The organism is Croceitalea marina, assembly GCF_042684265.1.
GTDB classification, from domain to species: domain Bacteria; phylum Bacteroidota; class Bacteroidia; order Flavobacteriales; family Flavobacteriaceae; genus Croceitalea; species Croceitalea marina.
Genome location: NZ_JBHULB010000076.1, coordinates 1 through 51,797 on the forward strand (window position 1 = coordinate 1; position 51,797 = coordinate 51,797).

A 51,797-nucleotide genomic window follows, 5' to 3' on the forward strand; every position below is an offset into this window, starting at 1 on the left:
CTTCTTTAAAATGTAATCTACAGGCCTCCTCGTCCCCGAAATGAGCACTAAACGTAAATAAATTCATAAGCCAAGTGATTTAGGTTCAGTCAAATATAATAAATTATGAGTAATTACGGATATTCAAAATTAATTAAGACATTATGAGTGTTAAAGCAAAATATCAAGGTGTATTGGATTTAGGTCAACAACTTGGAATTAAAAACGGAGACGTATCAGAAGAAGGTGGCGTTCTTAAAATTAAAGGTGAGGCAAATACCCCTTATGAAAAAGATCTACTTTGGGATAAAATAAAACAATTAGGCGGCGAAGGTGCGTCTGATGTTAAGGCAAATATAACTGTAAGTGATGATTCTGTTTACCACAGACATACTGTAGCAAGCGGAGAATCTTTAAGTAAAATAGCCAAACATTATTATGGTGATGCTATGAAATACAACAAAATATTTGAGGCAAATACCAATATTTTGAAGAATCCTGATGTGATTCATCCAGATCAAGTATTGGTGATTCCAAACATCTAAGCTATACTATAATCGAAAAGAAAAGACGCCAATTAGGCGTCTTTTTTATTTGGTCTCAATAATCCGCAAGGTGTAAGCATGTATCCTTTCGAACTGTTCGTCTAGCCCCATATCTCCGTTGTCAAATTCAATAGCATCTTCAGCTTTTTTTAATGGCGAAATTTCTCTGTGCGAGTCTATATAATCCCGTTCACGTACGTTACTAAGTACTTCTTCAAAAGTCACATCTTCTCCCCTATCCAACAATTCTTTATACCTTCTATTTGCACGTATTTCCGGGGAAGCAGTCATAAATAACTTTAATTCGGCATTCGGAAAAACTACCGTGCCTATATCTCGACCGTCCATCACAATACCTTTCTCAAGCCCCATCTCTTGTTGTAAGGCTACCAATTTCTTTCTAACCCCGGCAATAGCGGCAACCTTACTTACATACTTTGAGACATCCATAGTACGAATTTGCTTTTCAACATTCTCGCCGTTCAAAAACATTTCTGATTTACCCAACTCAGAATTGGGAACGAACCTAAGGGTTATCTCTGATAAGGCATTTACTAAACTATCACTATCTAAAACTTGATCCGAAATAAAATTATGTTCTAAGGCGAAAAGCGTTACCGCTCGATACATAGCCCCAGTATCAATGAAAACATAACCAAGCGCATTTGCCAATCTTTTGGCTATGGTACTCTTACCTGTTGAAGAATAGCCGTCAATTGCTATAATGATTTTTTTCATTTATGCCTGTGGATTTTCGGTATCGCTCAAAAATAAAAATAAATAGCTCTCGACTGTGCTTGAACGAACAGTAATCTCAATTAAAGACTTTTAGCATTTTTTACTTTCTGCTTCGTAATGGCTATGTCGATGACCTCGCTCATATCATTCACATAATTGAAGGTAAGTCCCTTTAAGTAGTCTTCTTTAATTTCCAAAATGTCTTTTCTATTGTCCTCGCATAGAATCAATTCTTTAATCCGAGCCCTTTTTGCGGCTAGAATCTTCTCTTTTATACCACCAACAGGAAGTACCTTACCGCGTAAGGTAATCTCACCCGTCATTGCCAAACTTTTCTTCACTTTACGTTGGGTAAATAAGGAAACTAAGGAGGTTAGCATGGTAATACCAGCGCTTGGCCCATCTTTTGGGGTTGCTCCTTCCGGAACATGGATATGAACATTGTATTTTTCGAAAACCTCGGGGTTGATTCCAAAAGAATCTGCATTTGATTTTATGTACTCCAATGCGATGGTAGCCGATTCTTTCATCACCTTACCTAAGTTTCCTGTGATATTCAAAGTACCTTTTCCTTTTGATAAAATAGATTCTATAAAAAGAATATCACCACCGACACTTGTCCAAGCCAATCCGGTAACTACCCCTGCAACTTCATTGTTCTCATATTTATCCCTTTCTAAACGGGCTGGGCCTAACACTTTTTCAATAGTATCATTGGCTACCTTAATATTATATTCCTCCTCAGTTGCAATATTTTTAGCTGCATAACGCACCATTTTGGCCAATTGCTTTTCTAAAGAGCGTACCCCAGATTCACGCGTATACCCTTCTACAATTTTCTCCATTTGAGGCTTTCCAATCTTAAGATGTTTCGTTTCAAGACCATGTTCTTTAAGCTGCTTAGGCAACAAATGCCTTTTTGCAATTTCCACCTTTTCTTCAATGGTATAACCGGTTACATTAATAATTTCCATTCGGTCTCGCAAAGCTGGTTGAATAGATCCCAAATTGTTAGCCGTCGCAATGAACATGACCTTAGATAGGTCATAACCCATTTCTAAGAAATTGTCATAAAATTCACTGTTCTGCTCGGGATCAAGTACTTCGAGCATAGCCGAAGAAGGATCCCCTTGATGGCTATTCGATAGCTTATCGATTTCATCTAAAATGAAAACAGGGTTTGAGGTGCCCGCCTTTTTAAGACTTTGTACTATTCTACCTGGCATTGCACCGATATAGGTCTTTCGGTGACCTCTAATTTCAGCCTCATCCCGAAGTCCTCCTAAAGACATACGCACGTATTCTCTACCAAGTGCTTCGGCAACAGATTTTCCTAATGAGGTTTTACCGACACCTGGGGGACCATAAAGACAAAGAATAGGAGACTTCATATCGTTACGCAGTTTTAAAACTGCCAAATACTCTATAATTCTTCTTTTTACATCTTCTAATCCGTAATGATCTCTGTCAAGAATTTTTTCTGCGCGTTTTAAGTCAAACTTATCTTTTGAAAATTCGTTCCAAGGGAGGTCTAAAAATAAGTCCAGATAGTTTCTTTGGATAGAGTACTCCGCTACTTGCGGATTCATACGCTGCATTTTAGCGAGTTCTTTTTCAAAATGCTCTTTTACCTTTTTGCCCCATTTCTTTTTCTTGGCTTTATTGCGCATTTCATCAACCTCTTCTTCATAAGAAACACCACCCAATTCTTCTTGAATAGTTTTCATCTGCTGGTGAAGAAAGTATTCACGTTGCTGCTGGTCCATATCACTGCGGACCTTTGATTGAATATCGTTTTTAAGTTCCAATTTCTGAAACTCAACATTCATATATTTTAAAGTAGCCAATGCACGTTCTTGTAAATCTGGAATTTCTAGCAAGTGTTGCTTTTCAGCCACCCCAAGATTTAAGTTTGAGGAAACAAAATTGATTAGAAAAGAATTGCTCTGAATATTCTTAATCGCAAACGTAGCTTCGCTGGGTATATTCGGGTTATCTTTTATAATCTTAAAAGCTAAATCTTTAATAGATTCGATTATGGCCAAAAACTCTTTATCCTTTTGGTCTGGTCTGGTCTCCGCAGCCTCACGAATAGTCGCCGTCATGTATGGGTCTTCTGTAAGTACCTCTGCAATCTCAAAGCGCTTCTTGCCCTGAATGATAACCGTGGTATTACCATCTGGCATTTGCAGCACTCTCAAAATGCGGGCTACCGTACCCAAGGTATTTATATCCTTTACCTCAGGGTCTTCAGTTTCAGCATCTTTCTGAGAAACGACACCAATGGTCTTATTGCCATTATTTGCGTCCTTTATCAAGTTAATGGATTTATCCCTGCCCGCCGTAATAGGTATAACAACCCCAGGAAACAGCACAGTATTGCGCAAAGGCAAAACTGGTAAGGTTTCTGGCAAGGTCTCCTTATTCATTTCCTCTTCATCCTCCGGAGTCAATAGTGGTATTAATTCTGCCTCTTCATCAATTCCTTGCAAAGACATATTGTCAAAATTTGTGAATTTTACTTCTCCCATAATAGCTATATCGGTCATTATGTCATCGAACAAATAGTTTTTATTCTTACTATTTGATACCCTTAATAGTTTAAAATCCTATAATTAAAGGGCTTAGCACAACATATTAATCATATTCAAATACCTAAGTGCAATTGTTATGCCACCAGAAATGAAAAAAAATAAAAGAAAGTGTAACAAATAGTAAATTGCTTAATCTATAAGACAAACCATTCACTTTTTGAGCCACAAAAATGAACATACTGACGCATTGTTGCAATTGTGTCTAGAAGGAAAACAAAGTGCACAGCTAGAAATTTACAATCGGTATTATAAAGCAATGTACAATACAGCTTTACGAATTGTAAAACATACAGCAGAAGCCGAAGATGTCATGCAAGAGTCATTTTTAAACGCGTTTATGAAACTGCATACATTTAAAGGTGAAGTTACCTTCGGGGCATGGTTAAAACGAATTGTGATTAACAACAGTATCTATCATTACAGAAAACAACAGAAGAATCAAACTTCTGATTTAGAAGAAGTATTGTACAAGGTCGAAGATAATGACGGAGTTGCTTTAGATCATAATGGTTATACTGAACTGAAGGCTCAAAAAGTGATGGAAACCATGAAAAGTTTAAAAGACAATTACAGAGTTTCTTTGACCTTACATTTAATTGAAGGTTACGATTATGAAGAAATCAGTACGATAATGGATATCAGCTATGCAAATTGTAGAACAACGATTTCAAGAGCTAAAGAAAGTCTAAGAAAAAGGTTGAATGTAAATGTTTAATTATGAAAGAGAAGGACGAAATAAAAATTCTATTCAATAGGTTGCAAGATGATTTTGACTTTGAGAGCCCAGAGCAAAACCATCAAGAAAGGTTTTTAGAAAAACTGAACCAATCTAGAGGAGTAGTAGCTATACCGCCTAAAAAGAGAAATTGGTTAAGACCTTTGTCGATAGCCGCTTCCCTAGTTTTACTATGCCTACTTGGAATTCAATTCTTTGGAAATCAAGCCACCATAAAAGAACAAGTGGTTGAAATTGCTCCTGAGGTAACTAAAACAGAATTTTATTTTGCAAGTTTAATCGAAGAACAAGTTCAAGAGTTAAAGAATGAAAAATCACCTGAAACTGCACAATTGGTAGATGATACCCTATTGCAATTAAATAAACTTGAAGGAGATTATCAAAAATTAGAACAAGATTTACTTAAAGGAGGTAACAGTAAAATAATACTAAATGCAATGATTATCAATTTTCAGACGAGAATTGACTTATTAAAAGAAGTACTCAACAATATAGAAGACATTAAAAATTTAAAATCAAATAATGATGCGAACTTTACAATTTAAATATATCATATTAAGCCTTTTATTGGTTCCTTTTACTGCGATGGCAATTGAAGGCGGGGGCGGACCTAAAGGAAAGTATACCAAAGAAAAAACCATTAAAAAAGAATTCACCGTAAACGCAGATGCTCTTTTTAAGGTAAAAAATAGTTACGGTAATTTGAACATTACTTCATGGAATCAAGATAAAATCATGATTGAAGTACATATAAAAACGAACGGTAACAATGAAGAAAAAGTTCAGGATAGGTTAAATGAAATTGATATCGATTTTGAGAACAGCAGTAGTATGGTTTCTGCTATAACACGCTTTGGAGATAACAATCGTAATTGGGGCTGGAACTGGGGAAAGCGTAATAATGTCAATGTTCAGGTAAACTATACGATAAAATTGCCTGTTAAAAACAGTGTTAGCCTAAATAATGACTATGGCAACATTTATCTTGACAGAATTGACGGACACGCAAAAATTAATTGCGACTACGGAAAAATGGAAATAGGTGAACTGCATGGAAGAAATAATGAATTGCGTTTTGACTATACTTCACGCTCTACATTCGAATACATTAATAGTGGTGAAATTATAGCCGATTATTCAGGATTTACAATTGTAAAAGCCGGCAATCTTACTGTTAGGGCAGATTACACAAATGCAGTTATTGGAGAAATGGGTAATTTGGACTACAAATCCGATTATGGTTCCATGGAAGTGAAAAATGTGAAAAACGTGCAAGGCAATGGGGATTACATTAGTATAAAATTAGGAGAAGTACATGGAAACGTAGATGTGGCTTCGGATTATGGATCCGTAAAAATTAACAAATTAGCCTCAGATGCCGGTAATGTGAATATCAAGTCAGATTACACAGGTATAAAAATAGGTTATGATACCGCATATAATTTTGATTTTGAAATATCTACGGAGTATGCCGGGGTCAGCGGTAAAGATGATTTCACGATAAATGTTAGCAAAGAACAGTCTTCCGATAAATATTATAAAGGATATTACGGAAAGGAAAACTCTGGTAATATGGTCACTATTGATAGTGAATATGGTGGCGTATCATTTTATAAAAATTAAACTTAAAATCAATTAAAACACAATCATGAAAAAATTAGCAACACTAAGCTTAGTATTATTTTCCGTTGTAGCAACAGCACAATGGGGAAAAAGAGTAAAAGGAAATGGTAAAACTGTAACCATAGAAAGATCTGTTGGAGATTATGATGCCGTTGCCGTTGCCGGCTGGTTCGATGTAAAACTAGTAGATGGTAATGAAGGAGAGTTGACTCTAAAAGGCGAAGAAAATCTATTAGAGTATATCAAGACCGAAGTAAAAGATGGCAAACTAGTTATTAAAACCGAAAAAGGTGTAAACCTAAAGCCATCAAACTGGAATTCTGGAATTTATATTACCGTGCCTGTTGAATCTATCGATATGGTATCCCTTTCAGGTTCTGGAGATGTTGTGGGCGAGACCAAAATCAAATCCAACAACTTTAAAACAAGAATTTCTGGTTCTGGTGATCTTTCGTTATCCATTGAAGCAGAATCTGTGGAAGCTACCATGTCTGGTTCTGGCGATATGAATTTATCAGGAAAAACAAACGACCTTGATGTACAGGTATCTGGTTCTGGTGATATAAAGGCGTATGATTTAGATGCCGAATTTGTTACTGCACAAGTATCGGGTTCCGCGGATATAAAAGTTACCGCCAATCAAATGCTAAAAGCTAGAGTTTCTGGATCAGGTGATATTAGCTATAAAGGAAATCCTAAGAAGATTGACACTAAAACATCTGGTTCTGGCGATATTTCAAGCTATTAAGATTTTACAATCAAAAAACAACCACATCAATCAATAAGCGAGGAAGCCCTAACTTTAAGTTGGGGCTTTTTGTTTTATAATTCAAAAAGATTATTAAATAAGATGTTTACCAGTGTTTTATTCTCTTTCAAAATAGTGTAATAGGTTTTGACATCAAAACTCAAAAAACCAACTTGCGCGGCATTTATAGGATTTTCAATTGAAAAATTAATCCTGTAGCTCTGCTTTCGTTTATAACCTAAATTATAATCCCATCCTTTGACTTCTGATAAACTGATTGTCATCATGTAATTAAAGTCTTCTTTATTATAATTATTCTTTGGAATCTTAATTAAATCATCATTCAAGGGAGAAAATGATATTAGATTGTAGTCAAAATAAATAAAATTTTTACTATACCCTTTCTTTGCTCTCTTTCGAATTTTACTTTCCAAATCCAAAAAATAATTAACTAGATGAGTGTCTCCCTCAAAAGTTATTAAAATAGAATCCGAGTAATTAATCTTAGAATTTAGTTGCAAACTATCTATAAAAACTCCATTTCTAAATTTTACTTTCTGGCAATAATTATTTGCACTAAACAAAACCACCAATAAAAAAAGACTAACCCTCATTTCACAATTTCTTGTTTACCCGCAATAATAAAAATACCCCTATCAAAAAGAAAAGCCCCAAGAAAATAGTGCTGTTACGCATACTACCTGTTACTTGAGCTACGGCACCATACATCAAGGTACCTATTACAATCCCTATTTTTTCAGCTACGTCATAAAAACTAAAAAACGAAGTGGTATCGGTAGTTTTAGGCAGAAACTTTGAATAAGTAGAACGTGACAAGGCTTGAATACCCCCCATCACAATACCAACAAGACCCGCAGCAATGAAGAAATCAGTCGGAGTTATAACAAAATAGGCATATACACAAAGAAATACCCATACGAGATTTACCCAAATTAATGTCTTTATGTTTCCATATTTCTTCGATAAAAATGCGGTCAAATATGCCCCAGCGATTGCAATTACCTGAATAATAAGAATGCTTGCTATTAAACCAATGGTTCTAAAATCGTCTGAGCCCCAATCTACCTCCTCTTCCCCAAAATAAGTAGCGATCAACATTACGGTTTGCACCGCCATGCTGTAAACAAAAAAAGCACCGAGATATCTTTTAAGTTTTATTTCAGTACCTAGTTGTTTCCAAACCCCTTGCAGCTCTTTAAAACCATTTAAGATAATATTACGCCTTTCCCCATCTCTTTTGTAGCCCTTTGGTAGATGTTTAAAAGTATATTGACTGAATAGTGCCCACCAAATTCCAGTCAAAACAAAAGAATACTTCATCATAACCAATTCAATTGCTTCACCATTAATTTCTTGAATATCAAAAATCATAGGAAACAGAAGAATCATAAATAGATTGAAAGACAGTAAAATCACACTCCCGATATATCCTAGAGAAAACCCTTTTGCACTAATACCATCTTGTTGCTCCGGATAAGCAATATCTGGCAGATAAGAATTATTAATAGCAAAACTTACCCAAAAACCGACCAGCCCAAAGAAATAACATGCCAATCCAAAATAAATGTTCTCTAATGAAAACCAGTATAAACCTATGCAAGAAATAGCACCTAGATAACAAAAGAATTTTAAAAATATCTTCTTATTTCCCAAATAATCAGCAACACCTGAAATCAGTGGCGTAATTAGGGCAATAAAAACGAAAGCCGCTGAAGTAACATAACTAATCAGTGGTGCCCTGGCTATTTCGCCCCCGAACACGGTTACTTTTTCAATCTCGGCAACTCGGAATAAAGCACCATAGAATAAGGGGAAAATCGCCGATGAAATGACCAAACTATATACCGAATTGGCCCAGTCGTAAAATGCCCAGGCATTCAATAACTTTTTACTTCCTTTTAAACTTAAGATGGACGTCATATTTATAAAAGTAAAAAAGCTGTTCGAAAGGAACAGCTTTTACTGATTTTTATTTTTTGACAACTTTATTTAAATGAAGTTACTCCAAATTTGGCCGCCTCTTGTTTTGCTAGAGGAGCCCATGCTGTCAAGTTGTTGATCCTAGTATCATTCGAAGGGTGGGTACTCATAAATTCAGGTGGTGCTTGACCTCCACTTTTCGCCTTCATTCTTCGCCACAACTCCGCAGCCTCGTCGGGGTTATAACCTGCAATTGCCATAATTTGAAGACCTATTCTATCAGCTTCTGTTTCATGGCTTCTGCTAAAAGGCAACATTCCTAAAACGGTAGATCCAATACCGTACGATTGATTGAATATGTTTCTTGCCTTGGGGTCTTTAATAGCTACATTACCAGCTACGGCCCCAAGTTGTTGCACCATACCCGCGCTCATACGCTGCGCTCCATGGTCTGCAAGCGCATGGGCAACCTCGTGCCCCATAACAACGGCAACACCTGTTTCAGTTTGCGTTATTGGCAGAATACCGGTATAAAAAACTATTTTACCTCCAGGCATGCACCAAGCATTTACGGTTTCGTCATTTACCAGATTATATTCCCATTTATAGTCGTTCAAGTAACCGGGGTATCCATTGGCATCTAACCAACGTTCGGCTGCAGAAGCTATTCTTTGACCCACACTGGTAATCATCTGTGATTCTGCAGTACCTGTAATCACCTTGTTCTCTGTCAAAAACTGGTCATATTGCGCAAAAGCCATTGGAAAAATTTGGCTGTTCGGCATAAAATTCAGCGTACTTTTTCCTGTAAATGGATTGGTTTTACATGCCACAACAGCTAAAAATACTGCGATTGTTAAACTAAGTTTTCTCATAATGTATAGTGTTTATAACTAGAAAATTACAAAATTTTATTTAGCCGAAATATATAAAGACGTAAAGTCTTTACTTATCTCAATACTGTTATTTCCGTTGAGTTTTACCGATTTAAAATCAACTTCATCATTGTCTATCTCTATCGTCTTTATCTTAAAAGGTAATCCATGAAAATGAAGCTTTATAGTTTCATATGCCGTTCTATAGCTTCCATCTTTAAATTGTTGAATGCTCAACCCTTCTTGTTTACCCTTTAACTTAAAATTTCGAAGGCTATAACGTCCTTTTTTATAATCATACCCATCTTGTTGATCTTCATAAACCGTAGAAGTTTCAACACCGTCTTTAAAATATACATCAACTTTCAATTGGTCTATTTCAACCTCGCCGACATACTGCTGAACGGGGTATTTGGGTATCATAGCACCTTCTTTAATAAAAAGCGGAATCTTATCAATTCCTGCGGACACCCACTTTTCGGCACCCCCCTCGACTACTTCTTCAGTCCAATAATTATACCATTTTCCTTTTGGAATATACATTCGCCTGCCTTGGGAATTTGGCTCTTGCACTGGGCAAACCAATATTTGCTCACCAAATAAGAATTCATCTGTTCTAAAATGTGTCTGCGCATCTTCTTGATTATAAAAAACCAAAGACTGCAACATAGGCAAACCTTCTTTGATATACTTGTAAAACATGGTGTATAGATACGGTAGCAGTTCATACCTTAATTCTATAAACTTTCTAACAATATCGGTAACTTCAGTACCAAACGACCAAGGTTCTTGTTCTCCATGATCACCACTTGAGTGCACTCTACAAAAAGGATGAAATACCCCCAATTGTACCCATCTAGCAAAAAGCTCTCCATTCGGTTGTTCTGCAAAACCACCAATATCTGAACCTACAAACGAATAGCCACTCATGCACATTCTTTGCATTTGCACATTAGCAATCCATAAATGTTCCCAGGTAGCAACATTATCTCCCGTCCATGTGGCACAATAACGCTGTGTACCTGAGTACCCTGCCCTTGTCAACACAAAAGGTCTTCTCGGAAAGGTAAACTTTTTCATTCCTTCAAAAGTGGCTCGAACCATCTGCATGCCATAAACGTTATGTGCCTTTCTATGACTACACGGGTGACCATCATAATCGTGTCTAACATCAAGGTTAGCTGTTTTAGAAGGCACTTCCATAACAGCAGGTTCGTTCATATCATTCCAAACCCCATGAACCCCTATATCGGCAATCATTTCTTTATAGAGACCTGCCCACCATTCACGCACTTCAGGATTCGTAAAATCAGGAAACTTACATTCTCCCGGCCAAACTTTTCCTTTAAAATGTGGCCCATCGGCCCTTCTACAAAAGAAACCATTATCCATGGCCTGTTGGTATACCCAATAATCACGATCAATCTTAATACCCGGATCAATCATGGTAACCGTCTTGAACCCATCTTTTTGTAATTCATCCACCATTTTCTTCGGATTTGGAAAACGACGATTGTCCCAAGTGAAACAACGGAAGCCTTCCATATAGTCGATATCCAAATAAATAGCATCACATGGAATTTTTAATTCTCGAAATTTGCTGGTAATATCCTTAACTTTTTTCTCTGGATAATAACTCCATTTTGATTGATGAAATCCCAAGGCCCACATTGGTGGCAGCTCTGGTACACCGGTCAAATTGGTATAGGATTCAACAACTTTCGAAATTTTAGGTCCGTAAAAGAAATAATAGTTCATTTCTCCACCATCGGCCCAAAAACTTGTAATATTTCTACGTTCATGGGCAAAATCAAAATGGGTTCTAAATGAGTTGTCAAAAAAGATACCGTATGCAATATTTTTGTTCAACCCTACATAAAAAGGGATTGATTTGTACAAGGGTTCTTGGTCTTTTCCGTAAGCATAAGAGTCTGTTGCCCAATTGTTTATTCGTTTGCCCTTGAGGTTTGTATGCGAAGCTTTATCACCCATACCGTAATAACTTTCAGCAGATTGGGTGACTTTACTCATTTTTACAATATTTCCCCCATAGTCATAACTCTCCTCCCAGTGAAAACCTTGCTCATCTTCATTGATGATATTATCCTCTAAATCGGTAATCTGGACTTTTAAATTTGATTTTTTGACGTAAATTTTAATTTTACCTGTGGTAATTGCATATTCTGGCGGCTCTTCTTTAACATCTAACTCATTATACCCTAAACTTACGTTTTCACTTATTGCATACGAAAAGTCTGGTTCAAATACATGCTCTGTAGCGTAACGGAACCTTACCACACTATCGCGCATTACCATTATCTCTAAAATCACCCCGTTTTGAGTTGTAAAATAAAGCTTGTCGTTATCTTGCCTAAACTCTGTAATTTGATTGGGGTGCTGATTGCCCCTTCTTTCGATTTCAGTATTGGTAATCATAGGATATTTTTTATGAGACTAACAAAAGAAGAACATTAGACCGAGATTATGAAAAGATGTTTTCAACAGTACGTTAGCTATAACGTTATAGTTCTCTTTTGTTACTTAAAAATCTGCACACTTAGTGGTGGCAATATGGTTTTGAATGAATATGCTCTACCGTGCATTTCTTTTTTAACAGGTTTAACGGTTTTCTTACCTAAGCCACTACCGCCATATTTGGTATCATCACTATTAAAAACCTGCTTTAACTGTGTGCTTTTAGAGACCCCGATGGCATAATTTTCTCGAGGTACAGGGGTAAGATTGCAAACAATTACTAAATCATCTTTACTATCGTGCCCTTTGCGGAGATATGTTAACACAGAATTTTCGCTGTCTCCGTAATCTATCCATTCAAAGCCCTCATTACTAAATTGTTTTTCATGCAAGGCAGGATAATCTTTGTAAACCGTATTTAAATCTTTAATAACCTTCTGAATACCTAAATGAAAATCGTACTCGGTTAGGTGCCAATCAAGGCTTTGTTGAAAATTCCATTCTGATGTCTGTCCAAACTCACCGCCCATAAAAATAAGGTTAGCTCCAGGATGTGTAAACATATAGCCGAACAGTAACCTCAAGTTAGCAAAGCGTTGCCATTCGTCACCCGGCATGCGATATACCAAAGATTGCTTGCCATAAACCACTTCATCATGTGAAAAAGGAAGCATAAAGTTTTCGGTAAATGCATAGGTCATACTGAATGTGATATCATTCTGATGATGCTTACGATAGATAGGCTCTTTCTTAAAAAATTCTAGGGTATCGTGCATCCAACCCATCATCCATTTCATGCCAAAACCAAGACCGCCAAAATGTACCGGTTTAGAAACCCCTGAGAATGCCGTTGATTCTTCGGCAATGGTCTGTACTCCCTCAAAACTGGCATAAACTTCTTGATTCATCTCCCGTATAAAAGACATTGCCTCAAGGTTTTCGTTGTTTCCGTACATATTAGGCTCCCACTCCCCATCTTCCCTTGAATAATCTAGATAAAGCATTGAAGCAACGGCGTCTACACGAAGGCCATCAACATGATATTGATCCAACCAAAAAATAGCATTGCTAATTAGAAAAGCCCGGACTTCATTTCTACCATAGTTAAAAATCAAACTTTTCCAATCAGGATGATAGCCTCTTCTTCTATCGGGATGCTCATAGAGATGTGATCCGTCAAAAAAACCAAGGCCATGGGCATCTTCAGGAAAATGTGATGGTACCCAATCTAGAATTACACCTATACCAGCTTGGTGCAGCTTATCTACTAGCAGTTTAAAACCTTCCGGTTTTCCAAAACGAGCGGTTGGGGCAAAATAACCCGTAAGTTGATAGCCCCAAGACGGGTCATAAGGATATTCCATGATGGGCATAAATTCTACATGCGTAAAGCCCATGTCACTTACATAGGTCACCAGTTCATCGGCAAGTTCTACGTAAGAAAGAAAATCATTGTTCATTTTTCTTTTCCAAGAACCTAAGTGTACTTCGTATACGGAATAGGGTTTATCTAAGGCATTATGATTGGCTCTGGTATCCATCCAGCTCTTATCATTCCATTTGTACGGGGCATCCCAAACAACAGAGGCAGTTTTTGGTGGATGTTCGCAAAATCTAGCAAATGGGTCTGCTTTTTCGGTAACAATGCCGTCATTATTGGATTGTATTTTATACTTGTAAATAGCGCCTTTAGCTACCCCAGGAATAAAACCTTCCCAAATTCCACTAGAATCCCATCTAACATTTAATTGATGTTCTTTATCGTTCCAAAAATTAAAATCACCGACAACGGCAACAGCTTTGGCGGTAGGCGCCCAAACAGCAAAGTAAGTACCTTTTACCCCATCAATCTCTAAAAGATGAGAACCCAATTTTTCGTACAACCGATAATGCTTTCCACCCTTAAATAAATTTATATCGAAATCTGTAAAAAGACTATGTGTAATAACCTCTGCCATGTTATTAAATTAAGTGAATTACAATATTAAGCATCTTTAAGAAAGATATACCTAATTAGCATATAGAATTAAGAAATTATGAGGGTAAATTAAAAATGGAACGCTTTTTGATTCCTAATAATGCAAACAAAAAAATTATAACCATTTCAATTCAAAATCAGAAATTATGCAAAAAATCAAACTTTTATTAGGCTCATTAGCCGTTATCTTTTTTATGTCTTGTGAAGGACCTCAAGGACCCCCAGGATTTGATGGTTTAAATGGTCTTAACGGACTTGACGGCCAAGATGGAGTAAATATTTTAGGAAAAGTTGTGGAAGTACAAGGGACTTTTTCAGCGGCCAATGATTATACCATTTCATACGAATTTCCAGATACCATCGAAGTTTTTGAATCTGATGTGGTTTTGGTATATCTTCTATTTGAACAAGTAGATGACCCGAATGGTGGAGACCCTATAGACGTGTGGCGTTTATTACCCCAGACCAGGATTTTGGATCAAGGGCTTTTGCAATATAACTATGACCATACTTTTTTTGATGTAAATATATTTTTAGAATCTGATTTTGACTTAACAACGTTACCTGCAGGTGATACTGATGACCAAATCTTTAGAATCGCTGTTGTACCTGCAGAATTTGGTGAAGACAATAATATAGATGTATCGAATTTAAATGCAGTGATGAGTGCCCTCAACGTTAATACGGATACCGTAGAAACTTCCGTTTTGGATTAAAAATACCAAGCGCTATTATATTAAAGCCCTTTTCAGCAATGATTAGGGTTTTTTCTTTGAATTAATTGCTAATTTTGAAAGGAAACGTGTTTTTGAACGTCTCATTTAAAAAAGAAACATGGGAAAAAATATTGCTATACTGGTTCTTTTGGTCCTTTCTGGATGTAAAGGAATATCTCAAGAAGAAAAGGAAAAACTTACTGCTAAAAACGACGAGAAAAAGACTTACGCAGTGACCAAAACAGATGCTGAATGGAAAGCTGAACTAACCGATGCAGAATACTACGTGCTTCGTAAAGCTGCCACTGAAAATTCGTTTAGTAGTGACTTGTTAGAGAACAAAGAAAAAGGAACCTATGTTTGTGCTGGCTGTGCCACGCCACTGTTTAGAAGTGAAAATAAGTTTAAGTCAGGTACAGGATGGCTCTCTTTTGACCAAGAGATAGAAGGAAATGTTGCTTATGATGTAGATTACAAAATAGGCTATGCCAGAACAGAAGAACATTGTGCAACTTGTGGCGGCCATTTGGGGCACGTTTTTAATGATGGCCCAAAAGAAACTACCGGAAAGAGACATTGTATCAATGGTGTTGCTTTAGACTTTATACCCGACCCACAATGAAAAAATACGGTGTTGAAAAATCAGAGGAAGAGTGGAAAGAACTTCTTACTCCTGAAGAATATTATGTTTTAAGGCAAAAAGGTACGGAGCGACCACATACGGGAGCGCTAAATCTGCACTTTGAAAATGGTGATTATCATTGTAAAGGCTGTAAAGCAAAACTCTTCGAAAGTGAACATAAATTTGAAAGTGGCTGCGGTTGGCCTTCTTTCGACGAAGCTGTAGAAGGAGCCATAGAGTATATCAGGGATACAAGTCACGGAATGGTTAGAACAGAAACCGTATGTGCAAATTGTGGCGGTCATTTAGGTCATGTTTTTAATGATGGACCTAGGAAAACCACGGGCCAACGCTATTGTATCAATTCTTTAAGTATCGATTTTGATGCCTCTAAGAATCAATAAGGACAGATTGTATAAACTTCAATTGTAGAGAGATATCACTCAATTCTAGTTTTACGTTATACAAAACCTGTTGTTTGATAGTCTAAAATTTACAACTCTTCACTATCTTTGCACCTCCATTTTAACAACTAAAATCTTTACGGAATGAGCAATTTTGATGTTATTGTTTTAGGTAGTGGTCCAGGAGGTTACGTAACTGCGATTAGGGCTTCTCAATTAGGTTTAAAAACCGCTATAGTTGAAAAAGAAAACTTAGGTGGAGTTTGCCTAAATTGGGGTTGTATTCCTACCAAAGCATTATTAAAATCTGCACAAGTATTTGAATATTTAAAGCATGCCGAAGACTACGGGCTTAACGTAAAGAAAGTAGAGCATGACTTTGATGCTGTTGTTAGCCGAAGTAGAGGTGTAGCGGATGGAATGAGCAAAGGAGTTCAATTTTTGATGAAGAAAAACAAAATTGAAGTTTTAAACGGATACGGAAAAGTACTACCCGGTAAAAAAGTCGCTGTTAAAGGTGAGAATGGTGATGCAACTGAGTATAGTGCAAACCATATAATCATCGCCACTGGTGCTAGAAGTCGTGAATTACCTAGTCTTCCACAGGATGGGAAAAAAGTTATCGGCTATCGCGAAGCAATGACTCTAGAGAAGCAGCCTAAAAAATTAATAGTTGTTGGTAGTGGGGCCATCGGTATTGAGTTTGCTTATTTCTATAATAGCATGGGTACCGAAGTTACCGTGGTAGAATACTTACCAAATATCGTTCCCGTTGAAGATGAAGACGTGTCCAAACAGTTGGAGCGTAGTTTTAAAAAATCTGGAATCAAAATAAAGACTTCAGCCGAGGTTACTAAAGTAGATACTAGTGGAGCTGTTGTTAAGGCTACCGTAAAAACAGAAAAAGGAGAAGAAGTTTTGGAAGCTGATATTGTTCTTTCTGCTGTTGGAATAAAAACGAACATCGAAAATATCGGTCTTGAAGAAGTCGGTATTGCTACAGATAGGGATAAAATTTTGGTTAACGATTACTATCAAACCAACATTCCAGGTTATTATGCTATTGGTGATGTTACACCGGGGCAAGCATTAGCCCATGTAGCTTCTGCCGAGGGTATTCTTTGTGTAGAAAAAATTGCCGGAATGCATGTTGAAGCCTTGGACTATGGCAACATTCCAGGGTGTACTTATTGTTCACCGGAAATAGCTTCTGTTGGCTTGACCGAAAAACAGGCCAAGGAAAAAGGATATGATATCAAAGTTGGTAAATTTCCTTTTTCTGCAAGTGGAAAAGCAAAGGCTTCCGGTAGTTCAGACGGATTCGTAAAAGTAATCTTTGATGCCAAATATGGAGAGTGGCTGGGGTGCCATATGATAGGGGCCGGAGTTACCGATATGATTGCTGAAGCAGTATTGGGAAGAAAACTTGAAACCACTGGCCATGAAGTTTTAAAAGCCGTGCACCCGCATCCGACCATGAGTGAGGCGGTTATGGAAGCCGTTGCTGCCGCTTATGATGAGGTTATTCACTTATAACAACTGAACTTTGCTAATACTTTTTAGAGCCACGGCTATTTTAGAAGGAATATCTTATCTTCTATTATTTGGTTTAACCATGCCCCTAAAATATTGGGCAGAAATCGGAGAACCCAATAAGGTCATTGGAATGGCACATGGAATTCTTTTTATTCTATTTGTGGTTTTAGCGGGTATCGTTTGTTGGGAACGTAAATGGAGTATAAAAAGATTTCTAATCTTTTTTATTGCTTCTCTGCTCCCATTTGGAACCTTTTATGCCGACAAAAAATATTTGAAAGAACATTAGTTTTCTTGAACAACGAACTTATAAATAGTACCATTAAAGGCACAGATAAATAGATTCTCATTGGCATCAGTGCCAAAAGACGCAATATTAAGCCCTGATTCTAAAAGCAGTTCGTTTGCACTACCATCCTCTTCTAAAACCCATATTCGACCGCTCACAAAATCACCATACACATATTTACCTTGTAATGTAGTGATGTCATCACCTCTGTAGACATAACCTCCGGTAATTGACCTGTCACCATTATCTTGATTGTATTCAAAAATGGGAGCTATCAAACCCGTGTCATCACAATCTCCTGAAAAACAAGAAGTACCTTCGAACAGTTTCCAGCCGTAATTACCGCCTGGCTCGACAACATCAATTTCTTCTATTTCGTTTTGGCCAACATCGCCAGTCCATAATTTACCGGTGGTTGTATCGAAACTCATTCGCCACGGATTACGAAATCCATAGGCAAAGATTTCATCTCTTGAGGCAGTATCATCAACAAAAGGATTATCAGAAGGTATGGCATAGTTCAAGCCTCCTTCTTGATTATCAACATCTATTCGAAGAATATTCCCTAATAGATTTGTTCTGTTTTGGGCATTTCCACCGGGGTCACCACTTCCACCTCCATCACCCATTGCAATATACAAGTAACCATCAGAACCAAAAGCTATTTGACCACCATTATGATTTGTTGCAGGCTGCGGAATTTCGATGATAACAAGCTCACTGGCCAAATCAACACTATTCTGATTTGTAGTCGAAACAGTAAATCTAGAAATTACGGAGAGTCCTTCAGAGGGTGTATAGCAAGCATAAACATAAGCATTGCTTGTAAAATTTGGATGAAAGGCAAAGCCAAGCAGACCTTGCTCACTAGATGTAGAAATTGTCCCTCTCAAATCAAGAAATACGTTGGTTTCCGTAGTGCTTTCATCGTTTTCAAAAACCCGAATAGCACCTCCTTTTTCAGCGACAAAGATTCGATTGGTACCATCATTAGGAGATTGAAAATCTAATGGTTGTGTAAAACTAAGGTTCGGAAACGCATTTATTAATCCTATAGTTTCCGCTACCATTTCTTCTCCAGAATCATCCACCTCATCTTCTGGATTACTATTGAATTCTTCCGTTTCACAAGAAAATATAAAAAGGGATAAGAACAAAAAAAGGTTTTTAAGAACTTTCATAGCAGTGGGGTTTACTATTATATACGCAGAAATCGACCCGGTTAGATTTTTGCAAAAAAAAGAGCTCCTTAAATTAAGGAGCTCTTTCGCGTTAAAATTATTTTTTATATCTAGAATTTGTAACCAAGGCCAACAAAAAGACCGTTACCTCTAGCTGTAATATCTAAGTCTCCTGTATAACTATTATTCAATTGTTGCGAATATCTGGCTTCAACAAAAAAATCTTCTGTGATATCATACCCGAGTCCCGCTGCAATACTAGTACTAAGACTGGATATATCATCTCCAGTTTCCTCTAAAGAAAAACTGATTTCAGGACCAGCTTGAAGATTAAAGCCTTCAGCAACATAAATTTTGGCCAACACTGGAATAAAAATAGCCGAGGATCCGTCTACAGAAGCATAAAGTAATTCTGGCTGAATGTGAAACTTTTCAGTAACACCAAAATCTCCTATCAGTCCTAAATAAAAACCAGCATCTGAACCTGTTACAGATTCATCTTCAAACGTTACTTTACCACCTGCATTTAAAAAACCTACAGTAGCACCAAATCTTGAATCTTGTGCATTTGCATTAAACGCGAATCCTGTTACTAAAAGCGTAATTAATAATACTTTTCTCATAAAATTAAGTTTAAGTTTAAGCCATAAACGTCCCTAATCTTAGGATATTGCCAGAGCTACTATTATTTGAATTTCACAGACTCATTTGATATATAGGTGATATTTAGTTCAAAAAGCACTGTATTGCCAGGTCGTAGCTCTGCAGCCCAAAACCTAAAACTACACCCTTAGCTCCAGAAGAAATATAAGAAGTATGTCGAAAATCTTCTCTTTTAAAGGTATTGGATATATGTACCTCGACAACAGGTGTTTCAATTGCTTTTACCGCATCACCAATACCCACTGAGGTATGGGTGTAAGATGCCGCATTTAGAACAATACCATCATAAGTGAAGCCCACTTCTTGAAGCTTATCAATAATTTCGCCCTCAATATTTGACTGAAAATATTCTAACTGTAGCGTTTTAAATTTAAGCTGCAGCTTCGTAAAATAATCTTCAAAGGTTTCTTTTCCGTAAACCTCGGGTTCACGCTTGCCCAAAAGATTTAAGTTGGGCCCATTTATAATTATAAGCTTCATAAAGTAAAAGTAATAATAATTTAAGGGCATAAAAAAACGGAAGCTTAGAAGCTTCCGTTTAAAGTGATTGTTATGTTCGAAGTCGGTGTCTAGTTAAATCTATAGCCAACTCCCGCTGTAAGTGTGTTTATATCAACAAAATCTCCAAAATCTCCCCCTCTTGAAACTTGAAACCCATATCTAGCTTCCACAAACCAATTAGCGTCAATTTGATATCCCGCTCCAAAGGCAATATCTAGACCAAACTCTCCGTCAGGTAAATCCTCCAATAAATAGTTAATTTGAGGTCCAGCCTGAATATTAAAATCTTCAGAAACCTTGTATTTTGCCATTATCGGAATGTATAACGAAGTTAAATCATCAACAAAACTCAATAATATAGATGGTTCAATATCAAAGGTTTCGCTAGCTACAAAGTTATAGCCCGCGCCAACAAAAAATCCAAGTTCGCTATCGCTTGAATCCCCAAAGAAATCATCATCGTTATCAATGCTTATTGAAACATTGTTTACACCAGCTTTAACCGAAAAGCCTTCTTGACCATAAGATGCTAGAGAAATAGATAAACTGAATAGGCAACAAATAAATAATTTTTTCATAATAATAGTTGTTTTTGATTTCCTACAAAAATAAGAAAGCTTTTCGTATTGATCAAGTTTAGCAGTTTAGAATAAAAATAGTATGCCTACCATTACTGTAGCAAAAGTACCTTCGTTACTAATTGCTGCATATGAAACGTTTAGCTCTGTTGTTCGATTAATATCTACACCTATCATTGGCTTGTAATAAAGCCCCCCTTCAAAACCATCGCTAACGCCAATAGCATAACCAATATCGCCACCCAATTTAAAGCCATAAGAAGGGTATACCCTTAAAGCAGCGGCAGCCGGAATGTATTGTAAATTGGCAAATTCTGTGCTGATTGTTATTCCACCATCAGATATAGTTTCATCTTCGCCAAAAGCATTGTTAAATCCTGTGGCTAAGCCCAAATCGATTTCTTTTGAGAGCCCCCAAACATATAGAAGATCTACACCTAAACTGAAGCTATAAAAGTCGGACACGTCACCAGTAATAATACCTGCGTTTAAACCCGCCCTAAAATTCGTACGATCTACTTGCGCATGAATGCCTAAAGAGGTGAATAAAAAAATAATAGTTGCTACAAAAATTTTCATAATAAAATGGTTTGGTTATTTGTGATTGCAAACTTATCACCTTTTACAAGCCTAGATAATTAAAGTTGTAATCTGCTTTAAATCAGTTGTAAAAACAGGACTTTATGAAGGAGAAATGTTTTTACATTCTAATGTATCTTTACTGAATGAAATGGAGTCAAGCCTTACAAGACTATAAACACTACTTGAAAATAGAACGAGGTTTATCAGAAAATTCCATTAAAAATTACACTTTAGACGTAGCTAAACTTATTGATTTTTTAGAACAGTCTAAAATCAACGAAAGTCCAATATCAATCTCAAAAGAAACCATACAGCAGTTTGTTTATGAAATCGCGAAATTGGTAAATCCTAGATCGCAAGCGCGTATTGTTTCTGGTCTAAAAGGTTTTTTTAATTACCTGATTTTTGAAGACTTCCGTGCAGAAAACCCTATGGATTTAATCGAGTCTCCTCAAATTGGAAGAAAACTACCAGATACCCTCTCTACCGAAGAAATTAATCAATTAATTCGTGCCATTGACCTTTCTAAACCTCAAGGAGAGCGGAATAGGGCCATTCTTGAAACCTTGTACGGTTGTGGGCTTAGAGTATCAGAATTAACCAACCTAAGACTGTCTGATCTCTATTTTGAAGAAGATTTCGTAAAGGTAACAGGAAAAGGAGATAAACAGCGCTTCGTACCTATTAGTAAACTCAATAAAAAATACATCAACCTGTATAGAAATGAAGTTCGAGTACATCAAAAAATCGAAGTAGGCCATGAAGACTTTGTATTTTTAAACAGAAGAGGAAAGCAATTGACCCGAGCTATGGTATTTACCATTATAAAAGGACTTGCAGTGGCTATTGGACTAGAGAAAAATATTAGCCCACATACATTTAGACATTCATTTGCTACGCATCTTTTAGAAAATGGTGCTGATTTACGTGCAATACAACAAATGCTAGGTCATGAAAGTATTACAACTACAGAAGTTTACATGCACGTTAATCGCACACACCTAGCCAAAGTTTTAAATGAGTTTCATCCCAGAAAATAAAATTTTAAAACCTAAATTTTGAACCAAGGTTTAAAAAACTAGTTCCAGGTTTCTCTGAACCTAAAGGATTTACACTTGAAGAATTCATAACAGGAAGCTGAAAAATACCTTCAATAGAAAGATTTTCGTTGAATTGATGCCCAGCACCCATTATAATATCAACCCTGGGCGGCTTTATCCCTCTAGGCAAAAACTCCCATTCGGCCTGGGCACCTCCTATCAAATAAGTTTTCTCGTCAGAGAGGTACTTCTTTAAAAGAAGAGGAGCTCTAAAGCGCTCTCCCAAAACATTTCTTTGATAAAAACCTCTAATCTCCACCTCTAAATTAGTATTTATCAAATGTGTAACCGAAAAATTCGAGTAGCGTTCACCATTACTAAAAGTAGGATAAGAAAAACCTTCAATATCTGAGGTAGACGTTTCTTTCTGGGCAGACATGAAATTTGCCGTATGCATAAAAAGTAATAGCAACAAAGTCTTTCTCATCTACTCCAAATTAATAATATCTTCTTTAACACATCTACCTATTGGCTAAAAATTAACGCCATTCCCTTCCCAATTTATTTACTCTAACAAAGCTTAAAGTAATATATTTGAAACTTAAAAATCTCAAGATGTCAGAACTTAAAAGACAATGGTGGAAAGAAGGCGTAGTCTACCAAATATACCCGCGAAGCTTTCAAGACACTACCGGAAATGGTGTTGGTGATTTAAACGGTATTACCAAAAGACTGGACTATATTAAAAGTCTTGGAGTAGACATTATTTGGCTCTGCCCTGTTTACCAATCACCCAATGATGACAATGGCTATGACATAAGTGAATATCGAACCATAATGCCAGAATTTGGTACAATGGCCGATTTTGACGCACTCTTATCCGGTATGAAATTAAGAGGTCTAAAATTAGTGATGGACTTGGTGGCCAACCATACAAGTGATGAGCATTTTTGGTTTCAAGAGTCCCGAAAATCAAGAGACAATAAATATCGAGATTATTACCATTGGTGGCCAGCGGAAAAAGGCACACCACCAAAAAGATGGAGCTATTTTGATGTAGACGGTAATGCTTGGAAATATGATAAATTGACCGATTCGTATTATCTACATTATTTTTCGGTAAAACAACCCGATTTAAAATGGGAAAATCCTGAAGTACGAAAAGAAATTTATGATATTATTCGCTTTTGGTTTGATAAAGGTGTAGATGGTTTTCGCATGGATGTCATACCGTTTATTTCAAAAGATACTACTTACCCTGAGATACCAGAAAAATATAAGGGAAATTATGTGTCTTACTATTCAGAAGGGCCAAGATTACATGAATATCTACATGAAATGAATCAGGAGGTATTATCGAAATATGATGTAATGACCGTTGGGGAAGCTCCTGGGATTACATTAGATAAGGCATTGGATTTTGTTGATGAGGATAGAGAAGAATTAAATATGTTCTTTCATTTTGACCTTATGTCTTTAGATAGAGATGGTGATGAAGTTTTTTGGATGAGAAGCGATAAATGGAAACTTACCGAATTTAAAAAAATTCACTCAGAGTGGGATAAGGTTTTTGCCAAAAGAGGATGGGGAAGCATGTTTTTAAGCAATCATGATTTTCCGCGAAGCGTAAGCAGATGGGGCAATGATTCTCCCGAGCATTGGCGTAATGCATCAACAATGCTCCATACCTTTCTATTGACAATGAGAGGTACACCCTATTTCTATTTTGGGGATGAAATAGGTATGACCAACGTTCGTTTTGACACTATAGAAGATTATAAAGATATTAATACGCTTAACCGATATGAACTTTTAAAACAGAGTGATATAAGTCTGGAGGACTTTATTGAGAACGAAAAAGAAGCTGCACGTGATAATGCGAGAACACCGATGCAATGGGATAGCAGTACACATTCCGGTTTTACCGAATCGAAACCTTGGATAAAGGTGAATTCAAATTATAAAACCGGTATCAACGTTGCGGCACAAGAAAATGATAACCATTCTGTTTTGAACTATTTCAAGCAAATGGTGCTACTTAGAAGAAATCATCTTGGCCTGGTTTATGGTGATTACGAGTTGTTATTAGAAGATAATGAAGAAGTTTATGCCTACACCAGAATTTTTAAATCAGAAAAATATCTAATTCTACTCAGTTTTTCGGAAAACGAAACCACTGTAGATATTGACGAAGTTTCTTTTAAAAATGCCGAACTACTTATTTCAAATGATACGACGCTAAAATCGCAATCAACACCAAACTTTCATTTAAAGCCTTATCAAGCTTGTGTTTATGAATTAACCTGATATTTCTTTTTGAAAGGACGAATGATTAATCGAGCCTCTCTATCAAATTTGATGTAATTATAGACCCAATTGATAAAGACCACTACCCTATTTCTAAAACCAATCAAGAAATAGAGGTGAACGAACATCCATATAAACCAAGCGAATATACCTTGAGACTTAAATTTAGGGAGGTCAGCTACGGCCTTATTTCTACCTACGGTAGCCATACTTCCTTTGTCATAATATTTAAAAGGTATTAAAGATTTATCTTCAGACATTCTAATCAGGTTCTTACCTAAATTTTCACCTTGTTGAATGGCAGGTTGCGCCATCATGGGATGACCGTGAGGGTATAATTCAGATTCCATTTGAGCAACATCGCCCAAAGCAAAAACATGCTCAAAACCTGCTACTTTATGAAACTCATCAACCTTTAACCGGTTTCCACGGCATAACAACTCTTTTGCATCCAATCCATTCACGGAGACCGCCTGTACTCCTGCCGCCCAGACTAAAGTAGCCGTTCTAAAAACGGTATCAGTATTTGTAGTGGCGACCATGCCATCATAATCGTTGACCCGAACATTTTTCCAAACATTTACCCCTAGGCTTTCTAAAAACTGTTCTGCTTTTTTCGACGCAATCTCGCTCATGGCCGGTAAAATTCTATCGCCTCCCTGCACAAGATTGATTTGTGCCCTTCTGGTATCCAAGTCGGGGTAGTCTTTTGGCAGTATACCCTTTTTTATTTCTGCAAGTGCACCGGCCAATTCAACTCCTGTTGGTCCTCCGCCTACAATAACAAAATTCATAAGTGCTTCACGCTCATGCAAATCATCTGTCAACAAAGCCTGCTCAAAATTTTCTAAAATTAAGCTCCGTAAGTTCAATGATTCCGGAATAGATTTCATAGACATACTGTTCGCCTCAATTGCTTTGTTACCAAAAAAATTGGTTGTAGAGCCCGTTGCTACTACTAGATAGTCAAATTTTAAAGCTCCAATATTGGTTTTCACCATATTGGTATCGGTATCTATGGCCAAAACTTCTGCTAACCTAAAATAGGTGTTTGGAAAATCGTGTATTACCTTTCTAATCGGATAGGCTATGGAGTCTGGCTCCAGTCCACCAGTAGAAACCTGATATAATAAGGGCTGAAAAGTATGGTAGTTGTGCTTATCTAAAAGCACCACCTGAAATTCTTTATTACGTAACTTTTTTGCTAAAGAAATACCCCCAAAACCACCACCTATAATGACAACTCTTGGAAAACTTGATTGTGGTATATTCATAGAATCGATTGAACAACAAATTTACAAATAAGCCATAGGTATCCGTTAATTTTCCGAGAAGCATTTTAGTATATTTATCATAAGATTAAACCAATCCATACCATGAAAATTAAACTTCTAATAATAACCTTATCGATTTTCAATTTAGCTTTTGCACAAAAAACCAAAGAAACAGCACTCAGCGCTCTTGATGCCAAAAGCCAGAAATATAGTGAAATAGCCCAAGAGATTTGGGGTTACGCCGAAATGGGCTATCAAGAAACCAAAAGCTCTTCGCTCTTGCAAACCACGCTCAAGGAGGAAGGTTTTAAAATAAGGACAGGAATAGCTGAAATCCCCACTGCTTTTGTCGCTGAATATGGTTCCGGGTATCCGGTAATTGCAATCTTGGGAGAGTTTGACGCCCTACCGGGGCTGTCTCAACAGGCCGTTCCTGAAAAAAAATCGGCAGGCAAGGTCGCCGGACATGCATGTGGTCATCACTTATTTGGAACTTCCTCTTCAGCAGCAGCTATTGCGGTGAAAGATTGGATGAAAGCGAACAAACAATCCGGAACTATACGCTTCTACGGTTGTCCGGCAGAAGAAGGCGGCGGTGCCAAAGTCTATATGTCGAGAGAAGGTTTGTTCGACGATGTTGATGTTGCCCTTCACTGGCATCCAAGTTCGCAAAATGCAGCAAGTGCCGCAGCGGCATTGGCAAACATTTCGGCTAAATTTAGGTTCTATGGGGTTTCGGCGCATGCAGCAGGTGCACCTGAAATGGGTCGCTCTTCTTTAGACGCTGTCGAAGCCATGAATGTTATGGTGAATATGATGCGTGAGCACATTCCACAAGAGGCTAGAATACATTATGTAATTACCGATGGCGGAAAAGCGCCAAATGTAGTTCCTGATTTTGCAGAAGTCTATTACTATGCTAGGCACAATAAAAGAGACGTTGTACGAGGTATTTTTGAACGCATTGTAAAGGCTGCAGAAGGTGCAGCTTTGGGTACTGAAACTACCATGAAATATGAAATTGTTAATGGCGTTCACGAATTGTTGCCGAATTTGACACTTCAGAAACTGGTACATACGAACCTTACCAAAATAGGAGGTTTCAGCTATACCGAACAAGAAAAGGAATTTGGTAACAAAATAGCTATAAGTCTTGGTCAAGATGAGTTGAACGAGAAACGTGCCTTAGAGGTTCAACCCTATAAGGAAACGGCAAGGGCTTATGGCTCTACAGATGTAGGCGATGTCAGCTTTGTGGTACCTACGGTAGGTTTCGGTACGGCAACATGGGTACCCGGCACTCCTGCGCATAGCTGGCAAGCCGTTGCTGCTGGTGGAACTTCAATCGGTAACAAGGGCATGATGGTTGCGGCAAAAACTCTTACGGCTACGGCCATTGACTTGTTTAGTAATAAAGACCTCATCAAAAAAGCAACTACTGAATTTGAAGAACGAAGAGGTAAAGGTTTTATTTACAAGCCATTGTTAGGTGATAGGGCACCAGCTTTAGATTATAGAAAATAGGCTGTAACAAAAAAGCATCTTAAGCTACTAACATTAAAACGACCTACGAACCATCTGTGAATAAAGAATTAGAGCACAAATTTGTGACTGAACTTGAGAGCAATCAAAATATTGTTCACAAGGTCTGTAGCCTTTATACAAATGATAGGGATGCTCACAATGACCTGTTTCAAGAAATAACTATTCAATTATGGAAAGCATATCCAAAATTTCGTGGAGAGGCAAAATTCAGCACTTGGATGTATCGTGTTGCCCTGAACACTGCTATTACACTTTATCGAAAATCTAAAAGACGGATTAAAACCCAAGATTTTGATAGTGTAATTTATAAGATTAAGACCGACGAATATGATGATACTGAAGAGAAACAATTGAAATTGATTTATGATGCGGTCAAACAATTGGGAGACATTGATAAAGCACTTGTATTTCTGTATTTGGAAGATAAAGACTATTCTGAAATAGCTGCAACCTTAGGTATTACCGAAGTAAATGCTAGAGTAAAAATGAATCGTATAAAAAATAAACTAAGGACCATCTTAAATCCGTAAGTATGATGATGGACGAATTGGAACTCTTGAAAAAAGATTGGCAAAAGAAGGAAGAGCATCTTCCTAAACTGTCTTTTGATGAAATCTATAAGATGATTTGGAAAAAGTCGTCTTCTATCGTGAAGTGGATATTTTATATAAGTATTGCTGAATTCGTATTTTGGATAGCAATGCTATTTATTCCTTTTAGTTATGAAAAATTTGAAGGTGAAAACTCAGAAATATTTAACAATACAGAACTTATACTAAACATAATCAGTTTTGGAGCAATCCTATTTTTTATCTTCAAATTCTATCAGAATTATAAAAAAATCAGTGCCACCGATTCCGCAAAAGCCTTAATGAAGAAAATAATTAGTACCAGAAAAATTGTAATGCAATATGTTTGGTTTAATGTAATTCTTTTTGCCGTATCATTTATACTTTTAACAACTGAAATTATTATCTATGACCCAGTCGACCTTGGGCTAACTGAAAAAATTGCAGCGGCGGACAGTAAAATACTTATTTGGACCGCAATTGCCGGAATTACTGTTGTAACGATACTAATCTTTTGTACGCTTCTCTGGCTTTTTTACCGACTTATCTACGGAATTCTACTTAAAAAGCTAAACGCAAACTACAGTGAACTAAAAAAACTAGAAGTTTAAGACTTGTGGCTATATCGTCTTTTTTCGTGATCTGCTTCGTAAGCAGCTAGCTCCGACTCCGGAATTACGTGGAGAAAAGACGGATGCTGCTCTATTGCATATTCTAATTTCTCAATTATTTGTTCGACCGACTCATTATCGTAATCAATATCTAGAGGTTCTTTGATTTGCATCGATTGAAGAATGCCCTTCTTTTTAATATATAATCCCTTTTTGTCGAAAGACCTTCTAAATCCGTCAATAACTACGGGCACTACAATAGGTTTATACCTTTTTATAATATGAGCCGTACCTTTTCGTAATGGTTTCCAAGGTTTTGTTGTTCCCTGCGGAAAAGTTACCACCCATCCGTCTTCCAAAGCAATGCCTATACTTGAAATATCGCTCATTTTAACCTGTCTTTGAACATCTTGACCATCGGCACGCCAAGTACGTTCAATGCTTATCGAACCGGCATAGGCAAGAATTTTGGTTAAAAGACTTTTACCCATGGTTTCCTTAGCAGCTACATAATAAAAATTCAATTTCGGATTCCACAAATACCCAACATTTTTAATACTGTCATCCCGACCCTTTAAACTCGCGTTAAAAACATGAAACATGGCAACTACATCGGCAAAATAAGTTTGATGATTACTTACAAACAGCACATTTTTATCCGGTAAATTTCGAATAACTTCAGAGCCTTCAATATCCAAAGTATTAAAACCTTTATATCTTGAATGCGTCATTACTCCCAAAATGCGGATAAGCCATTTTTTTAAGAATAAAATATGGCCAAAAGGATTTTTTTTAAAAATTCCCATAAGTTGGTTTGAATAGGCTAAAATACAAAATAGAGTCTAAAGCACTTGTTTAAGAAGTACTTTGATTTCACTTAACATCATCGCAGTTGCACCCCAAACCACGTAACCATTTAACTTAAAGGCGGGTACTTTCATATTGGTGGCATATGAAGTTGTCAAGTTTTGTGATATTAAATTATCCTCATTCATAAAATCCGATAGCTGGACCTCAACAATCTCCTCCACCTCGGTCTCTTGAATTTTAAAAGGTTTCGGATCGGCATAAATACCTAAATAGGGTTGCACCATAAAATTACTGGGCGGAATATAAAGTTCGGTCAGCTCTTTTAAAACCTCAATACGCTTTGGAGAAACGCCTACTTCTTCTTCCGTTTCCCGAAGCGCTGTTACTTTTAGATTCGAGTCTTGGGGCTCAACCTTTCCACCAGGAAACCCTATTTGATTGGAGTGAACCCCTTTGTAGGTTTTTCTTAAAATAAGTAAGAGTTGTGTCGCATTGGCCTTATCAGGATAAAACAAAGCCATGACAGCAGCTCTTTTAGGGTTGCGTTCAGCAATTTTCTTAGGATCTCTCCAATCTTTTCTTATCTCTGGCTCCATTTTAAAATGAGATTCTTCTCCGGGCAAATCCAGATTTTTTATTTTAGTAACCCGTTTGTAAAAATCAGTAAAATTCATGTTTAATAGGAGTATCGCTTTTAGTGCAATTATACTATTATTATTTTTTGCCAGCTGTAACGACAGTAAAGAAAAAAGACAGTCCACACCTGTTAATAAGGTAGAAAAAACATCTAATGACTCTTTGATTTCTGAAGTAGAAAAGGAAGAAAAAACTATTGAACCCTTTTTATTAAGTGAAGAAAATGCTATTGATTTTTTCTTTGACTACGAAAAAACATTGAAAAAAAATAAAGTAAAGCTAACCACTAGTATGGGTAGTTTTACGATAGAATTGTTCGACAATGTGCCTTACCATAGGGCCAACTTCATATACCTGACTCGACAAGGCTACTTTGACAATACCATGTTCCACAGAGTGGTAAAAAACTTTATAATTCAAGGAGGCAACTCAGATACACGGGAAACTAGCAAAAAAAGAAGAAAAATAGGCAGGTATTTACTCCCCCCAGATTCAAAAAAAGGTCATAAGCATCATAGAGGGGTAATTTCAATGCCCAGTGGAGAAATTGATAATCCGCATAAGTTGGCTTCTCCCTACGAATTCTTTATCGTTGTGACCAAACCAGGGTCGTACCATTTAGATGGCAGCTATACCCCTTTTGGGAGAGTTATTGAAGGAATGAACGTTGTGGATAAAATAAACAATGTAGACGTCGATGACGGCGATTGGCCAATGCAAAATATCTATATTTTAAAAGCTGAGGTGCTTTGATTTATTTTCTATATATGTTTGGCAAACGTATGTCAAACTTTACGGCCAATAAACGCAGCCCGATAACCACTAAAATTCCTCCGGCAAAAGCATAAGCATCAACAATTGGCAGTTGCTCTAAAAGGAAAAAACTTAAAGCACCCAAAATACATGGTGTCGCATAAATCTCCTTTCTGAAAATTACCGGTATTTCATTACATAGAATATCTCTAATTACGCCACCAAAACTAGCGGTGATAGTACCCAAAGCGATACACATAACAGGTAATAAACCAGCCTCTAAACCTTTTTCAACGCCCACCAACGTAAAAAGCCCTAAACCAATGGTATCGAACAAAAACAACGATTTTCTGAAGTATTTAAGCTGTTTTACAAACAATATGGCCAGTATTACAGAAACTAGAATGGTAATCACGTAGGTAGAATCTCGCATCCAAACAACTGGAGTATTCCCTATTAACAAATCTCGCAACGTACCACCACCAATAGAAGTCACAAAGGCAATGATAACGACCCCGAACAAATCAAGCCTCTTTTCCATAGCCACCAAAACCCCAGAAATGGCAAAGGCTATAGTACCCAAAATATCTATGGCGATGTAGAACATGAGCTATAATTTTTGGGTATAATAGTTATAGTCTTTAAGAACGGTGTCTAAATACTGTATGTCGTAAAGTTCAGATTTAGTTTGCAGAATACTATCGACTTTCACACGCAAGGCTGTCATTGTTTTAAAATCGTTGCTTTTACGGGCTATTCGATAGGTCTCTTTTATAAGTCTTACATCTTTATCGGTCAACAAGGTCACATTGGTAAATTTGGGCTGGTAGGCTTCTTCAACCTCCTCTAAAATAGTGTGCGAAACTTTTGTTTTGTTCTTTGTACTTATTACCACTGTGCCAGCGGCAGCATCACCCAAACGTTGTCTTTTTTCAGAGAAAAGAATAGTAAGTAAACCTATGGAGCCAATAAAAATCCAAATATCGACCAAACGTAGCATCCAACGTACCAAATAATTACTCCAATGCACTGGGCTACCATCAAACTTCACTACGCGCATTTTCAGTAACATCTTACCCACCGTACGTCCATTAAAAATACTGTGCATTATAAGACTATAGAACATTGCCGGTAAAAATATTAAAGCTACCAAACCTCGCTGGGTCCATCTATCCTCATAAATATACCCGATAGCATCTCCAATAAAATCTACAAGTACCGCGTACAGGTATAAAATAAAGGCATCAATAAAAAAAGCAACAATGCGTTCGCCAATACTTACAATTTTATAATTAAGATTAACATTTTGCGTTGTATTGATTTGAAGGTTACTCATTAAGTATTAAATTTATCTAGGTAAATACAATTTATGCGCGAAGCCGCTTTTGTGAAGCAAAATAAGGAAAAATGGATAGCATTTGAAAAGGCTATCAATCTTAGCTCAAATACCGACCCTGATGAACTGGCCGATGGGTACATTCAACTCACAAACGATTTGGCGTATGCCCAAACCTATTACGAAGAAAGCAAAACTTTATTGTATTTAAACGCTTTAGCTTCTCAAGCGCACCAAAAAATTTACAAAAACAAAAAAGAGAGTGGTAACCGCATACTTGATTTTTGGGTGACCGAGTTTCCTATGTTTTTTAAGCAATATCAAAAAACCTTGGGTGTGGCCTTTCTCATTTTTTTGATTGCATCTGCTATTGGTTGTATTTCTGCTTTGAACGATGCTACTTTTCTACGTCTAATTTTAGGAGACGCCTATGTCAATGAAACGCTGAACAACATAGCAAATGGTGACCCCGCTGCAATCTATAAAGGGGGAAGCGAAATTGGTACTTTTTTAGGAATAACCATTAACAATATTCGCGTTGCCTTTCTGGCCTTTGCTTTTGGTGTAATCACAAGTATCGGAACTGCCTATATCTTATTTAGCAATGGTGTAATGCTTGGGGCCTTTATCACCTTTTTTTATACAAAAGGTGTATTTTTTGAAGCCAATAAACAAATTTGGTTGCACGGCACTATTGAAATATCCGTTATTATTGTTGCCGGTTGCGCTGGCCTTATTATGGGTAATAGTATTTTATTTCCTAAAACATATTCTAGGCGGGTTTCTTTTATGAAAGGTGCCAAAGACGGACTAAAAGTCGTTGTAAGCACCATACCATTTTTCATTGTGGCCGGTTTTATTGAGGGCTTTATTACCCGATATACAGAAATGCCCAATTGGCTTGCTTTTTTGATTATTGGCGCCTCACTTCTATTAATACTCTTTTACTATGGGCTATACCCCATATTACTAAACAAAATACATGGCAGACAATTACATTCCGCTTCGCGTGAATCGTGACTTTGGGGATATTATTACGACATACTTTGATTTTTTTAAGCAGAACATTAAAAAGTTTACCAATGTTTTTCTGAGCTATAATGGTATTTTTTTAGTAAGTCTATTAATTGCCAGTTACTTGTTGGTGTCTGGCTTTATTGGTCTAATTGCATATGAATCTGCCCCTAACAATTTTGCCACTGGTGCCCAGTTGGAAGAAAAATATATGATTTACTTGGCCGCCGGAGGAATCTTATTTTTTGTCATTTTTATCATGGTATTGGTCTTGAACTATGCGCTTGCCAGTAGTTACATGATAAAATATGAAAGTACCGAAAACAATGAGTTTGATAAAAAAGAAGTTTGGGCTTATACCAAAAGTCAGTTCGGTAATATACTGGTATTCATATTACTGATGATTCCCATTTGGTTTGTGTTTTTTATAGTTTCCATCATATTTGCGTTCATACCAATAGTTGGTCTTTTTGTTCAGTATATTCTTCAGTTCTTTTTAACATCTTGGTTAGGAGTTTCATTTTATGATATGCTGCAAAACAAAAAAGGAGTGACAGATGGATTAGGAGAAGGATGGAATTTAGTCACCAAGAATTTTTGGAAATCCGTAGGGGTAAACTTTATTCTCGGTTTGCTGATAGGGATTCTAATGATGATTACCCTTATTATTCCGGGAGTTTTAATAGGGGTTTATACCTTTCATGTTGTAGAAAATAATGTTGATTACTCGACATCGGTGGTTTCAACGGTTATTTATACTTTGGGTACCTGTCTATTTTTAATTATTGCAGTTTATGGGCAGTGTCTGTCGCAATTTGTAAACGGAATACTCTATTATTCCCTTCATGAAAAAACATATAATATCAATACCAGAATTAAAATAGAACAAATCGGGAAAAGCGAATAGTGAAAATTTATACCACCCTCTTTATTTTTTTATTCCTCGGGGCTTTCGCTTTTTCTCAAGAAGCTAAAGATTCTATTGTTACTATAGATTCTATGTCCACTGTCCATGAGCGAAGTTTTGATGATTTAAACAAAAAATATAACGGTGAAGACTTTGATTATGATATTAAAACTGGAGAATCGCAAAATCTTCTAAGCCGATTTTTAAGATGGATAGGTAGAGGCTTAAGTGATATTTTTGGAATAAACCTTTCGCCTGAAGCCCTTAAACTGTTAGAGTATATTGTTTACTTTTTGATGGGTGGTCTGGTTATTTATTTGCTTGTAAGAGTACTGGTGAATGAAAAATTCAACTCTGTTTTCACGAGAAAGGCAAAAACCATTTTTGATATTGACTTGGCAGAACAACATATAGAAAGTTTAGACTTAGATACATTACTTGCAGCGGCTATAAATAAAAAGGACTATAGATTGGCGGTTAGATATCATTTTCTAAAGATTCTAAAAAAATTATCTCAAAACGACATTATTGAATGGCATTTTGATAAGACCAATACCGATTATCAAAATGAAATCAAGCAGCAAAAGTTGCAATCTGGTTTTAAAGAAGTAGCCTATTTATACGATTATATCTGGTACGGTGAACAACCTATAGATAGACCAATGTATGAAACGGCTGAAACAAGGTTTGTAGTATTAAATAATTTAATTCCAAATTAGGGTGGATAAGAGATCAAAAATCGTACTAATAATTCTAGCTGTGGTACTAGTAAGTATCATAGTAACAGAGGTAGTGCGTCCAAAACCTATCAATTGGAGGCCTTCGTATACATCACAATCTAAAATACCTTTTGGTTGTTATATACTTTATAATGAACTACCACGACTATTCGCTAACAGTGAAGTCGAAACAGTAAAAGAAAGTATTTATGATTTTATGATTAAAAGAGATATGACCATAAAATCAAACTACCTGCTCATCAATAATAATATACAGCTAGATAAACAAGAAACAAATAGGTTACTTGATTACGTACAAAAAGGTAATGATGTTTTTATTGCTGCGTCTTCAGTAAGTTATTTTTTAAAAGACACCTTAAACATTGAATTGAACACTGCATATTCGTTTAAAGAGGATACCGTTATTGTAAGTCTTTCCCATAAAAAACTTAATCATTCAAAATTCAATTTTTCAAGGGGAGCCTCTAAAGCATATTTCACCTCCATTGATACGGCAAACACCAAAGTTCTTGGTCACCTTGAGTTTGTTGAAGAAAATGGTATTACTTCAAACAAAAAAGAAATCATAACGGTGCCTAATTTTGTTAAGACACAATTTGGTGAGGGTTCTTTTTTCATTCATACTACTCCAGAGGCCTACTCTAATTATTACCTTTTAAAGGATAATAAAGATTATGTAGCAAACACTTTTTCTTATTTAGATGATAGTCCGTTGTATTGGGATGATTATAAAAAATCAGGGCGGGTAGTTATCGATTCACCCATGCGATTCGTTTTAAACCAAACCGCTTTAAAATGGGCTTACTACTTAACCATGGTGGGGCTGCTACTCTTTGTGATTTTTAAAGCAAAACGAGAGCAACGCATTATCCCGGTAATAAAACCATTAGAAAATTCTTCTGTAGAATTTGCCCGAACAGTAGGTATACTTTACCATCAAAATAAAGATTATACCAATCTCATTCAAAAAAAGCTGAACTACTTTTTGGCCAATCTACGTAATCGGTATTTTATTGATACTTCTACTTTGAATGAAAAAACGATTCAACAACTAGCGTCAAAATCCGGCAAATCTATTGAAGAAGTAAAACAGTTGTTAGAGCTTATACTACAATTAAAAAACAAAACCGTACATAACGAACAAGACGCAATAATGCTAACAAAAAAAATAACCGCATTAAAGAAATAATATGGAAGATAAAACACAAAACGACAACTCATTAGAATTTAATTCAAGAGTAGACCTTACTAAATTACAAGAAGCGGTAGCTAAAGTAAAAAGTGAGTTGGGCAAAGTAATTATTGGTCAAAAAGATATGATTGAATTGCTTATCATATCCATTTTGGCAAACGGCCACTCTTTAATAGAAGGAGTCCCTGGAGTCGCTAAAACCGTTACGGCAAAATTATTGGCAAAAACGATGAATGTAGATTTTAGCCGAATTCAGTTCACCCCCGACCTAATGCCTAGTGACATTTTAGGAACTTCCATTTTTAATGTGAAAACCTCTGAATTCGAGTTTAAAAAAGGCCCCATTTTCTCAAACATTATTTTAATTGATGAAATTAACCGTGCACCGGCTAAAACTCAGGCCGCCTTGTTTGAGGCAATGGCAGAAAGACAAATTACCATAGATGGTCAAGAATACGATATGCAGCCACCGTTTTTGGTGTTCGCAACTCAAAACCCGGTAGAGCAAGAAGGTACATATCGATTGCCAGAAGCACAATTAGACCGTTTTCTTTTTAAAATTAACGTGGACTACCCCTCTCTTGAAGAAGAAGTGCAGATCTTGGAAAATAAACATGAACACAAAAACAAAAATATTGAAGGACTAATTAAATCTGTACTTTCAGCAAAACAAATTGCGGAATATCAAGATGTTATTAAAGAGATTATCGTAGAAGACAATCTATTAAAATACATTGCGTCTATCGTAACTAGCACACGTACCAATGCCAATTTGTATTTAGGTGCCTCGCCTAGGGCTTCAATAGCTATAATGGATGCCTCTAAGGCACTAGCGGCCATAAGCGGAAGAGATTTTATAACCCCCGACGATATTAAAAAAGTGGCCGGCCCAATACTTTCGCATCGTATTATTTTAACCCCTGAACGTGAAATGGAAGGTTTTACTGCCCAAAAAGTTGTTCAACAATTAATAGAAACCATAGAAATACCAAGATAGATTGAAAAGAGCATTTAAAAGTATTTATTTAAAACGAAGGTTTTTTATGGTGCTGACAGCACTAATATTGGGCTTCTTGCTATCCTTCATTTTTCAAAACGTACTCAGTGCCATTCGTATCTTGTTTTTTGTCTTTATTCTTCTAATCGTTGTTGATTTTTTATTGCTTTTTTTGTCAAAAGGAAATATACATGCCGAACGTATATTACCCGATAAACTTTCTAATGGAGATGATAATCCAATAGAAATTAAACTAGCGAACAAGTACTTGTTCAAAATTACCGCAACACTTATCGATGAGCTTCCCTTTCAATTTCAAAAACGTGACTTTGGGTTAAATAGTGAAATCAAGAGTGGGTCGGCCAAAAGCTACAGCTACAAAGTTCGACCTACAGAAAGAGGTGTATATTCCTTCGGTAGTCTAAATGTTTTTGCAAGTTCACCTCTAGGGCTTCTAAGCAAGAAATTTACTTTTGACACTAGTAAAGAAATTCCTGTCTATCCCTCATTTTTGCAACTGCGCAAATATGATTTGATAGCATTTACCAATCGTCTTTTTGAATATGGATTGAAGAAGATTAGACGTATTGGCCATACCATGGAGTTTGAACAAATTAAAGATTACATTCAAGGAGACGATATTAGGAACATTAATTGGAAAGCGACTGCAAAAAAAGGCCAGTTGATGGTAAACCAGTTTCAAGATGAAAAATCACAACCCATCTATTCCGTAATCGATAAAGGCAGGGTTATGAAAATGCCTTTTGACGAATTAAGCCTTTTAGATTATGCCATTAATGCTACACTGGTCATTAGCAATATAGCGCTTAAAAAAAACGATAAAGCAGGTATGTTTTCCTTTAGCAATTCCATAGAAAATAGGGTGGCTGCCGAACGTAGAAGTTCTCAAATGAATCTCATTTTAGAAACACTATACAATTTAGAAACCAATTTTGTAGAGAGTGATTTTAGTAGGTTATATATAGATATAAAGAGAAACCTAAATCAACGTAGTCTTATATTATTATATACCAATTTTGAAACCTTGGATGCATTAAACAGGCAGTTACCCTATTTGCAAGCCATATCGAAACAACATTTGTTGGTGGTTATCTTCTTTGAGAACACCGAGCTTCTCGAATTTGCGGACAAAAAAGCAGAAAGTACGCAGCAGATATTCGAACAGACCATTGCCGAAAAATTTATTTACGAGAAAAAACTTATTGTAAATGAACTTAGAAAGTATGGTATACAAACCATCCTAACAAAACCTGAAAACCTAACGATAAATACGATTAACAAGTACTTGGAGATTAAGGCTAGAGGTTTAATCTAAACTTATTCTGTATACAATATTGAGGTTGAAAATTGCAATTCTGTAAGGGTTGGCAGACTGTTATTATAGAGGAAATTAATGTCTCTTGGGTAGTAAAGAGTTGTTATTTTACTTTGTTTCTTTCTTTTCTTCTTTGTAAAAACATCAATCGTCAAACCAACTGCAAATCCTCCTAGTGCGGTTGCCAATACATCACCATTATCCCAACTATTGCCATCCTGTCCTGAATCAATGGCCTCTTTACCTAATCCAACAAGTAAGGCACCTCCAACTGCGCCAACAAATGTCCATGTGCGATCTCCGTTTGAAATTTCTTTTGCGATTCCAGCTCCCGCGAGCCCAAATAAAGCACCTCCTGCAAAATGGAGGACCTTATCCTTTTCAATCTGGGAATGACCAAAATTGAATGCTAAAAATATAGCTAAAACTAATACTAGTGTTCTCATAGTGTTCTCGCCCAAATATATAAAAGTAGTTTGGGCTTTTTAAGTTATCTTATGTGTTCGGTAAAATTTTAAGGATAAAATGTAGAAATAACTATGTCCCTACAAAAAGAGACATTAAAAAAATGAAGCTTACTACTTTTGAATTTTCAGATTTAATATGAGCTGGTATATTATACTATTTCTTTGTTTTTCAATACTGGGAGTCTTTCTGAGTGCAATATTCTTTTTCAAAAAAACAGGAGACCGATGGGCAAATCGATTGTTTTCGGTCTTCATCATTCTCTTTTCTTTTGAATTAATTCTAAATTGTCTAAAATGGTCTGGTCATTTATACATCGGGAATACCATACATTTAACTTTTAGTAATTTTCCATTATGGATTGCTTATGGCCCATTAATTTATATCTATATAAGAAGAATACTCAAAGGCTCAAAATTAAAGCCTAAAGACCTTTTCTTCTTAACGCCTATTTTAGTCACAGTAGCGCTTATTTCACCCTTTTATATACTTAATGCTTCTGAAAAATTAACTGTATTTCAACAAGGTTCTTTTTATAAAGTATCATGGATCGATGCCAACTACATATGGCTTGAAATTATAGTAATGTTCTTCTATGGGTTTTTAATTTTAAATCAGTTTGGTTTAGGTAAAAGACCAGGTTTTAAAGAAAATCGATGGCTTACCTACTTAGCCACCGGGTATTTCGGGTTTGTAATAGCATTTTTCCTGTACATCTTTTTGGTAAGGTTTGAATTGATGCACCCCAAATATGATTATTTTGTTGATATTGCCATTGTCTTCTTTATTTCAATGGTCACCTTTCTTGTCTTCTCTCAGCCCAAAATTTTTGAAGGTAAGTCTATCAAAGAAATTATACCTTTTATCAAATACAAAAAAACGGGTCTTTCAGATGCTCTTGCTATAGAATTAAAAAACAAACTAGAAAGTATTATGAAAAACGAAAGGCCCTATCTAAATAATGAACTCCGTTTAAATGACCTGGCCGCATCTTTAAACCTATCAAGAAACCATACTTCACAGATTATTAATCAGTATTTCAATCTTTCCTTTTTCGACTTTGTCAATAAATACCGTATTGAAGAAGCAAAAAAACTATTGGTAAACTCCAACAATAACTCCACTGTCACTCAGATCGCTTATGATGTCGGTTTTAACAACCGAGCTTCATTTTATAAGGCATTTAAGAAGTTTGAAGGCCTAAACCCGTCACAATACCTACAACCGCAGCACGCATCATAAACTTGTAAAGGTTTACACGCATTTACACATTTTATAAATAATCATTCTTTCTTGTTCAAAATTCTTGAACAATATGAAACTTAGAAACAATTACAGCTTAGAATCGGTAATTGGCATGATAATCATACTATCAACAATATATGGCTGCGCTCATAAGCAAGAAAAAATAGAAGAAGTAAAAAACAAATTAATTGGTTCATGGCGCATAGATAAAGTGAAGTGGATAGCTAAAGACACAACACTACTCTTGGTACCAAATAGTAAAGGACTCTTGTTAATTACAGATGGGCATTATAGCATCGCATGGTCACCCAGAGAAAAACGTATACCTTTTAAAAATCTTGGCGCGCCAACTGCTGAAGAGACCATTGCAGGATTTCAATCCATAGTATTTAATTCTGGGGTTCATGAGAGTACCGACTCGACTTTCACCACTATTGCTCAAATTGCAAAAGTACCTGGTTTTGAAGGAGGAAAGCAACTGTATCGATATGAAACAAAAAATGACAGCAAGATCATTTTGACGCTTTTTGATGAATATTACCCAGACAATACCAAACCTAACTGGTCTGGAAAATGGAAGACTGAATTTTATTTATATCGAGAATAGTAATTAAATCCTACACAGGGAGACTATAATAACTTAAAAATCGAATACATTTATATTAACAAACAAGTTATCCATATCTTCTTTAAAATCATTAATTTAGATATACGATTACATTAAACCAAAGCCTATGAAAACTTTATCTCTTACACTAGAACTGCAAAGGACAATAAAAGGCCTTTTAATTTTGCTACTTTTAGGTGTTTATCCTAATTTATTGGCTTTTCAAAATAGTGCCGATTTTAAACAATATGAAGGAGAAGTAATTGACATTGAAAATAACAATCCCTTAGTATTTGCCACAATTACTGTTGATGGCACTAATATTAGTACTATTACTAATACTGAAGGTAATTTTCTTCTTAAAGTACCTGAATCCCTTAGCAGTGGTACCGTTCTTTTTTCTTTTATTGGATATACCACAAAAAAAATAGCGCTCTCCGATTTAAAATCCGATAAAAATAAAATCAGTTTAAAAACATCGGCACTTCAATTATCAGAGGTAAATATCAATTCTCCAAAAGATGCAAAGGAACTGTTCAAAGAAACCTTAAACAAAAAAGGTGAAAACTATTTCGAAGACCCTACCTTAATGACAGCTTTCTACCGAGAGACTATTAAGAAAAGAAAGAAGAACGTATCATTATCAGAAGCAGTCGTTAATATTTATAAAACACCGTATTCGTCTGATAAGAAAGATGCCGTTGAGCTATATCGGGCAAGAAAAAGCACGGATTATAGTAAGTTAGATACTGTTGCCTTAAAACTTCAGGGTGGACCTTTTAATACACTATATGTGGATATTATGAAATATCCAGAGTATATTTTCACCAATGAATCCATTGACGATTATAACTTTACTTTCGATAGATCAACAAGAGTTAATGACCGGTTAATATACATTATTAATTTTAGTCAATTAAGTACTATTAAAGACCCATTATACCAAGGTAAACTATATATAGACGCAGAGAATAAGACATTGACTAGTGCCGTTTACAACCTTAACATCACAAACAGGGAGTTGGCCGCACAATTATTTGTTAGAAAAAAGCCCGCGAAGGTTGATGTTTGGCCAACCGAAGTGGCTTATCGTGTGGATTACCGAAATAAAAATGGAAAATGGTATTATGGATATAGTAATGTATTACTAAAATTTAAAGTAGATTGGGATGATAAACTTTTTAACTCTGTTTATAGTATGACAGCTGAAATGGCCGTAACAGATTGGCAAGAAAACAGTACCGGTAAGTTACCAAAGAATAAAGAACGATTAAAAAAATCTATAATTCTTAGTGAAGAAGCCTTGGGCTTTTCTGATCCAGATTTCTGGGGAGAATATAATATTATTGAACCCGAAAAATCTATAGAATCGGCTATCAAAAAGATTCAGCGGCAGTTAAGAAGGGCTAAAAAGAGTGGAACTTCAGCTCCTTAAAAAATAGATGCCAAAAATCTATTTATATAGAACTTCTTGTCAGTAGTTTAAAACCTGGTTTACAACACCCAGATCATTAGATAAAAAATCCCCTTTCGGGGATTTTTTATTTCTTAAACTCAGATAAGGTTCTTGTTATTATGGATATACAATCCATGAGCTGCTCCTCGGTCATAACCAAAGGAGGCGCAAAACGGATAATATTGCCATGAGTCGGTTTTGCCAATAGTCCATTATCACTAAGGGCAATACATATATCCCAAGCGGTAGAGCTATCCTCGGTATCATTAATTAAGATTGCGTTGAGCAAACCCTTTCCTCTAACGGCATTTACCAAATCACAATTGGTTATAAACTTGTTCAATTCCGACCTAAAAATCTCTCCCAATTTATAGGCATTACTTGCGAGTTCTTCATCTTTTATGACTTCTAGCGCTGCAATACCTACTGCCGCTGCAATTGGGTTACCCCCAAAAGTACTTCCATGGTTTCCAGGGCGAATCACATCCATAATCTCATTATTGGCAAGAACAGCGGAAACAGGATAAGCACCACCTGATAACGCTTTCCCCAAAATCAAAATATCAGGTTTAACATCGGGTGCACCACTACAATGCTTATCAGAACATGAACAATTACCACAAGTTGCCAAAAGTCTTCCTGTACGGGCAATTCCGGTTTGTACTTCATCTGCTATAAACAATACATTATGTTCTTCACAAATTGCTTTAGCGGCTTTTAAATATCCTTCTGAAGGAACATAAACACCAGCTTCTCCTTGAATGGGTTCGACCAAAAAACCAGCAACATTATCATTTTCTTGTAAAGCAATTTTTAAAGCTTCAAGGTTATCATATTCTATTTTTATAAATCCTTGTGTGTATGGCCCAAAATTTTTGCGCGCAACTGGGTCATTTGAGAATGATATAATGGTAGTAGTTCTACCATGAAAATTATTCTCACAAACTATTATTTTGGCCTGATTCTCTGGTATTCCTTTCTTCTCATAAGCCCATTTTCTACAAATTTTCACTGCCGTTTCCACCGCTTCCGCACCTGTATTCATAGGCAAAAGTTTGTCAAACTTAAAAGTCTCTGTGGCATACTTTTCAAACTTGCCTAGCATGTCGTTGTAAAATGCCCTTGAGGTAAGGGTCAATGTTTGGGCTTGTGAAATCATAGCCCCAACAATAGAAGGGTGACAATGCCCTTGATTTACTGCCGAGTAAGCCGAAAGAAAATCATAATACTTTTTACCTTCAACATCCCAAACAAAAACACCTTCTCCCCTACTTAATACAACTGGGAGTGGGTGATAGTTGTGAGCTCCATACTTATTCTCTAAATCAATCGCTTGTTGCGACGTAAGTTGTTCTAAAACAGCCATTTTAAATAGTGTTTAAATTCATAAAATAACCATTCCTGCAATACCTTTATTCTTTCGCAATCCTGACAGTTATCGGAACGAAAATTCAGCGTGGGAGAGAAATCATCCCTAGTAGAGTTACAAAAATAATAAGATTTCGGTAAAACAACCGATCTCTGTGACTAATCTCAACATTTTGGTTCATATAACTACACTAAACATTTAAAAACTATAAAAATGGAATATCTAGAAAACATGCTAAGTAGCATATCAAATTCTGTTGGTGATTTTTTACCAACCACTATTGGTGCAATTTTAATTTTAGTAATAGGTTGGTTTATTGCCGGGCTATTAAAACGTATCACAACCAAACTCATAAAAAAGACCGGAGTTGATGACAAAATGAAAAGTGATAAAATAACTTTATCAAAGTTTGTAGGTAAACTAGTTTACTTTTTAGTAATGATTTTTGTTTTCATGCTCGCACTGGAGAAACTTGGAATGCAAAGTGTTCTAGACCCTGTAAAGAACTTACTTGATGGCTTCTTAAACTTTATACCAAATATTATTGGCGCAGGATTGGTAGCATATATAGGATATATGCTGGCATCTGTAGTATCTGAGTTTGTTGGAATGTCTGGAGACACCATTAAAAACTATACTCCAAAACTTGGTTTTGCAGAAGGGGTCGACCTTATTGGAATTATTAAGAAAGTGGTCTTCATTTTTATTTTTATCCCTCTTCTAATTTCTGCATTGAACATTCTAAATATGGATGCCATTTCAGAACCTGCCACTTCAATACTTACACAATTTTTTGATGCTCTACCTAAAGTATTGTTAGCAGCATTTATTTTAATGTTGTTTGTGATTGGAGGACGTTTTTTATCACAAATGTTAAAAGATATACTAGCTAAAATGAATCTGAATGATATTGCCAAAAAGATGCACCTCGATAGTATGATAGGCAGCACCAATATTGCAAATGCAATCGGAAATTTGGTGTTCTTCTTTATTGTGATTTTTGGATTAATGACCGCTATCGAAAAATTAGAATTTGTTCAATTAACTGAAGTCTTGGAAACTGTTACCAACTTATCTGGTAAAATTTTATTTGGCCTTGTAATTATAATGATCGGTAATTGGGTCTCTATAATTGCAAAAAATTCCTTTGCAAAAAACGATAACAATAGTTTTGTCGCTTCGGTGTTGCGTACGGCGATTCTGGCAATATTTTTAGCCATAGGTCTAAAAACTATGGGTATGGCAGACGACATTATCAACCTTGCTTTTGGCATCACTTTAGGAACCATAGCAATTACAGTAGCACTATCCTTTGGTTTAGGAGGTAGACAAGCAGCAGGAAAACAAATGGAAAACATTCTAAATAGATTCAACTCTAAAAAATAATATTTTTAAAATTCCCCCAAATATATATATATCAAATAGTATTGGTTGTTATTTAATAGACCCTAGCTTCTGCTAGGGTCTTTTTACAAAAGCTATTACCTTTGCGCATGCGAAAAAAGAACAAAAGACAGGTCTTTGAGAATGTTGAGGTAATAGATGCTGGTGCAAAAGGCAAGTCAGTGGCAAAAGCCCCTGATGGCAGAGTGATTTTCTTGACAAATGCTATACCCGGTGATATCGTCGATATTCAAACGACCAAAAAGCGTAAGGCATATTTCGAAGGGACCGCTACTAATTTTCATAAACTTTCGGATAAAAGAACAAAACCGCAATGTCAACACTTTGGTGTTTGCGGAGGTTGCAAATGGCAACATATGGGTTATGAACACCAGCTCTACTACAAACAAAAGGAAGTGGAGAACAACCTTAAAAGAATCGGTGGTATAGCACTACCCGAGATAAATGCGATTTCAGGCTCTCAAGAAACTTATTTCTATCGCAATAAGATGGAGTTCTCTTTTTCAGATAGTAGGTGGCTTACTTTTGAAGAGTTAAAATCTGATACTGTCTTTGAAGACAAAAATGCACTAGGTTTTCATATTCCTGGTATGTGGGACAAAATCTTGGATATTAAAAAATGTCACTTACAGGCAGATCCATCAAATGATATTCGATTATGGGTCAAGACTTTTGCCGAAGAAAATGAACTCTCCTTTTTCAACCCCAGAAAGCAAGAAGGTTTATTGCGAACGTTAATGATTCGCACCTCGTCTATTGGTGAGATTATGATTGTAATACAGTTTTATGAAGACGATAAAATCAAAAGAAACCTCTTACTCAAGAATCTAGAAGAAAAATTCCCTGAAATTACTTCATTACAATATGTTATAAATCAAAAAGCGAATGATACGATTTACGATCAAGAAGTTGTTTGTTTTACTGGTCGAGATCATATTTTTGAAGAGATGGAAGGTTTACAGTTTAAAATCAATGCAAAATCGTTCTATCAGACCAATTCGGCGCAGGCATATGAATTGTATAAGATAACCCGTGATTTTGCAAATCTTACGGGAGAGGAACTTGTATACGATTTATATACGGGAACAGGAACAATAGCCCAGTTTGTATCAAAAAAAGCAAAGAAAGTAATAGGCATAGAATCTGTTCCAGAAGCTATTATTGATGCCAAGGCAAATGCAAAACATAACAATATAGATAACGTTGAATTCTATGTTGGTGATATGAAAACAGTTTTTGATGATAAATTTATTGCCGCCAATGGAACTCCTGATATTATAATTACCGATCCTCCCAGAGATGGCATGCACAAATTAGTTGTTGAACAATTGTTAAAAGTTGCGCCCAAAGAAATCGTTTATGTAAGTTGCAACAGTGCAACACAGGCAAGAGATTTAGCCTTACTAAATGAAAAATATGAAGTTATCAAAGTGCAACCGGTAGATATGTTTCCGCAGACCCATCATGTTGAAAATATTGTACTTTTACGCAAACGGGTATAATTATTTAAGTATTCTTAAAAATGCTATGAAGAGAGTTCTTGTAGTTTTATTCATCCTATTGATTTTTATCAATTTTTCCTCTTGTGAAAAAGATGATATCTGTGTTGATGGTGACACTCCTTTTTTGGTTATTGGTTTTTTTGATGTTGATGATTCCACTTCCTTTAAATCGGTTCCTTCTTTAAGAATAAATTCCATTGATAACGACAATATTTTTTCTTCGGGCACCTTTAGCGACCGTTCGACAGTTGCCGATTCTGTATTAATTCCATTACGTAATGCGAACACCGATACCACTTTTGAATTTATTATAAACTCTGCTGGCGATGAAGAAACAGGTACCATAGACACCTTAAGCTTTTCGTACAGCGTAGGGAAACAATTCGTTTCTAGAGGATGTGGTTTTGTGGCGAATTACAATGATTTGGATGTATTGAGAACTGTAACTCCCCAAGATTGGATAAGTCGCATTACAATAGTCGAAAAGAATATAAGAAATAATCCTACCGCAATTCATGTTAAAATATTTCATTAATCTTTTTATCTTATTTTCTTTTGTATTTACTTCTGCGCAAGTAGACAAAACCGTTGATTTAAACCCGAAAGATTCTGTTGAGTACAAACAGAAGTATGGCTTGCGAATTGGGGTAGATTTAAGTCGCCCTGTTTTATCGTTCATCAATGAAGACTATACTGGTTTAGAATTTGTAGGAGATTATAGACTTACCGAAAAACTATTTATAGCTGGTGAATTTGGTAATGAAAAAAGAACAGAAACCGAGGGGATTGGTAGCACAGCTCTTTATAATTATACCACGTCGGGTAGTTATCTAAAATTAGGGATAGATTACAATACCTACACCAATTGGTACGGTGAACAGAATTTTATAACCATAGGAGGTCGCTATGCCGTAAGTTCGTTCAATCATACTCTAAATAGTTTTAGAATTTTTGATTCGAATAATTTTTTCAATGAGGGTTTTCCTGATTTAGTTACTTCCCAAGAAGAATTTGAAGGGTTAAATGCCTCTTGGTTGGAGTTTGTCGTAGGCTTAAAAGCAGAGTTATTTAAAAACATATATGCTGGAATAAGTATACGACTAGCTTATTTGGTCACAAACAAAAACGACGAAAGATTTCCTAATCTATGGATACCAGGGTTTAATAAAGTTACTGATGGCAGTAACTTTGGAGTAGGCTATAATTACTCCATTTCTTACTTCTTACCATTATACAAAAAAGCAAAGAAAAAGCGTGAGGACGCCGAGAAAGAAGCTCAATGATTCTTGACCAATTTAATTAAACTTAGCTTTTTTGCTCCCTTCATATATTTTGTAATTCACCAATCTAGATTCTAGCTTACCATTAAACACCTTTATTTTTCTTGATGGTTTTAATCCAACACTTTTTAAGGCTTCTAAATTTGCAGTAATTAACCATGCTTTGGTGCCGGGATAGTTTTGTTTTAAGGTATCACCAATTTTCGAGTAAAATTCCTCGACATCAATATTGAGTCTCTCGCCATAAGGTGGATTAAAAACCATTTTCAAACTATTATCAACTGGCTTTTCAGTTTTGAAAAAGTCTTTGCGTTCAATGGTAATATATTCCGATAGGTTCGCATTATCAATATTTTCTTGTGCTTTTCTAATCGCTGAAGGAGCTTTGTCGTAACCGATAATCCTGTGATTAAATTCTCGAGTTTGGTTTAATCTTGATTCCACTATTTTTTGATAAAGAGTTTCGTCAAAATCATTCCAATTTTTAAAGGCATAAGTATCTCGATTGATATTTGCTGGTATATTGCAGGCTATCATAGCTGCTTCGACCAAAAATGTTCCACTACCGCACATAGGGTCTAAAAAATCTGTTCTTCCATCCCAACCGCTCATTAATAAAAGTCCTGCGGCCAAAACTTCATTTATTGGGGCAATATTGGTAGCAATACGATATCCTCTCTGATGTAAAGATGTGCCCGAACTATCTAGAGAAACTGTACAGTCGTTATTAAAAATATGAATGCTTATTCGAATATCAGGATTACTTGTATTAACCGAAGGTCGCTCACGTTGGGTATCCCTAAACTTGTCTACCAAAGCATCTTTTGATCTCTGAGACACATATAATGAGTTATTAAAAACCTCTGAATTCATAGTGGTATCAAAAGCAAATGTCTGACTGCTCTGAAAATAGTCTGACCACTCAATATCGTATAATTGTCGATATAGCTGCTTCTCATTAAATACCTTAAAACTTTTAATCGGTTTTAGAACTTTAAGTGCTGTTCTTAAGCTAAGATTAGCCTTGTACATAAAACCGGTATCGCCGTCAAAACTTACATTTCTCACACCTTCTTTAACATTACCAGCACCCAGATTCCTTAATTCTTTGGCCAATAAAGACTCAAATCCGTAAAGCGTTTTTGCCAACATTCTAAAATTACCTTCCATACCTAAAAAAATGTTCGCCAAAAATAGGCTAATTTTATCCCTTATATCATCAAACCAATAAATTCAAATCTTAGTGATCTATATCTTACCTGTTTTCGCTGTTCTGATAAGCTTTGTTTTTGTTTACTTGACAAAGCCGAAAAGTCAAAAAAGCATAAAATTACTTTTAGCATTTAGCGGTGCTTTTCTATTAGCACTTACGTGTTTTGAATTATTACCTGAAGTTTATCAATCATCGAAGCCTAAAACCGTTTCATTCTTTATTTTATCCGGAATATTACTCCAGATTATTTTAGAATCCTTCTCAAAAGGAGCGGAACATGGACATTTACACCATAGATCCAAAAACAATAGCTTCCCCCTAATTTTATTTTTAAGCCTTGCCATACATGCGCTTGTTGAAGGCTTACCCATAAGCGGAGAAAATAATATCATCTATGGTATTTTAATACATAAATTACCTGTAGCCACTGTTCTTTCCATTTTTCTATTGAATTCTAATCTAAAAATAGGTTATACATTACTTTTTATATCTCTATTTGCCTTTATGACACCTTTAGGTAGTTTACTAGCGACAGAGTCCAGTTTTATTGCTTTTTATAGTATAGAACTATCGGCATTAGCTATAGGTGTCTTCTTTCACATTTCTACAGTCGTATTATTTGAAAGTGCTCAAGGGCATTCTTTTAATCTTCAAAAATTAATTGTGATTTTAATTGGTTTTGGTTTGGCCTATTTTATATAGTTTTATGGTATGAGTTATATTGCTTTTTATGCGCCTTATTTAAAGTTTAATAGAAAACATTCCCTATAAACAAATAGCCAATGACTCATTGCACCACCAAGAACAAACAAATGCCATATAAAATGATTGTACGGAATTTTTTTTGAAGCATAGAAAACTATACCTAGCGTGTAGAAAAAACCACCTAAGCCCAAATAAAATAGTCCTATTAAAGAAGTATTAGCTATTAGAAAGTTCAAGTCTATAACCACGAGCCAACCCATAATTCCATATAGTACTAATGAAAAGACTTCAAACTTACCTGTAAAAAAGAGTTTTAAAATTGTTCCGAAAAAAGCAATACCCCAAACTAACCATAAAAGGATGGCTCCTTTAGAGTTTTGAAGTACTGTGAGGCAAACTGGTGTATAAGTACCTGCAATGAGGTAGTAGATACTAATATGATCTAAGATTCTAAGTTTTTGTTTGACTTTAGGATTTGATACCGCATGATATAATGTAGAAGCTGAAAATAATAAAACCAGGGCTAGTACGTATATCAGTACTCCCAAACTTTGATTTCGACTTTCATTTCCTTTAAACAACAATACGAAACCACCTATTAAGGCAAAAATAATACCCAATCCATGCGAATAGGTATTTAGTTTCTCTTCAAGTTTTGCTTTGTTTAAATGACCAGTCAAAAACTATTATTTATAACGCTTACCGTGTTTGATAACGATATCAACATCTTGAAGTAGACTGATATAGCGCAAAACATCACCGTCTACTGCAATAATATCGGCGTATTTGCCCGGGGTAATTGTACCTACTTCATCAGCAACTCCCATCCATAAAGCTGGCCAATATGTGGCTGCTCGAATAGCGTACATGGGGTCAATACCAAATTCATTTACCCAAACGTCCAATTCATTCCATGTAGATTGGCTATGAAACTTCATTGGAATACCACTATCAGTGCCTATCATTAACACTACTCCAGCGTCTAGCAACTGCTGAATCTTTTTTTGCAAACTTGGCTTTCTTACTGGTGTCAACTGAAAATATGGAAGTCGATCAGGATGTTTTATACTATTTTTTATATCGGTAATCACCGTATCAGGTAAACCTCTATGCCATGAATCATTATCCAGTTTTTCTGGATTATCCCTAGTATATTCATAATTATACAGACCTTCAACTGTTGGACACCAAAATAATGGCCCTGAACTCATATCTGCCGTACGCTCCTTAATCATATCCATAATGTCATTTGGATACTTAGGAGCAGAAGATAAACCGGTATGTTCAAAACAATCTGCTCCTACCAATAAACCTCTTCTTATTTCTTCTGGGCGATGACCATGGGCGACAACTTTCAAATTATTCTTATGAGCTTCATTAACAACCGCTTTTAGCTCATCCATAGTCATTTTATCTTGATCAATTAGTTTAATGACATCAACACCTGCCTTTGCCAATTTATTAATCTTTCTCCTGCCGTCTTCCGGAGAATCAACACCCCAGCGAAAATTTTCTGTCCCTGGGTATGCTTTCTTCTGAATAAATGGCCCAGAAACATATAAAGTAGCGCCAGGAATATCACCATTATTAATCGCATCGCGGACTGCAATGCTTTCTTTTAAAGGAGCGCCCAAATCCCTTGCACTAGTTACACCGGCCATTAATAGCTGATATGCGGAAGCTGGCATAATAACATCCTCTAATAATGGTGGATATGTTTTATCCCAATATTTATAATCAGAATGTCCATTTATCATTGTGTGTACATGCATATCCCAAAGGCCAGGCAAAACAGTCATTCCCTCTGTGGATATAATCTCTGCACTTTTAGGAATGCTTAAAGTCTCAATTGTACCTACTTGTTTTATTCTTTCTCCTTCTATAAGTATTACACTGTTTTTAATCGGGTCAGAACCATAACCATCAATTAATGTCCCGCCAACCAAAGCTTTCATGCTCATATCTTGTGAAAAACTAAAGACTGATATAAATAGTGTTAATAAAGTGGAGAGTAATTTAATCATGATTAATTGTTTCCCTAAAGATATAAAATAAAAAAGCCCCTTCATTTGACTGAAGGGGCTTCAAAGAAGGCGGCGACCTACTCTCCCACTTGGTGTAGCAGTACCATCGGCGCAAACGGGCTTAACTTCCCTGTTCGGGATGGGAAGGGGTGAACC

53 protein-coding genes and 1 rRNA gene are annotated in these 51,797 nt (G+C 36.1%); 30 read left to right on the plus strand and 24 right to left on the minus strand.

Annotated elements, in window-relative coordinates; all coding sequences use genetic code 11:
- The first annotated feature begins 143 nt into the window (after positions 1-143).
- Positions 144-524, plus strand: a complete 381-nt coding sequence (locus ACFSQJ_RS14935) for a LysM peptidoglycan-binding domain-containing protein (RefSeq protein WP_339335371.1) — start codon at positions 144-146, stop codon at positions 522-524.
- A 45-nt stretch (positions 525-569) separates the two neighbouring features.
- Here the strand turns inward: ACFSQJ_RS14935 and cmk are convergent, their stop codons facing one another.
- A complete protein-coding gene (gene cmk / locus ACFSQJ_RS14940; RefSeq protein ID WP_377767763.1) occupies positions 570-1,262 on the minus strand; it encodes a (d)CMP kinase in 693 nt (230 codons plus the stop codon).
- Positions 1,263-1,342: 80 nt separating this feature from the next.
- On the minus strand, positions 1,343-3,793 hold the full coding sequence (gene lon, locus ACFSQJ_RS14945) for an endopeptidase La (protein ID WP_377767811.1): 2,451 nt from the start codon (positions 3,791-3,793) through the stop codon (positions 1,343-1,345).
- 220 nt (positions 3,794-4,013) lie between these two features.
- Here lon and ACFSQJ_RS14950 point away from each other — a divergent pair, with 220 nt between their 5' ends.
- Genes ACFSQJ_RS14950 through ACFSQJ_RS14965 form a run of 4 tightly spaced genes read left to right on the plus strand, consistent with a single transcriptional unit; the run spans position 4,014 to position 6,963 of the window.
- Complete coding sequence (locus tag ACFSQJ_RS14950) at positions 4,014-4,571, plus strand: RNA polymerase sigma factor (protein WP_377767764.1); 558 nt, start codon at positions 4,014-4,016, stop codon at positions 4,569-4,571.
- Between the two features lie 2 nt (positions 4,572-4,573).
- Entirely contained in the window at positions 4,574-5,137 is a 564-nt protein-coding gene (locus tag ACFSQJ_RS14955; protein ID WP_377767765.1) for a hypothetical protein, read from the plus strand.
- Entirely contained in the window at positions 5,118-6,215 is a 1,098-nt protein-coding gene (locus tag ACFSQJ_RS14960) for a hypothetical protein (protein ID WP_377767812.1), read from the plus strand. The genes ACFSQJ_RS14955 and ACFSQJ_RS14960 overlap by 20 nt, the downstream gene beginning before the upstream one ends.
- Positions 6,216-6,240: 25 nt before the next feature.
- A complete protein-coding gene (locus tag ACFSQJ_RS14965; protein ID WP_377767766.1) occupies positions 6,241-6,963 on the plus strand; it encodes a head GIN domain-containing protein in 723 nt (240 codons plus the stop codon).
- Between the two features lie 74 nt (positions 6,964-7,037).
- Here the strand turns inward: ACFSQJ_RS14965 and ACFSQJ_RS14970 are convergent, their stop codons facing one another.
- From ACFSQJ_RS14970 to glgB, 5 genes are all read right to left on the minus strand, one after another.
- Entirely contained in the window at positions 7,038-7,577 is a 540-nt protein-coding gene (locus ACFSQJ_RS14970; RefSeq protein WP_377767767.1) for a hypothetical protein, read from the minus strand.
- A 1-nt stretch (position 7,578) separates the two neighbouring features.
- Positions 7,579-8,904 (minus strand): MFS transporter, encoded by a 1,326-nt coding sequence (locus ACFSQJ_RS14975; RefSeq protein WP_377767768.1) that lies wholly within the window; start codon positions 8,902-8,904, stop codon positions 7,579-7,581.
- A 65-nt stretch (positions 8,905-8,969) separates the two neighbouring features.
- Positions 8,970-9,779, minus strand: a complete 810-nt coding sequence (locus ACFSQJ_RS14980; protein ID WP_377767769.1) for a M48 family metallopeptidase — start codon at positions 9,777-9,779, stop codon at positions 8,970-8,972.
- Between the two features lie 36 nt (positions 9,780-9,815).
- Entirely contained in the window at positions 9,816-12,215 is a 2,400-nt protein-coding gene (locus ACFSQJ_RS14985) for a glycoside hydrolase family 31 protein (protein WP_377767770.1), read from the minus strand.
- Between the two features lie 101 nt (positions 12,216-12,316).
- Entirely contained in the window at positions 12,317-14,212 is a 1,896-nt protein-coding gene (gene glgB, locus ACFSQJ_RS14990; RefSeq protein ID WP_377767771.1) for a 1,4-alpha-glucan branching protein GlgB, read from the minus strand.
- A gap of 166 nt (positions 14,213-14,378) precedes the next feature.
- Between glgB and ACFSQJ_RS14995 the strand changes: the two genes are divergently transcribed.
- The 5 genes from ACFSQJ_RS14995 to ACFSQJ_RS15015 all read left to right on the plus strand — a co-directional run bounded on the left by ACFSQJ_RS14995 (position 14,379) and on the right by ACFSQJ_RS15015 (position 17,799).
- Positions 14,379-14,948 (plus strand): collagen-like triple helix repeat-containing protein, encoded by a 570-nt coding sequence (locus ACFSQJ_RS14995; RefSeq protein ID WP_377767772.1) that lies wholly within the window; start codon positions 14,379-14,381, stop codon positions 14,946-14,948.
- 118 nt (positions 14,949-15,066) lie between these two features.
- Positions 15,067-15,570, plus strand: a complete 504-nt coding sequence (msrB, locus tag ACFSQJ_RS15000) for a peptide-methionine (R)-S-oxide reductase MsrB (RefSeq protein ID WP_377767773.1) — start codon at positions 15,067-15,069, stop codon at positions 15,568-15,570.
- A complete protein-coding gene (gene msrB, locus ACFSQJ_RS15005; protein WP_377767774.1) occupies positions 15,567-15,974 on the plus strand; it encodes a peptide-methionine (R)-S-oxide reductase MsrB in 408 nt (135 codons plus the stop codon). The genes msrB (ACFSQJ_RS15000) and msrB (ACFSQJ_RS15005) overlap by 4 nt, the downstream gene beginning before the upstream one ends.
- A 144-nt stretch (positions 15,975-16,118) precedes the next feature.
- A complete protein-coding gene (gene lpdA / locus ACFSQJ_RS15010) occupies positions 16,119-17,510 on the plus strand; it encodes a dihydrolipoyl dehydrogenase (protein ID WP_377767775.1) in 1,392 nt (463 codons plus the stop codon).
- A gap of 10 nt (positions 17,511-17,520) precedes the next feature.
- Complete coding sequence (locus tag ACFSQJ_RS15015; protein WP_377767776.1) at positions 17,521-17,799, plus strand: DUF3817 domain-containing protein; 279 nt, start codon at positions 17,521-17,523, stop codon at positions 17,797-17,799.
- Here the strand turns inward: ACFSQJ_RS15015 and ACFSQJ_RS15020 are convergent.
- The 5 genes from ACFSQJ_RS15020 to ACFSQJ_RS15040 form a co-directional block, all read right to left on the minus strand.
- The gene (locus ACFSQJ_RS15020; protein WP_377767777.1) at positions 17,796-18,980 is read right to left on the minus strand and encodes a PQQ-dependent sugar dehydrogenase; all 1,185 of its coding nucleotides are present in this window, start codon (positions 18,978-18,980) and stop codon (positions 17,796-17,798) included. The genes ACFSQJ_RS15015 and ACFSQJ_RS15020 overlap by 4 nt on opposite strands.
- 110 nt (positions 18,981-19,090) lie before the next feature.
- Positions 19,091-19,603 (minus strand): outer membrane beta-barrel protein, encoded by a 513-nt coding sequence (locus ACFSQJ_RS15025; RefSeq protein ID WP_377767778.1) that lies wholly within the window; start codon positions 19,601-19,603, stop codon positions 19,091-19,093.
- Positions 19,604-19,706: 103 nt separating this feature from the next.
- On the minus strand, positions 19,707-20,123 hold the full coding sequence (aroQ, locus tag ACFSQJ_RS15030) for a type II 3-dehydroquinate dehydratase (RefSeq protein ID WP_377767779.1): 417 nt from the start codon (positions 20,121-20,123) through the stop codon (positions 19,707-19,709).
- Between the two features lie 89 nt (positions 20,124-20,212).
- Positions 20,213-20,722 carry an outer membrane beta-barrel protein gene (locus ACFSQJ_RS15035; protein WP_377767780.1) on the minus strand — a complete coding sequence of 170 codons (510 nt, stop codon included), beginning with the start codon at positions 20,720-20,722 and terminating at the stop codon, positions 20,213-20,215.
- A 66-nt stretch (positions 20,723-20,788) separates the two neighbouring features.
- Positions 20,789-21,301: a hypothetical protein gene (locus ACFSQJ_RS15040; protein WP_377767781.1), complete on the minus strand. Its 513-nt coding sequence runs from the start codon at positions 21,299-21,301 to the stop codon at positions 20,789-20,791.
- Positions 21,302-21,447: 146 nt separating this feature from the next.
- Here ACFSQJ_RS15040 and xerD point away from each other — a divergent pair, with 146 nt between their 5' ends.
- A complete protein-coding gene (gene xerD, locus ACFSQJ_RS15045; protein ID WP_377767782.1) occupies positions 21,448-22,344 on the plus strand; it encodes a site-specific tyrosine recombinase XerD in 897 nt (298 codons plus the stop codon).
- Between the two features lie 4 nt (positions 22,345-22,348).
- Here the strand turns inward: xerD and ACFSQJ_RS15050 are convergent, their stop codons facing one another.
- A complete protein-coding gene (locus tag ACFSQJ_RS15050) occupies positions 22,349-22,831 on the minus strand; it encodes a hypothetical protein (protein ID WP_377767783.1) in 483 nt (160 codons plus the stop codon).
- A 128-nt stretch (positions 22,832-22,959) separates the two neighbouring features.
- On the opposite strand from ACFSQJ_RS15050, the gene ACFSQJ_RS15055 reads away from it, so the two are divergent.
- Positions 22,960-24,651 carry a glycoside hydrolase family 13 protein gene (locus tag ACFSQJ_RS15055; RefSeq protein WP_377767784.1) on the plus strand — a complete coding sequence of 564 codons (1,692 nt, stop codon included), beginning with the start codon at positions 22,960-22,962 and terminating at the stop codon, positions 24,649-24,651.
- Here ACFSQJ_RS15055 and ACFSQJ_RS15060 read toward each other — a convergent pair.
- The gene (locus tag ACFSQJ_RS15060) at positions 24,636-25,925 is read right to left on the minus strand and encodes an NAD(P)/FAD-dependent oxidoreductase (protein WP_377767785.1); all 1,290 of its coding nucleotides are present in this window, start codon (positions 25,923-25,925) and stop codon (positions 24,636-24,638) included. The two genes, ACFSQJ_RS15055 and ACFSQJ_RS15060, sit on opposite strands and share 16 nt — an antisense overlap.
- A gap of 102 nt (positions 25,926-26,027) precedes the next feature.
- Between ACFSQJ_RS15060 and ACFSQJ_RS15065 the strand changes: the two genes are divergently transcribed.
- The 3 genes from ACFSQJ_RS15065 to ACFSQJ_RS15075 are packed head-to-tail and all read left to right on the plus strand — an operon-like array spanning position 26,028 to position 28,650.
- A complete protein-coding gene (locus ACFSQJ_RS15065; RefSeq protein ID WP_377767786.1) occupies positions 26,028-27,449 on the plus strand; it encodes an amidohydrolase in 1,422 nt (473 codons plus the stop codon).
- A 56-nt stretch (positions 27,450-27,505) separates the two neighbouring features.
- Complete coding sequence (locus ACFSQJ_RS15070) at positions 27,506-28,000, plus strand: RNA polymerase sigma factor (protein ID WP_377767787.1); 495 nt, start codon at positions 27,506-27,508, stop codon at positions 27,998-28,000.
- 8 nt (positions 28,001-28,008) lie between these two features.
- Entirely contained in the window at positions 28,009-28,650 is a 642-nt protein-coding gene (locus ACFSQJ_RS15075; protein WP_377767813.1) for a hypothetical protein, read from the plus strand.
- On the opposite strand, the gene ACFSQJ_RS15080 is transcribed toward ACFSQJ_RS15075, so the two are convergent.
- Positions 28,647-29,456, minus strand: a complete 810-nt coding sequence (locus ACFSQJ_RS15080) for a lysophospholipid acyltransferase family protein (RefSeq protein WP_377767788.1) — start codon at positions 29,454-29,456, stop codon at positions 28,647-28,649. The two genes, ACFSQJ_RS15075 and ACFSQJ_RS15080, sit on opposite strands and share 4 nt — an antisense overlap.
- Before the next feature lie 36 nt (positions 29,457-29,492).
- Positions 29,493-30,134, minus strand: a complete 642-nt coding sequence (locus ACFSQJ_RS15085; RefSeq protein WP_377767789.1) for an NUDIX hydrolase — start codon at positions 30,132-30,134, stop codon at positions 29,493-29,495.
- On the opposite strand from ACFSQJ_RS15085, the gene ACFSQJ_RS15090 reads away from it, so the two are divergent.
- Complete coding sequence (locus ACFSQJ_RS15090; protein WP_377767790.1) at positions 30,133-30,849, plus strand: peptidylprolyl isomerase; 717 nt, start codon at positions 30,133-30,135, stop codon at positions 30,847-30,849. The genes ACFSQJ_RS15085 and ACFSQJ_RS15090 overlap by 2 nt on opposite strands.
- Before the next feature lies 1 nt (position 30,850).
- Here ACFSQJ_RS15090 and ACFSQJ_RS15095 read toward each other — a convergent pair whose 3' ends face one another.
- Entirely contained in the window at positions 30,851-31,456 is a 606-nt protein-coding gene (locus ACFSQJ_RS15095) for a trimeric intracellular cation channel family protein (RefSeq protein WP_377767791.1), read from the minus strand.
- A 3-nt stretch (positions 31,457-31,459) separates the two neighbouring features.
- Positions 31,460-32,185, minus strand: a complete 726-nt coding sequence (locus tag ACFSQJ_RS15100; RefSeq protein ID WP_377767792.1) for an RDD family protein — start codon at positions 32,183-32,185, stop codon at positions 31,460-31,462.
- A gap of 33 nt (positions 32,186-32,218) precedes the next feature.
- Between ACFSQJ_RS15100 and ACFSQJ_RS15105 the strand changes: the two genes are divergently transcribed.
- From ACFSQJ_RS15105 to ACFSQJ_RS15130, 6 genes are read left to right on the plus strand one after another with little or no spacing between them, the layout of a single operon-like run.
- A complete protein-coding gene (locus tag ACFSQJ_RS15105) occupies positions 32,219-33,205 on the plus strand; it encodes a stage II sporulation protein M (protein ID WP_377767793.1) in 987 nt (328 codons plus the stop codon).
- Positions 33,168-34,106, plus strand: a complete 939-nt coding sequence (locus ACFSQJ_RS15110) for a hypothetical protein (protein ID WP_377767794.1) — start codon at positions 33,168-33,170, stop codon at positions 34,104-34,106. The genes ACFSQJ_RS15105 and ACFSQJ_RS15110 overlap by 38 nt, the downstream gene beginning before the upstream one ends.
- Positions 34,106-34,825: a hypothetical protein gene (locus tag ACFSQJ_RS15115; protein ID WP_377767795.1), complete on the plus strand. Its 720-nt coding sequence runs from the start codon at positions 34,106-34,108 to the stop codon at positions 34,823-34,825. Before ACFSQJ_RS15110 ends, ACFSQJ_RS15115 begins: the two co-directional genes overlap by 1 nt.
- A 40-nt stretch (positions 34,826-34,865) precedes the next feature.
- Positions 34,866-36,035: a DUF4350 domain-containing protein gene (locus tag ACFSQJ_RS15120; protein ID WP_377767796.1), complete on the plus strand. Its 1,170-nt coding sequence runs from the start codon at positions 34,866-34,868 to the stop codon at positions 36,033-36,035.
- Position 36,036: 1 nt separating this feature from the next.
- A complete protein-coding gene (locus ACFSQJ_RS15125) occupies positions 36,037-37,035 on the plus strand; it encodes an AAA family ATPase (protein ID WP_377767797.1) in 999 nt (332 codons plus the stop codon).
- 46 nt (positions 37,036-37,081) lie between these two features.
- A complete protein-coding gene (locus tag ACFSQJ_RS15130; RefSeq protein WP_377767798.1) occupies positions 37,082-38,371 on the plus strand; it encodes a DUF58 domain-containing protein in 1,290 nt (429 codons plus the stop codon).
- 2 nt (positions 38,372-38,373) lie between these two features.
- Here ACFSQJ_RS15130 and ACFSQJ_RS15135 read toward each other — a convergent pair whose 3' ends face one another.
- Positions 38,374-38,817 carry a hypothetical protein gene (locus ACFSQJ_RS15135; RefSeq protein ID WP_377767799.1) on the minus strand — a complete coding sequence of 148 codons (444 nt, stop codon included), beginning with the start codon at positions 38,815-38,817 and terminating at the stop codon, positions 38,374-38,376.
- A 157-nt stretch (positions 38,818-38,974) separates the two neighbouring features.
- Here ACFSQJ_RS15135 and ACFSQJ_RS15140 point away from each other — a divergent pair, with 157 nt between their 5' ends.
- The 3 genes from ACFSQJ_RS15140 to ACFSQJ_RS15150 all read left to right on the plus strand — a co-directional run bounded on the left by ACFSQJ_RS15140 (position 38,975) and on the right by ACFSQJ_RS15150 (position 42,123).
- Entirely contained in the window at positions 38,975-40,078 is a 1,104-nt protein-coding gene (locus ACFSQJ_RS15140) for a helix-turn-helix domain-containing protein (protein WP_377767800.1), read from the plus strand.
- A 73-nt stretch (positions 40,079-40,151) separates the two neighbouring features.
- Positions 40,152-40,688 (plus strand): hypothetical protein, encoded by a 537-nt coding sequence (locus ACFSQJ_RS15145; protein WP_377767801.1) that lies wholly within the window; start codon positions 40,152-40,154, stop codon positions 40,686-40,688.
- Between the two features lie 127 nt (positions 40,689-40,815).
- Positions 40,816-42,123, plus strand: a complete 1,308-nt coding sequence (locus ACFSQJ_RS15150; protein ID WP_377767802.1) for a carboxypeptidase-like regulatory domain-containing protein — start codon at positions 40,816-40,818, stop codon at positions 42,121-42,123.
- 106 nt (positions 42,124-42,229) lie between these two features.
- On the opposite strand, the gene rocD is transcribed toward ACFSQJ_RS15150, so the two are convergent.
- Complete coding sequence (gene rocD / locus ACFSQJ_RS15155; protein ID WP_377767803.1) at positions 42,230-43,510, minus strand: ornithine--oxo-acid transaminase; 1,281 nt, start codon at positions 43,508-43,510, stop codon at positions 42,230-42,232.
- A 216-nt stretch (positions 43,511-43,726) separates the two neighbouring features.
- On the opposite strand from rocD, the gene ACFSQJ_RS15160 reads away from it, so the two are divergent.
- From ACFSQJ_RS15160 to ACFSQJ_RS15175, 4 genes are all read left to right on the plus strand, one after another.
- Entirely contained in the window at positions 43,727-44,899 is a 1,173-nt protein-coding gene (locus ACFSQJ_RS15160) for a mechanosensitive ion channel (protein WP_377767804.1), read from the plus strand.
- 107 nt (positions 44,900-45,006) lie between these two features.
- Complete coding sequence (gene rlmD / locus ACFSQJ_RS15165; protein ID WP_377767805.1) at positions 45,007-46,419, plus strand: 23S rRNA (uracil(1939)-C(5))-methyltransferase RlmD; 1,413 nt, start codon at positions 45,007-45,009, stop codon at positions 46,417-46,419.
- A 25-nt stretch (positions 46,420-46,444) separates the two neighbouring features.
- Positions 46,445-46,954, plus strand: coding sequence for a DUF6452 family protein (locus ACFSQJ_RS15170; RefSeq protein WP_377767806.1), 510 nt, complete (start codon positions 46,445-46,447; stop codon positions 46,952-46,954).
- Positions 46,935-47,702 (plus strand): DUF6048 family protein, encoded by a 768-nt coding sequence (locus tag ACFSQJ_RS15175; protein WP_377767807.1) that lies wholly within the window; start codon positions 46,935-46,937, stop codon positions 47,700-47,702. Before ACFSQJ_RS15170 ends, ACFSQJ_RS15175 begins: the two co-directional genes overlap by 20 nt.
- A gap of 12 nt (positions 47,703-47,714) precedes the next feature.
- Here the strand turns inward: ACFSQJ_RS15175 and ACFSQJ_RS15180 are convergent, their stop codons facing one another.
- Positions 47,715-48,869: a THUMP domain-containing class I SAM-dependent RNA methyltransferase gene (locus ACFSQJ_RS15180; protein WP_377767814.1), complete on the minus strand. Its 1,155-nt coding sequence runs from the start codon at positions 48,867-48,869 to the stop codon at positions 47,715-47,717.
- Between the two features lie 73 nt (positions 48,870-48,942).
- Here ACFSQJ_RS15180 and ACFSQJ_RS15185 point away from each other — a divergent pair, with 73 nt between their 5' ends.
- Positions 48,943-49,614 carry a ZIP family metal transporter gene (locus tag ACFSQJ_RS15185; RefSeq protein WP_377767808.1) on the plus strand — a complete coding sequence of 224 codons (672 nt, stop codon included), beginning with the start codon at positions 48,943-48,945 and terminating at the stop codon, positions 49,612-49,614.
- A 35-nt stretch (positions 49,615-49,649) separates the two neighbouring features.
- Here ACFSQJ_RS15185 and trhA read toward each other — a convergent pair whose 3' ends face one another.
- The 3 genes from trhA to rrf form a co-directional block, all read right to left on the minus strand.
- Positions 49,650-50,297 (minus strand): PAQR family membrane homeostasis protein TrhA, encoded by a 648-nt coding sequence (gene trhA / locus ACFSQJ_RS15190; RefSeq protein ID WP_377767809.1) that lies wholly within the window; start codon positions 50,295-50,297, stop codon positions 49,650-49,652.
- Between the two features lie 6 nt (positions 50,298-50,303).
- Positions 50,304-51,578: an amidohydrolase family protein gene (locus ACFSQJ_RS15195; RefSeq protein ID WP_377767810.1), complete on the minus strand. Its 1,275-nt coding sequence runs from the start codon at positions 51,576-51,578 to the stop codon at positions 50,304-50,306.
- Positions 51,579-51,705: 127 nt separating this feature from the next.
- Positions 51,706-51,797 (minus strand): 5S ribosomal RNA (rrf, locus tag ACFSQJ_RS15200); the annotation flags it as partial.

Bases quoted from the DNA above. Each gene is read 5' to 3' on its own strand.
- ACFSQJ_RS14935 (WP_339335371.1), top strand. From the start codon at position 144: ATGAGTGTTAAAGCAAAATATCAAGGTGTATTGGATTTAGGTCAACAA.
- cmk (WP_377767763.1), bottom strand. From the start codon at position 1,262: ATGAAAAAAATCATTATAGCAATTGACGGCTATTCTTCAACAGGTAAG.
- lon (WP_377767811.1), bottom strand. From the start codon at position 3,793: ATGGGAGAAGTAAAATTCACAAATTTTGACAATATGTCTTTGCAAGGA.
- ACFSQJ_RS14955 (WP_377767765.1), top strand. From the start codon at position 4,574: ATGAAAGAGAAGGACGAAATAAAAATTCTATTCAATAGGTTGCAAGAT.
- ACFSQJ_RS14960 (WP_377767812.1), top strand. From the start codon at position 5,118: ATGCGAACTTTACAATTTAAATATATCATATTAAGCCTTTTATTGGTT.
- ACFSQJ_RS14965 (WP_377767766.1), top strand. From the start codon at position 6,241: ATGAAAAAATTAGCAACACTAAGCTTAGTATTATTTTCCGTTGTAGCA.
- ACFSQJ_RS14970 (WP_377767767.1), bottom strand. From the start codon at position 7,577: ATGAGGGTTAGTCTTTTTTTATTGGTGGTTTTGTTTAGTGCAAATAAT.
- ACFSQJ_RS14975 (WP_377767768.1), bottom strand. From the start codon at position 8,904: ATGACGTCCATCTTAAGTTTAAAAGGAAGTAAAAAGTTATTGAATGCC.
- ACFSQJ_RS14980 (WP_377767769.1), bottom strand. From the start codon at position 9,779: ATGAGAAAACTTAGTTTAACAATCGCAGTATTTTTAGCTGTTGTGGCA.
- ACFSQJ_RS14985 (WP_377767770.1), bottom strand. From the start codon at position 12,215: ATGATTACCAATACTGAAATCGAAAGAAGGGGCAATCAGCACCCCAAT.
- glgB (WP_377767771.1), bottom strand. From the start codon at position 14,212: ATGGCAGAGGTTATTACACATAGTCTTTTTACAGATTTCGATATAAAT.
- ACFSQJ_RS14995 (WP_377767772.1), top strand. From the start codon at position 14,379: ATGCAAAAAATCAAACTTTTATTAGGCTCATTAGCCGTTATCTTTTTT.
- msrB (WP_377767773.1), top strand. From the start codon at position 15,067: ATGGGAAAAAATATTGCTATACTGGTTCTTTTGGTCCTTTCTGGATGT.
- msrB (WP_377767774.1), top strand. From the start codon at position 15,567: ATGAAAAAATACGGTGTTGAAAAATCAGAGGAAGAGTGGAAAGAACTT.
- lpdA (WP_377767775.1), top strand. From the start codon at position 16,119: ATGAGCAATTTTGATGTTATTGTTTTAGGTAGTGGTCCAGGAGGTTAC.
- ACFSQJ_RS15020 (WP_377767777.1), bottom strand. From the start codon at position 18,980: ATGAAAGTTCTTAAAAACCTTTTTTTGTTCTTATCCCTTTTTATATTT.
- ACFSQJ_RS15025 (WP_377767778.1), bottom strand. From the start codon at position 19,603: ATGAGAAAAGTATTATTAATTACGCTTTTAGTAACAGGATTCGCGTTT.
- aroQ (WP_377767779.1), bottom strand. From the start codon at position 20,123: ATGAAGCTTATAATTATAAATGGGCCCAACTTAAATCTTTTGGGCAAG.
- ACFSQJ_RS15035 (WP_377767780.1), bottom strand. From the start codon at position 20,722: ATGAAAAAATTATTTATTTGTTGCCTATTCAGTTTATCTATTTCTCTA.
- ACFSQJ_RS15040 (WP_377767781.1), bottom strand. From the start codon at position 21,301: ATGAAAATTTTTGTAGCAACTATTATTTTTTTATTCACCTCTTTAGGC.
- xerD (WP_377767782.1), top strand. From the start codon at position 21,448: ATGAAATGGAGTCAAGCCTTACAAGACTATAAACACTACTTGAAAATA.
- ACFSQJ_RS15050 (WP_377767783.1), bottom strand. From the start codon at position 22,831: ATGAGAAAGACTTTGTTGCTATTACTTTTTATGCATACGGCAAATTTC.
- ACFSQJ_RS15055 (WP_377767784.1), top strand. From the start codon at position 22,960: ATGTCAGAACTTAAAAGACAATGGTGGAAAGAAGGCGTAGTCTACCAA.
- ACFSQJ_RS15060 (WP_377767785.1), bottom strand. From the start codon at position 25,925: ATGAATATACCACAATCAAGTTTTCCAAGAGTTGTCATTATAGGTGGT.
- ACFSQJ_RS15065 (WP_377767786.1), top strand. From the start codon at position 26,028: ATGAAAATTAAACTTCTAATAATAACCTTATCGATTTTCAATTTAGCT.
- ACFSQJ_RS15075 (WP_377767813.1), top strand. From the start codon at position 28,009: ATGGACGAATTGGAACTCTTGAAAAAAGATTGGCAAAAGAAGGAAGAG.
- ACFSQJ_RS15080 (WP_377767788.1), bottom strand. From the start codon at position 29,456: ATGGGAATTTTTAAAAAAAATCCTTTTGGCCATATTTTATTCTTAAAA.
- ACFSQJ_RS15090 (WP_377767790.1), top strand. From the start codon at position 30,133: ATGTTTAATAGGAGTATCGCTTTTAGTGCAATTATACTATTATTATTT.
- ACFSQJ_RS15085 (WP_377767789.1), bottom strand. From the start codon at position 30,134: ATGAATTTTACTGATTTTTACAAACGGGTTACTAAAATAAAAAATCTG.
- ACFSQJ_RS15095 (WP_377767791.1), bottom strand. From the start codon at position 31,456: ATGTTCTACATCGCCATAGATATTTTGGGTACTATAGCCTTTGCCATT.
- ACFSQJ_RS15100 (WP_377767792.1), bottom strand. From the start codon at position 32,185: ATGAGTAACCTTCAAATCAATACAACGCAAAATGTTAATCTTAATTAT.
- ACFSQJ_RS15105 (WP_377767793.1), top strand. From the start codon at position 32,219: ATGCGCGAAGCCGCTTTTGTGAAGCAAAATAAGGAAAAATGGATAGCA.
- ACFSQJ_RS15110 (WP_377767794.1), top strand. From the start codon at position 33,168: ATGGCAGACAATTACATTCCGCTTCGCGTGAATCGTGACTTTGGGGAT.
- ACFSQJ_RS15125 (WP_377767797.1), top strand. From the start codon at position 36,037: ATGGAAGATAAAACACAAAACGACAACTCATTAGAATTTAATTCAAGA.
- ACFSQJ_RS15130 (WP_377767798.1), top strand. From the start codon at position 37,082: ATGGTGCTGACAGCACTAATATTGGGCTTCTTGCTATCCTTCATTTTT.
- ACFSQJ_RS15135 (WP_377767799.1), bottom strand. From the start codon at position 38,817: ATGAGAACACTAGTATTAGTTTTAGCTATATTTTTAGCATTCAATTTT.
- ACFSQJ_RS15140 (WP_377767800.1), top strand. From the start codon at position 38,975: ATGAGCTGGTATATTATACTATTTCTTTGTTTTTCAATACTGGGAGTC.
- ACFSQJ_RS15145 (WP_377767801.1), top strand. From the start codon at position 40,152: ATGAAACTTAGAAACAATTACAGCTTAGAATCGGTAATTGGCATGATA.
- ACFSQJ_RS15150 (WP_377767802.1), top strand. From the start codon at position 40,816: ATGAAAACTTTATCTCTTACACTAGAACTGCAAAGGACAATAAAAGGC.
- rocD (WP_377767803.1), bottom strand. From the start codon at position 43,510: ATGGCTGTTTTAGAACAACTTACGTCGCAACAAGCGATTGATTTAGAG.
- ACFSQJ_RS15160 (WP_377767804.1), top strand. From the start codon at position 43,727: ATGGAATATCTAGAAAACATGCTAAGTAGCATATCAAATTCTGTTGGT.
- rlmD (WP_377767805.1), top strand. From the start codon at position 45,007: ATGCGAAAAAAGAACAAAAGACAGGTCTTTGAGAATGTTGAGGTAATA.
- ACFSQJ_RS15170 (WP_377767806.1), top strand. From the start codon at position 46,445: ATGAAGAGAGTTCTTGTAGTTTTATTCATCCTATTGATTTTTATCAAT.
- ACFSQJ_RS15175 (WP_377767807.1), top strand. From the start codon at position 46,935: ATGTTAAAATATTTCATTAATCTTTTTATCTTATTTTCTTTTGTATTT.
- ACFSQJ_RS15180 (WP_377767814.1), bottom strand. From the start codon at position 48,869: ATGGAAGGTAATTTTAGAATGTTGGCAAAAACGCTTTACGGATTTGAG.
- ACFSQJ_RS15195 (WP_377767810.1), bottom strand. From the start codon at position 51,578: ATGAGCATGAAAGCTTTGGTTGGCGGGACATTAATTGATGGTTATGGT.